The organism is Terrimonas sp., from assembly GCF_003075435.1.
Taxonomy (GTDB): domain Bacteria; phylum Bacteroidota; class Bacteroidia; order Chitinophagales; family Chitinophagaceae; genus Agriterribacter.
In genome coordinates, this window is record NZ_QCZJ01000022.1 from 57,672 (window position 1) to 98,082 (window position 40,411).

The following is a 40,411-nucleotide window of genomic DNA, read 5'->3' on the forward strand; positions in this document are numbered from 1 at the left end:
ACAAATTAATGCGGGATCCATGTATTATTCGCGGAGCAGACGGTTTGTTTCATATGGTTTGGACGGTGAGCTGGCATGACAGGGGTATTGGTTATGCATCTTCTCCCGATCTGAAAAACTGGAGCAGGCAACTATATATACCTGTTATGGAGCATGAGCCTGGTGCGCTGAATACCTGGGCGCCTGAAATTATCTACGACAAAAAGCATAAGCAATATGTTATTTATTGGGCAACTTCCATTCCTGGTCGTTTCCCGGAAACTGACTCGTCTGGTGATGGCAGTTTCAACCATCGTATGTATTATATCACTACCAAAAATTTTAAAACATTCAGCAAAGCGGCTTTATTGTTAGACCCGGGTTTTAATGTGATTGATGCCACTATTCAACCTGGCGGTAATGGATATGTGATGTTTCTAAAAGACGAAACCAAGAGACCAAGGGCCGAGAAGAACCTGAAAATAGCATTCAGTAGAAATGTTGCAGGTAAGTATGGAAAAGCCTCGTCGCCAATTACCGGCAATTATTGGGCTGAAGGACCAACAGTAATTAAAATAAACGGGAAATGGGTTGTGTATTTTGATAAATACATGGATCATAAATACGGCGCTGTAACATCTGCAGACTTGAAAAATTGGGAAGACATTTCCGGCAAGATCAGTTTTCCTGAAGGCACAAGGCATGGAACGGTTTTCGCTATTACGCAAAATGAATTTGAGCAGATTTTCGGTAAGCAGTAAAACTATATATTCCGCAGTATATGACGCTGCTTACCGTGCGTGGCGTCCTCGCCGCATACTCATGTCTTGCCGGCTCAGACGACATAAAACAAATTGAGTATTCGTTTCTCAAATCACCTATTTTTGTCGCATACAAACGCGCAGAAAATTCAACTAAACATAACAATAATGAAACACGCATATGTTTTTCCGGGACAGGGCTCACAATTTTCAGGAATGGGGAAAGAATTGTATGAGAACAATGCGACTGCAAAGGAATTGTTTGAGCAGGCTAACAGCATAGCAGGTTTTCGCATTTCAGATATTATGTTCACCGGCTCTGATGAAGATCTGAAACAGACAAAAGTTACGCAGCCAGCTATATTTCTTCATTCTGTTATTTTATATAAAACATTGGCTGATGCAAAACCGGGTATGGTTGCCGGTCATTCTTTGGGTGAATTTTCCGCACTCGTAGCTAATGGTGTTTTATCATTTGAAGATGGATTAAAGCTGGTTATTGTAAGAGCTAATGCCATGCAGAAAGCATGTGAAATAAATCCATCATCAATGGCAGCGGTATTGGCATTGGATGATGCTAAGGTAGAAGAAGTATGTACCGCTATACAAAATGAAACAGGTGAAATTGTTGTGCCGGCCAACTATAACTGTCCCGGTCAACTAGTGATAAGCGGTTCAACCAAAGGTATAGAAATCGCCATTCAGCGCATGAAAGAAGCAGGAGCAAAAAGAGCATTAGCATTACCTGTGGGTGGCGCTTTTCATTCTCCATTGATGGAACCTGCAAAAGCAGAGCTGGCTGATGCAGTTAATGCAACAACTTTCAATGCGTCAGCCTGCCCGGTATATCAAAACTTTACTGCATCGCCTGTAACAGATCCTGATACTATTAAAAAGAATATTATTGATCAGCTAACCGGTGCTGTCCGGTGGACACAAAGCGTGCAAAAGATGATAGCTGACGGTGCTGCAACTTTTACTGAAGTTGGTCCTGGTAAAGTATTACAGGGACTGATTGCGAAGATTGATAAGGGTGTGACGGCTGCGGGGGTATAATCATTAAATCAATCAAAATCCCGGGTATTTGCTTAAAGAAATTGTGTTTATCTGCTGGGATTTTATTTAGAAAATGCAGCATGCTTTTTAAAGTTTAATCAACCTGAAATAGCTGATATCTAAGGGTATCCCCTGACGGGGCAAATTAAAATAATCGATTTTCTTTCTTCAAACAGGTAGCCGCTACGCGGCAGAATATACCAGGAGCTATTACCATTATTAAGTATCGGGAAAAGATGTGATCCTGGAATTTAAAATGTACGATTGGAGATTTAAAAATGCTTAATTCATATAGAGAATGTCATCATCTTCTGTACCATCGGCACAACCCCTTTGTAGAAGATATTGACATATTTTCACAAATGCCCCATAAGGGCTACCCTTTGTATCTTTGTATCCCGAAAGAGAGTCTACCTATGATGCAATAGGCAGATGGGTTGTATTAGTTGCAAGAGGCATCCCCTGTATGGCACAGGAAGCAAGCCTATTATTGCCGCCCAATTTGAGGATAAAATTCATAATCTAAACTCCCTGCTTCTATAATATTTTGCCCAATACCTCCACCACATAATCCTGCCGTATCCTCTCCTGCTCCAGTCTTCCGTTATGATATTTCAGGATATTAAAAGCAGCCTGTTCTTCCCTGGTGAGATGCTCCAATGAAATTGTTTTGTATACAGCATCCTGCTTACCCATTTCACCCGCATGTTGCAGTAAGGTTGCTTCATCCATAAACACACTTTGCAGGTTATCAGGATAATAGCCATGCATCGCATTCAGCATTTTATATCCCTCCTCATCAAGATCGCCCCAATAAAACAATTTAGCTTTCGCCAAAAGAGGAACGTCCTTCAGGCTATGCGTTGCCTTACCCTTGCTGAAAACAGCTATCGCATTTTTTCTTTCCGGGATCAAATAGAGGTTGGTTTCATTCTCCACCAGCCACACTTCTTTAATATCCCAACTGATCTGCTTCAACCAGTCAACCGTTACACCCGTAACTTCCATGCCATGCATGAGCTGCGCTGCTATTGTTTTATCAAGCCAACGGATCGGGTACAGGTACGGCTTTTGTTTTAACGACAGCAGCTCATCAAGCGTAATTGCACTCGCGGCATATTTTTCCGGGGCTATGGTTTTCAAAAGTGAAAACAGGATTGGTCGGTAAGTTTCAATAAACTTGGTATGAACGGGCACCGGGATGCTGCGTATATAATGACCGCTCACATCATGCACCAGCAAATGGTCAATCACCTTTTGCAGGTCGTTCCACACTGTTTTTAAATCCAATACCCGCTCGGGTTTTTCAATTAAGAAAGATTGAACAGCCGGCTGCCAGTTCAGTAAAATTTGTAACTGCTGTTTGAAAGCATCAGCTTCCGCTTCTTTTTTTAACAGGTGCAGGTAATCTTCTTCCGTGTCAACGATAATTGTAGACACCCATTTTTGTTTGCCGAGCTTTTTGCTGCTCCAGTCTTCCCATTCTATTGTCCAGCCCCTGCGTTGCGCTGTCTTTTCATTTTGCCGGAACAATGCGATGGCTCCATGGAGATCAACCGTTGTCGCGGGTTTGTTTTTTTCACCCCGAAGCACTACAATGCTAAAAGGTTTGCCTGAAATAATATCCCGCAGGTATCCCTTATAGTATCTTACAAGTTGTTGCTGATAGGCTTCGATCATGGTATAATATTAGCAGTGCTGTTTCTTTTGATTTGGCCTTTTAATAGGATCGTTTCCGCCTGTAAAGCAGTTGTGCCAACCCGGTGTCAAACGATTTTGCGCTCACCAGCTCAAGCCATTGTTCGGGTCTGCCATCTTTAAAAAGCCTTGTTCCGTTACCAAGCAATACAGGAACGACCGAAATGATCATCTCGTCAATAAGATCATCTTTTAAAAGTTCGTTTATTATTTCCGCACCACCGTCACAATAAATATTTTTACCGTTTTTGCTTTTCAGTTGCCGGACCAATTCCGCAGGACTCCCGTTGTAGAAATTTGTTTTACCAACCTTCGGTCTTACGGTTCTTGTAATAACATATACATCCCTCTCCCCGTTGTCGTAATGAGAGGAACCGATTTCTTTGAGCACCCAATCATAAGTTTTCCTGCCGAGAATGATAGTGTCAATGGTTGATGTAAATGATGCATACCCATAATCCTCGCCTTCTTTTTCTACTGATTTCAAAAAGCCAAGATCATCATTCGGCTTGGCTATATATCCGTCCAGGCTTGTTGCTATGTAAATAGATAATATACGCATTGTGATATTGTGTTAAAGCATTGGCAAAGGCAGGGGGATTGTTCGTCTGCCGATACAAATGCTCATTAAAGATAAATGTTCATTGGTCGTTCTAAACTGAATAGAAAATGTTCAGCCGATAACTGATGTTGATTAGCGATTTGTCACCGATTGAACTTCCGTCAGCCTTGCTTTTTGTCAATGCATTGTTGCTTGTGGTTTGTCCTGCAGACTTTTCCACTCGTGTTCTACTCTTGTCATCAAAAGCGCATTGTCAAACTGCACAGAACCTTTGGGAAATATCTTTTCATCTTCATAGAAACTGGAATGAACATCCGTCACTTCAAGCGGTCGCACCTGCCATGTGTAAGCCTGCAACTTAAGTCCTTCATATTTGTCTTTGTTCGGGGAGTAACCAACTGCCCCTCTCTCAAAAAAGTCAGAAACATTCTCCAATGTTCGAAAAATTGAGTTCGGGTCAAAGTGATTGGTCTCCTTAGCGTCTATGGAAATGCTTGTGCTGTCAGAACTGGTAAAGTCAATGTGGTAGTTGTCACCGCCTTCCTTCACGTTGAACTTAGCTAAATAATGTTTGCCAGGAAATATTCTGCCGCCTAATATTGTGTTCAGTCGTAAAGAAGTATCACGTCTTGGAATGTAAACCCCTTCTTTGGTATTGCCATCTTCGTCCCACTCTACAGCAATGCGATGTGCTCCGTTTTCAGAGGAAACGCCGACAAAATCAGGAAGTCCTTTTAGTTTGATGTTTTTTAGTCTGATGAGGCAAATACCAACAACAGCTTTGTCTTTATAAATTTTTGGTCTAAATGGCTCGGGAATGACTTTCCGTACAACGCCTGGGTCAGCCGTGAAGTTTATTAAAATGCGTCGATCAATGTAACCATGTATTGTCGGAAGTCTCATAAGTTTACAGTCTTTTTACCATTGCAAGCAATGTAATTATTTGTTTTGTTAAATCGTGAATAAATATTCACTAAACGCACTCGCCCCAAACCTGTAACCTGAAACTTGTAACCTGGAACCACTCTACTTTTTCATCTTCTTCAACAGTTCCTTGATCGTCATATTATACATCACGCTATTCCTGTTATTTACCCTTTGCACCAAATGTACGTGCGCAATATAATCCTGCACGATCTGTATTTTATCGCTCGGCGTTACCACTAATAATTGCAGGTGTAGTTGCTTGCACAATTCCATCAGGTAAGTAGCTTTGTCCTCATCCTGGTTGCTGAAGCTTTCATCTACCGCAATAAAACGCAGGCTGCGACTGTTCTTTCCTTCCCGTGTAATTCCGAATTGATAAGCAATAGCGCTGCACAAAATGGTATAAGTCAACTGCGCTTTTTCACCGCCCGATAATTGCCCCATCTGGCGGTAAGTTTTTTTCAACTCATTGGTATTGCGGTATTTTTCATCCGCCCAAAACTCAAACCAGTTACGCACATCCATTACACGGGCGCGGTAGGTTTCACTTTCATCTAAGCTGTCAATCAGCGGCTGCACCTTTTGACGGAAATGCAATGCTTTCTCCTCAAATTTACTTTGCTGCCAGTTCGCCGCCTGCGGCAATGCATCTAATAATGCATTACGAAATGCTTTGATGGTAGCATCAGGCACAGAACGTTTGCCCAACTGTATATAAGTATCCGGCAGGCGATTAAAATTAATAGCGCTCAGCGAATAATTCAGCTTGTTGACGCTGTTGTTGATCTCCCGCTCCCATTTCTCCATCTCTTCATTCAATCCGCCTATTTTATAAGTAATAGTATCGTTGATGAAATTCTCAAAATCTCGGCGATACTTAGGCAGGTTCTCCGTGGTAAGCTTATCCAACCATTCTTTAAATTCCTCTGCATACGCCGCTTCATCCGGCAGGAACTGTACATCACTATACCAGTCAGGAAAACGTTGCAGTATGGCAGGCGACGGATTTTTGATCTGGCTGATGCTGCGGTTCAAATGCGTTTCTTCTTTATACAATTGTTGCTGCACCTGCTGCGCTTCCGAATCCAGTTTGTCTTTAAATACGCGATAAGTTTCATCAATCGTATCTAAGCTAACAGCGCCAAGCGCCACCGCGTGCTGCTGCTGAAACTGCAACAGCTCATCTTTGTTTTCTGTAGTAATGTGTTGCAGCAATACCTTGAGCGATTCCTTCTGCTGCTGCATTGCATTCACGCGGTTTTGCAATGTCGTTTTTTCACCGGTAGCGGTTTCCCATTTACGCTCTGCTGCTGTGCGTTGTTCCAATATCTGTTCAAGCTGCGAAGTCAATGCCTTTAGTTGGTTATTGCTTTTGCTAAGCTCTTTTATCTGCTCTTCTGTTTTATGAATCATGCGTTGCAGCCCGGCTACATCCAATGTGGTAAATCCTGCATGCTCCTGCAGACGGCTCAATGCATAAAACTGTTTTTGCAATCTTGCCGCACGGTTGCGGCATCGTTCTATGATCTCCGCAGCGTTGGCCAGGTCGTCCGTCAGCTTATTGCGGCGACTGATCAGCGCTTCTTTTTTCCGCTCATTATTCCAGCCCATTACATAGCGCCCTGCATCATTCACGCCGGGGCGGTCATCCTTTTCATGGCGATCCCTGTTTTTTATCAAACCGTTAATGGTGATGGCTTTATCATAGCGCTCAATGGTTTTCTCATCTTCAAGACATACATACGGGAACTGCTGCACGATCTGTTGCTGCACCCATTCCGATAATGTATGATCCGGGTGAAAGTCCAGCTTATAATACACCGTCTGGTCTTCTGCCAAAGTTTGTATCGTATCCTTTACATGATAGTACACCAGCCTTGCCCGCAAATTGGTTTGATTGATATAGCGCGTAACTTTTTTATAATGCTTATCCGGCACCAGCAGGCGAAGTGAAAAACCATGCAACAGCTTTTCCAGTGCCGGCTGCCAGTGCAGCTCTTCTGTTTTTACCTGCACCAGTTCCCCGGCAAAAGGCAGCTCGGCCACATCTATCTTCAGCGTATTGCACAGTTCACGACGTACCTGCACCAGGTGTGCGGGAATATTACTCTTGCTTTGCAATAATATATTCAGCTCCGCTTCTATTTGCTCTTTTTCCGCACCCGCGCTTCGCTGCAAATTCTTTGCATCAAAATCATCATCTTCATTCAGGCGGTTTTCCCTTTCTAAGCGCAAGCCCGCACGACTAATTTCTTTCTGAATACGTTTATAACTTTCTTCGTCTGATGCGGTTTTATCTTCAAAATGCAGCGTAGTGCACCAGTCGGTAAACAATGCCAGGTTGTTTTCCGCCTCTTTTTTGTTTGCCTGCTGTTCTTTTAATTCCTGCTCCAATTGTTTCAACCGTTGACCGGCTTTGTTCTGGTCAATCTGATTACGCGTTACCCGCTCTTCTTCATGCAACGCTTCTATCTCTTGCTTGAACTCCGCCGATTGTTGCTCCAGCTTTTTCAACTGAACCGCATCATCTTCCAAAGCCTGTTGCAGCAAAGCATCCTGCGTATAGCTTTTCCATATAGCAGCCGTTTGTATAGACTGCTGCACAGCCTGCTGCTTTACCTGCAGGGCTTTAAACCCATCAAAATGCTCCTGCACCGGTTGCAGCAGTCGTATTTGCTCTTCCGCTTTTTCAATATTGCGTTGCGCGTCTAATAAAGTAGCCAGGTGCTTTTTCAGTTCCTGGAACAGCGACTCCATATCCCTCGGCTCCAGCATGTGCATGCGGATGAAATCATCCAAGTTGCCCAACACTTTAATGCCCACGGTTTGATTGAACAACGTGAGCGCCTGTATGCTTTGCATGCCCAATACATCCACCATTCGGTTAGCATATTTGCTTGCCGCGTCAAACCACTCCACGTTATTCTTTCGACTGCCTTTGTTGTATTGCTGGTCTATCCGCTTTTTCCAGGCATTGCCCAGGTCAAAAGGCTTGAAATCTGTTTCTATATGCAGGCTTTTATGCGCAATACCAAACAGCTTTTTCATATCGCCGTTAGCAAAATACCTTACCTGGAAAAGCGTGACTTCCTGCATCGCTTCATTGGTAAAATTCGCCAGCAGTATGCTATAGGCTTCTTCTTTATTTTCGCGCAGGTATAAGGTTTTGGTAACGCCGCTCTCACTGTTGATCGTGCCATAACCGCCCATCACATACGTCTCTTCCGTACGATCTCCCTTTTTTTCACTGCCGCTGCTCTGGTTGTAAAAACGATATCTTTTTTCCGGCACTATCAACGTGAGCAGCGCATCCACGAACGTCGTTTTACCGCTACCGTTAGCGCCGGTCAACAGGCTGGTTTCTCCCTTAGGGTGAATGGCATGTATCTGCTCATCAAAAGTTCCCCAGTTATACACTTCCATGTATTGCAACCGGAAACCGCTTTTTTCATTATCTGTGCTGAATACGCTTAGCTGCATGTGCAATAAGTTGCTGTTTAAAATCCTCTAATGTTTCGCTGTCTACCCTGGCTTTAATGATCTTTTTAATGCGGAATTTTTGCTCATCCGCCACATCATGATTTTCCGATCTTTCCAGAAAGCCGTTTTCTTCCGCACGGTCAATCAGCCTGTCAATATCTTTCAGCATTTTAACCCGGCTGGCGTTTTCCTTAAAAAACAATTCAGCATATTCTTTTATCTCCCTGCGTTTTTTGATCAGCTCGCGGTGCGTCGCTTCACCCACTTCAAACTCCGCCATCATATCACGCAGCAAAACCAGCATCACGCTTTCATCATACGTAAGGCTGCGGCGTTGTATCCAGCTCACACCGGCGCCATCTTCTTCCAGTACGCTGTGTTTTATATATGCGTATCCGTCCTGCTCATCCAATACCAGCATTAGACCCAACTGCTGCAAAAAAACAGTCAGCTCTGCCTTATACTGCATCAGTTTTTCCCAGGTGTTTTTTTCTAAATATTCCACCGGGCCTTTCAGCAGCTTGATAAACACGGGTGTGAACGAATGTATTTTCTCGCGCATTTGCAATTTTATTTACTGAATAATAAATAAGGTACTTCCACAAATTTGGTGGCTTCTTTGTTCAACGGTATCAGCTCCACTGCCGACCCGATCACCTGTACCCTTTTGGCTTTCTCTTTCAAAAAGCTGTAATAGCTTATCACTTCCGCCAGTCCGTTATCCAGCGACGTGGCTTCAATGATCTCTTTTAACGTAGCCGTTTGTTTGTGCTGCAATACCTGCTCTACTTTTTCCCACAATAATTTTTTATCAATGAACGATGTATTCAGCATGCGGTTAAACCGTTCCACGTCCGCGATGCTTTCCACCGCCGCAACAGGTTGTTTCAATACACCCGCCGTCTTTTTTTCTTCCAGCACCAGCTTCCTGTCCATCGTCATTTTTATTTCTGCAGCTTCTTCCACTACCAGGCCGGCATCAATCGTTTCTTCATCCATCAAATCAAACACCAGCTCTTTTATGCTGCTGATCTGCTGCCGCAGCCTGCGATGCCGTGCAATTTCTTTTTCCGTAATAATGCGGCTCAGCTTTTCCGCCATCTTATCATTCGCATCGTATACCGACTTACCCTGTTCCAGTAAAAACGATTTAATATTCTGCAGGAAATTGGTATCGCTTTCCAGCGCACGGTCTTCCACCAACAGCAGCAATTGCTCCGTAAGGTTACGCCAGTCTTCCTGCCCGTTGCGCGAGATCAGGAAATCCCAGAAAGCATAAAAGCTTTTTCCCTGGTTGCTGCTGCGCAACGCGTCGTACGATTCAAAAGCGAAGCCCACAATAGCGCCCTTGTTTTGTTCCGCTTTGGTATGCTGCTCCACGATGTTTCGGTGTATCTGCTTAAAATTATCTTCCACTTCGCGAAAGTCTCCGATCAGCTCATAGCACAGCTTCACAAACAGGTCGAGCCGCTCCTGTACCTGCGCATTGCTATAGCGTTGCGGCGCCACACCCAGCTCAATCGCTTTAATTTCCTTATCAATTTCAGCGCGGCGATCCTTGAGTATCTGCAATTTTTTCTCGCGGTCGTCTTCAGTATTCTCCACCATATCGCGCAGCGATGCAAACAGCATTTTAAACCGGCTCTCCGTACCCACATGGTGCTGCCCTGCCTGCAGGTTTTGCATCCATTGAAAAACCTTTTCAGTATAAGCGCTCAACTGGTAATTCGTATTCCCGTCAGTATCCGGAAAATCCTGCAGTATCCGCTTCTGCACCCAGTTCAGCAGGTATTTGCGGCTGCGGCTCTCCTCATCCTCGCCAAATTCAATCCGCGCTTCTTCCAGGTCTTCCGTGCCATCCGCATGTGTGCCCAGGGTTTCCGCCAGCAGCGGCACTAATTGCTCCTCTTTTATCACCATCTTACGGTGCTCCTTAAACGCAGTATACAAAAACGGCAATACCCAGCCCGCATTACGCAGCCGCAGCATCTGCAATGCAGGCGATGATTGAATTAAAAATGCTATGTGCTCGCTCGTCATGCCCGGTAGATCAATGTTGTAAAGGGGACGCAAAATAACACAATATAGGCAGTTGGCAGCGGTTGGGGATATCCGGTGATTTGCACGGGCCGAAAAATATATTATGGCTTTTTTTGTGAACCAACTGCAATGCTACTATTGGGCTGCTGTTGCCACGCTCGCTTGTACGATTGGAACAATATTGGGCATTGTGCTACGGCGTTTATAAATAGGATTTGGATGCGGGTTGGGAGAGTTTAGAGAGGTATAGTGTTTACCAAAAATTATTTACCAGTAATACCATTAAATATGATAAAATTTTATTATTCAAAAGTTTCATATATTTTTGAGTAAGCTGCAATAGCACCAAAGCAAGTACTTGGCCTAAACTTTATGATAAAAATGTTGAAAGATTTCGTAAATCAATTAACTCAACCACAAGCAACGTTATTTGCTTCAATTATAAGTGCATTAATTGCCATTACAATCATATTTATCAATAGATATTTTGAAAAAAGGAAGAAAAACAGCGAAAAATATGATGCAATTAAAAAATATGCTAACCCATTAATTCTATCTTTAGAACAATTAGCTTGGAGGCTTAAAGAAATTTTAGAATTCAAAGGAGCATACTTATTACCTAATGCTCCAGAAAATGGCTTTTTCAAATATAAATTTGAAAGCACCGTATATCGTCTTTGTGCGACACTTGGTTGGATTGAAGCTGCTAAAAAAGAACAATCATATTTTTCCGGAATAAAAGTAAGACAACATAATGATATCCAAATTGCAATTAAAGCGTTCCAAAAAGTTTTGGCAGATGGCTCTCACGTAGAAGTCTCAATAATAGATGAATTAATAAAACTGTACAAAATCGAAATCAAAATAATATCTGATAATAAACGAGCATTGTTAGGTGTAAAAATGGAAGAAATTGTCTTTAAATATATCCCTTCAAATGTTAAGCGAAATGTCAATGAACTTAGTGTTGAAAAGCAAATAGACCTAATAAAAGAAATACTTGATTTAATTTGCTTAGAAACAAATCAATCACAAATTGATAAAACTGTCATTCAAGAATTTAGACAAACATCAATAAACGAAATATCAAGAGAGTATTGTTGGATATATAGAGATTGGCAAAATGCAATTGGAGAATCAATGTTGAAGTCAATTCAAAATGCGAACAGGAGATTTGATATTATTGGGTTTGCCGAATTTGAAGAACTGAAAGCTCAAAATGAATGGTTGAGCAAACCCGATGCTTTGTTTTCTGCTATAGATGTTTCAAAAGAAAATAGGTTTGACAGTAGAGTCTCTCAATTGAAACAGCTTTTTGGAGCAACATCAAATCTTATAGTTGTTTTGAAAAACCTTATTGATAAACAAGAAACAATTTCACAAGAATCAATTGATTCTTTACAAAAATTCAACTTGACTTTAGGCAATACAAACAGATTGAAGTCGAAGAAAAGAATAAAAATCAAAATAAAGTACGAATAAAACATCAACTACATATCGCTATTCTGCTTAGGCTCCGAACTGGACTTTGATATTAAATTTGGCTGACGGTTCTCAAATCCCACACTGCGGTAATACGCGAACCATTAACGACAACCCTTGTGGGTGCTTTCCTTCACGAGAACTTATGTGCTAAATTCTATACTAAGAAATTTTAATCTTGTCCTTTTTTATAAATAAATATTTTTATCTTTGGAATGCATTACACTTTCTAAAGGCGACATGGCTCGTCAGATTGTACGGGCATTTTTTATGCCTATACTTTAAGATACGCGGTTTCAGTACCCCCGTGTGGAGCGTTAATGCGCCCACTGCCTTTAGAAGGTGTAATGCAACGGGAAAGGCTGAAACCGTATTTGCTTTAGCCAACAAAAAATTTCTGAAAATGCATTACACAGGAATGAAAAGTCGTAAAAAGACTAACAAGGCAACGACTATTAAAAAGGTACTTAGTAAGAAGAAGGATGAGATAAGTGTTCATCTAAAACAAGAAACTCTTGCTGTTCGGTATTTGAAAGTCCAACCGTTTTATCCCATGACCGGAGAATACAAGCTATCTGGACAAATCGTTTCACAATTAAGACTTTGTGGAAAGTGGTTGAAAAGCGCAGGATTTCATCCAAATGCTTATGTAAGTATAGCTGTTATGAATGGGCTGTTAGTTATTCAGTTGACTTCAATGACAAAGGAGAAAGTACAACTTGACACATAATTACGTTGGACTAATCTGCCGCAAACATGGAGACTTTGTGTTATGTCAGCGAATAAATAACGCCGCCTTAACGACCATACTTTCGTAGCCTGAAAATCCAACCAGACATCAGGTTTAACGAATGCAGCCAGATTACTATTCCGGCAATCAGGCTAAGCGGGCTTTGGCTCGACAGGTTAGGCTTTACTCCCGAATCGTCAGTTAAATTCGGATTGGCGGCTTTGTTTTGTTGTCCGCTACCATTGAGCCAATCCCAAATTTGGAAAACATACCAATAATTGGTATTTTTGATGAAACTTATAACTATGGCAAAAAACACTTCAATTCTGTTAGGCGACTACTTTGAGAACTTCATTAATCATCAAATTCAAAGCGGACGTTTTTCTTCTGCCAGTGAAGTTGTTAGAACTGCTCTAAGGCTTTTTGAACAAGAAGAAAATCAAAAAAAAGAATTGATAACAGAGCTTAAAAAAGGAGAGAAATCAGGCTTGATTCAAAAATTTGACCGAAAAAAATTTGTAAAAAATCTTCACGGCAAATATTTGAGTAATGAGTTATAAAATTAGTGTCAAAGCATCGGAAGACATTGAAAATATTTGGTTATATACTTTTGAACACTGGTCTTTGGAACAGGCTGACAGATACGTAAATTTGATTTTTGATGAGATTGAATATTTAGCAGACCATCCAAATTCAGGAAAGGATTTTAATTATATCAGGAAGAACTATCGCTGCTCAAGAGTCAAATCGCACATAATTTTTTACCGGCTTATTGACAAACAAAGTGACATCGAAATCATAAGGATCTTACATCAAAGAATGGACATCGGGCATCGCCTGAATGATTAGGGCAAAGTACCTATCTGTGTTTTTTAATTTCCCCCATGAGATAAAATTTCAAAATAAACACCGAAATTTTGCGGTAAATAATCGTAATGAAGGATTGCAGTCACTACGCAGTTAACTTTCCCCCTGATCATACCCCAGGTTACAAAGATTGAATATCTTTGATCATATCCTGCTTTTATTTGTTCACCAAGTTGATATTTGAATAATGATCAGAACCACAACAACGTATTTTTTTCTTTTCGTGTTCGTATTGTTGTTTGCAGCTTGTTACGATAAGCAGAGAGAGCAACAATTGGTACAGCGCGAACAGGCATTGCTTGAAAAAGAAAAACAATTTGCATTAAAGGAAACCGAATACCAGGCATTGATAAAAATGCGTGATAGTTTATTGGCCAGGCGTATGGCTGATTCAGGTAAAAAAGATGGCATGGTTAATGTAAACTGGCCTCCTGAAATTGCAGGTTTATGGAATGGTAAAGTAGTCTGTACAGAATCCAGTTGTTCGGATTATGTAGCAGGAGACGTGCGAACAGATGTATGGGAGTTTGGCAGTGATTCCAGCCAGCTTGTTGCCAAAGTAATTAATAACAAAAAGCTGATACGGGTGTATACCGCTGTATATAACAACAACCAGGCAAGGCTTCATTTTAAAACCGATGCTGCTACTGATAAGCAGGTTGAAATGAATATTTTGCTGAACGAAATAAGTGCTGCCAAAATTAAAGGGCTCCGTATTCTTACAATAGACGATAAGTGTACTGCTAAATTCTCCGTTGAACTAAGCCGGGTGCCTAATAAAGATTAATCATCATGTTCTTATTAAATATTCACAATCTATCGCTGCCTGTTGAAGACCCGGTGCTCAGATTTTTAATATTGCTTATCATTATACTTGGCGCGCCATTACTGCTGAATAAAATTAAGGTGCCACATCTTCTTGGGCTTATTATAGCAGGCGCTGTAATTGGTCCTAATGGTTTTAATATACTTGCCCGCGATAGCAGTATACTGGTGACAGGTACAACAGGACTTTTATATATTATGTTTCTTGCAGGGTTGGAAATAGATATGGGGGATTTTAAAAAGAACAAATGGAAAAGCCTTGCATTCGGAGTGTATACGTTTACGTTACCACTTATCCTGGGTTACTTATGCGGGTACTATGTATTGGGGTTTTCTACAGTAACATCAGTGTTGTTCGCCAGCTTATTTTCATCACACACGTTAATTGCTTATCCATTGGTGAGTAGAATGGGGTTAGCTAAAAATATAGCGGTAAATGTTACTGTTGGCGGAACGATGATTACCGATATACTTGCCCTGCTGGTGCTTGCCGTTACTGTAGGTATGGCAAAAGGTGAAGTAGGGCAGGAGTTCTGGTGGAGGTTATCTGTATCTGTTTTAATATTTGGCTTCATTGTATTATTCCTTTTTCCAATAATCGGAAGATGGTTTTTCAAAAGGGTAAAAGATAAAATATCACAATACATTTTTGTATTGGTTATGATTTACCTGGCTGCCATGTTGGCCGAAATTGCCGGTGTAGAAGCGATCATAGGTGCGTTTCTTGCCGGCTTGGCCTTAAACAGGCTTATTCCCCATACATCATCCTTAATGAACCGGGTTGAATTTGTGGGCAATGCTATTTTCATTCCTTTCTTTTTGATAAGCGTGGGTATGATCATTGACTTTTCTGTTTTTTTTAAAAGCTGGGATACCATTAAAGTCGCTGTTTTAATGTCTGTTTTGGCTATCGGCACCAAATACCTCGCTGCCAGGGCCACACAAAAAACTTTTGGACTTAAAAAAGAAGAAGGTGGATTAATATTTGGTTTAAGTTCAGCTTCAGCGGCTGCAACCCTGGCTGCTGTGATGGTGGGGTACAATGTTATTATTTCTGAAAACGAGGCAGGTGAACCGGTTCGTTTATTAAATGAGCATGTTTTAAATGGCAGTATACTTATGATATTGGTATCCTGTACCATTTCTTCTTTTGTAACCATGATTAACGCAAAAAAAATTGCGGAATCGGATAATGAAGATACCGTAGCCGGTAAGCATCCGGAAGAAGAAAGTTTACTGCTTGCCCTGAACCACGCAGAAACGGTAGAAACGATGGTTAACCTCTCGCTACTGGTAAAAGCAAAAACCAATGATGAAGCAGTATATGCCTTAAATGTTATCAATGAGGAAAAAAATGAATCTTCCATAAAAAATGCGGAGAAGCTGCTTGGTAATGCAGTAAATATAGGTTCTGCAGCAGATATTAAGATAACACCGCTTACACGCTACGATAACGATGTAATCAACGGAATAAACAATGTAATTAAGGAGAAGAAAATAACAGACCTGCTGATTGGGCTAAAAACTGATAAAGGATTTTCTCCATCGTTTGTATACAATTTATACAATGGATACCTGCAAAATGAAAATACCAATGTGCTGGTTTATCATGCTGTGCAACCTATCGCTACTATTAAAAGGCATATTGTAGTAATGCCGCCCAAAGCACACCTGGAACCAGGATTTTTTCATGCACTGCTTCGCATCTGGAATATAGAAAGGAATTCAGGAGCTGTTATTGCATTTTATGCCGCCGGCGCTACGATCGATATCTTAAAAAAGATCATTAAAAAAGTAAATATTGAAGCAGAGTTCAATGCTATTCAAAGCTGGAAAGAAATGGAAAGCGCGGCAAAGTCAATTGAAGATGATGAAGCGCTTATTATGCTGATGTCAAAAAAAAGCATGGTTTCATATATGCCGCAAATGCGCATTGTGCCTGATATATTGAATAATGAATTTTTGGATAAGAATTATCTGCTTATTTTTCCTTTTACCAATAGTGAAGATGATTTTACTGAAAAGCGCTCTGTAAGCAATCACAAAGATTATGTAGAGATAGGAAATATTATTGGTAAGATATTTAAATAAGCGGTAAACAGCAGGTTATGGATATAAGGCAACGTTGTAAAACCTGGCCAGGGTAGAGGCTGCTTCTCCAGTATCAAGCTGTTAACACACCTGTATTGACGGCCTTATATACAATACATATATCACCTCTGTTATTATTAACATTTGTAAAATCTCCGGCATTGGTATATAACCTTCGATAAGCAAAATACTATCCGGTTATCATAGCCGTTTTTCAAATCAATGTTTGGGATTATGAAAAAACTATTGATGCTTTTCCTGCTTTTTGCTTTTAGAGAAACTGCCGCAGCGCAACAATCCGGCCGGCACATATATCAAACCTATCCTATTACTATTGATACATTGTTCACATACATAAACACCAAGGATGATGTGATTAATATTACGGTTAGTAATCCCACGGAAAACAAAAGGCAGCTTGTAATGGAAATCGTTGCAGTTGAAGAGGAAAACAGCTACTGGGGAACCATTTATTCTGCTGCCATAAATGAGGATAGTTATTTTTTTAAACAGTGGCGGCAGGGAAGAAAGATGGCAGAGAAAATGAATATTAAATTTATACTTCCGCGTTATAATAAACTATATCAAAGTATTGAAGATGATGAGGCAAAAGACTTTAGCTTTACCATCAGCGGTAAACCTATGCAAAAAGGAATGCCTGTAAGGCTTCGTATAACAGCTACCGACAATAACGAAACAGTATACTCCCCGGTGTTTTATCTTCATAAACAGCCTGAGTAAAAAATATATAAGGGCTTTGTTCAACATCTGCATTATCATATACCAGAATAAGAAACGAATTCCGGTGTAATGCTAATTCCGCGTTCAGGCAGTATCATAAAAGCGTATTTGTGCAGGTAGTTAATCTGCCGCGACAATGAATATATTGAGTATCAGTATATAAGTCAACCAGAGCTCTGCCTGCCGTTACCAGGAGTGAATTGCTGAAAAGTGACACCTTAAATTATTTGGTTTATATTGTAAACTAATTTATTTTTGAAATAAATTTACAAATAGTGAAACCCCTCTGTTATATTTTTATACTGCTTATTATTGGTTATTCCGGCAATGCACAAACGAAAATATCAGGTACAATAAAAGATAATAAAAACAAGCCTGTGCCTTCTGCTAGTATTGTTTTAAAAGATACTTATGATGGTGCTACTTCTGATTCATCAGGTAAATTTTATTTTGCTACTGCTGAAAAAGGAAAGCTTACGCTGACAGTAACCGCGGTTGGTTATAGACCTGCAGAACAGATCATTGATATTACGGGCAATGATATCACGATCAATATCGCTGTTAGAGAAGAAGTGAGTGAATTGAAAGCTGTGATCATTTCAGCAGGGAGCTTTGAAGCAGGCGATAAAAAAAGAGTAACCGTTTTAAACTCTATTGACGTTGCTACTACCGCGGGCGCTAATGCTGATATTACCGGCGCATTAAAAACATTGCCTGGTGCTCAGCAGGTAGGAGAAAGCGAAGGCTTATTTGTGAGAGGCGGAACCGCCGCTGAAACAAAAACTTTCATAGACGGCACACTGGTCAATAACTTTTTTTACAGCAGTGTGCCGGGTATTGCGCAGCGTGGCCGATTCTCCCCGTTTTTATTTAAAGGTACAGTATTCAGCACGGGTGGTTACTCAGCGTTATATGGACAGGCTTTATCTTCTGCTTTAATACTTGAATCTATTGATTTACCTGAGCAGGGCTCAAGCAATATCGGTGTATCTGTTTTGAGTTTAAATGCAGGGCATCAGCACCTTGCTAAAAATAAAAAATCATCATGGGGCATAAGTTATAGCTATGCTAATTTGTGGCTTGCATTTAAAGCCATTAAACAAAGGCAAAACTATTCCAGGGTACCGGAGTACCATGAAGGTGATGCGAATTTCAGGATTAAAACTTCTGAAACAGGTATCATCAAATATTATGGATACTTCAGCGCTAACCGTTTGGGCATTATTACACCCAGCATTGATACAGCAGGTTACTATGACGCGTTCAACATCAGGAACTTCAATATGTACCATAACCTTTCTTACAGAGAAAGCCTGGGTAACGGATGGAAACTGACTACCGGAATTTCTTATTCAACCAATAAAGATAATATTGAAGGGCAATTGCAGGACGGTGCCGAAAAGGAAGTAAATATTCCACCACTTGCATATAAAAATTTTGAGCTGGAGTCTCCTGGACAATACTTCAATGCTAAAACAGTAATTGATAAAAGGCTGATGGGTATTTCTGTTATCCGTTTTGGAGGAGAATATAATTACAGCAACGATAAATACCACTATACTTTATACAACGGGCAAAAATTCAGCAGCAGCATTGTTGATAATTTAAAAGCAGCGTTTGCAGAAACTGATATCTATATCACCAATGATCTTGCGGCTAAAATCGGGGGACGTTTTGAACATTCTTCTTTACTCAATAAAAGCAATATCGCACCACGGGTATCTCTGGCGTATAAAACAGGAAGGCAAAGCCAGGCTTCCCTTGCTTACGGTATATTCTATCAAAACCCTGAAAAGAAATACCTTCCTTCGCCGGATGTGCTTATATTTTCAAAAGCCACACACTATATAGCACAATATCAAAAAGTAACCAGTAAAACCACGTTCAGGGCTGAAATGTTTTATAAAAAATATAATGACCTGATTAAAACCGATATGATCAACGCCGCGCAGCAGGTTGCCGCAAATAATAATGGATATGGCGATGCAAAAGGTTTGGAGATATTCTGGCGAGATAAAAAAACATTTAAAAACATTGATTACTGGGTATCTTATTCTTACCTCGATACCAAAAGAGATTATACCAATTTTCCTTATGCTATTCAACCAAACTTTGCTGCAAAGCATACCGCTTCGCTGGTAATGAAAAAGTTTGTAACCAAATGGAAAACCGGCTTCAATATGTCGTATACTTATGCGAGTGGCAGACCTTACTATAATATTATGTATGATGGAAGCGACTATAAGTTTACCGATATGGGCAAAGCAAAAGATTACAACAATGTGAGCTTCAGCTTAAATTATTTGCCTAACTTATTAAAGAAAGACAGCAAGACATTTACTGTATTGGTGCTTACCGTAAATAATATTTTCGGTATTAACCAGCTATATGGTTATAATTATTCTTATGACGGGTCAAGAAAAACGCCCATTTTACCGCCATCGAGAACCTTTATATTTCTTGGGGCATTCATAAGTTTTGGTATTGACAGAACGGAGGACGCCATTAACAGCAATCTTTGATAAACTATATTAAAATACTATACCATCCCTGGGGTATAAGGATAATAAATATTCTTCAGCAGGGGGAAGATAAAACAATCAGAATATGAAAAAGATACTATCATTATTCGCCGCCAGTATTATTATGTTTTCAGCTGCTGCTCAAAGTGAAAAATACGTAAAGGCTATGGAAGCCAATCTTGCAAAATTTGATACGGTTAAAACAACAGCAGGGTTAATTGACTTGTCGAACGCTTTTGCACGTATAGGCGATGCAGAAAAAAATCAATGGTTGCCTTATTACTATGCGGCATTAACGCTTTCAACAGCAGGCTGGTCAGATCAATCACTTGACAAGGATGCCAACGCGGAAAAGATAAAAGCTTTTTGTGCCAAAGCAGAAGCGATAAGTGATAATGCTGAAATATGCGCGGTGAGAAATATGGCGGCAACGCAGCAAATGCTTGTTGATCCGCAAACACGCTGGCAAACGTATGGACCTGAAGCGGCATCTGCAATGGAAAAAGGATTAAAGCTTGATCCTAATAACCCGAGATTGCATTTTTTGCAGGCGAGCGGTGTATTTAATACGCCCGAGCAATTTGGCGGGGGAAAAGATAAAGCTAAGCCAATGCTTGAAAAAACGCTGGAGCTGTTTAATGCAGAAAATCCCAAGCCGTTATATCCTCATTGGGGTAAGAAGCAGGTAGAAGACATGCTTGCGAGCTACAAATAATTAAACCTGAATTTTATAAATAACCCTTTATGCAACAGAAAGAGTTAACGGAGCAGGAAAGCCTGAAGCTGATAACCGAAATGATCGGTAAAACCCAAAGTCATTTTCACGAAAGTGGCGCAAGCACTATTTTATGGGGCACTGTTATCAGCTTTTGCGCATTGGTAAGCTTTGCCCAATCCTTTTGGAATTTCTCTATTGGGTTTGATATATGGATATTAACACTTGTAGCAGTCGCTCCCCAGATATGGATTGGTATAAAAGAAGGCAGATCACGCGTGGTGAAAACTTACCAGGACTCACATATTGATACAATCTGGACGGTATATGTAATCTCTATATTTGCCATGCTTGTTTACGCGAATATTGTTTCTTATACAAGTGTTAAGTTGCTGGCAGGAGATGGTTTGGAAATATTTTCGAAAAATATATCAACCGGAGAAGTAAAACCATACAGGATATTTCCTCCGAGTTTTTCCTCGGTTATGATGGTTTTATATGCATTTCCTACGCTGGCTACAGGACTAATCACAAAATACAAGCCTTTAATTGCAGGGGCTTTTATTTGTTATACCTGTTTTGTTGTTTCTTTGTTTACTTCGTTTACATACGATATGTTACTTAGCGCCATTGCAACAATTTGCTGCTGGCTTATACCCGGACTAATGCTTAGGAATAAATACCTGAAACAAAAGAAAGAGAAGGATGTTTAAAGATCTTGATCCAATATTACATTCACAATTGAGACTTGCTGTAATATCGCTCCTGATAGGTGTTAAAGAAGCCGAATTTACCTTTTTGAAGGAGAAAACAAATGCTACGGCAGGCAATCTCAGTGTGCAGATACAGAAGCTGAAAGATGCAGGCTATATTGATGTGATCAAGAAGTTCAAGGATAATTATCCGCAAACCATTTGTAAGATTACTACGAAAGGTATTAAAGCATTTGAAGAATATGTAAAAAACCTGCAAAGCTATCTTGGTAAAAATAAATAAGCGCAGGTGTTATACTGCGCTTTTAAGGATATTAAAAAAAACGGGGTCATGTTGTAGTGGCTCTGATCAACTTTTGATCAAAGGCACTTTTAGCCGATCTTTACTGTTTACAAGTACTTCCAGAAAATAATTGCCTGGCATCATGTTTCCCGTTCCTTCCATCTCGTAACTATTAAATCCTTCGGTTCCTGTATCTTTCTGTTTAAAAATTTCATTGCCATCTTTATCTGTAATGCGCATTACTATCATTGCCTTGTTTTTTAGCTGAACGTTTATGTGCAGGTTATTCAGCAATGTATTGGGGGTTACGCTTACCATGTTTAATACATCCGTATCATACAATTGCACAACCATCAGTTTTGAGTAACTTATTTTACCCCAGCTATCAATAATTTTAAGCCTGTAGATATTTGTCTGGCGCAACGGAGATTCATCTGAAAGGGTATATTCAGCCAGTGCCTTATCGTCAGAAAAAGAACCGATAGTGTAAAAGTTTTTGCCATTGCGGCTGCGCTCAACAAAAATGCTGTAGCAGCAATTGCTTTTTACTTTGCAGGCCAGATCTATTTTGTTTTGAGTAGATACCCCTGTAAAAGAAACGATTTCAACCATTGCCGGGGAATCGCTGCTGTGAGCTGTCTTTTCTTTTTTTAGTTTGCCTTCATTGGCAAGTGTTGCAAGAGGTGTTGCTATTGCCCATGCGCACGCAAAGGCAAATACTTTAATAGTACCGATAATACGTTCCATTGTCTCGTGTTTAGTTGATTTGTTGTTGGGTACGGACAACGACTTGTCTTCGTTTAATTACCGGTTTTAGTCAAAGGAGATCAAATAGTGTACGAATCTTTCTAAAGGTATTACTATTTGAGGAGATGATCCAGTTTTTTAATGAAAGGCCCCCTAGACAAGGGGCCTTTTTCCGATTAGGAATTCACAACCTCTATATAAAAACTTAAATAACTTTTTAAATGTTGATTTCAACAGTCTTACTGAATGTACAATTATCATTCAAATCAACCTGCTTAATTCTATAGCTTACTTTTCCGGCCGATACACCTTTCATTTCATCTTTAAACCTGTAATTTTTTATTTCCCTGCTGTCTTTCAGTGTAAAGAAAATAGCTATCGTTTTAAAATCCTCCCCACCATTGCTTCTTTGTATCTCAAATTGTTTATTGTTCTGTTCTTTATCGGTAGCCCAGGTGATCTCTGCTTTTTGGTTTACAAGCTTCACTGCAACATCTTCGAAAATAGCTGAGGTGGCATTTTTAATATCTTTTGCATTAACAGTTACCTGGTTTGCAGGATAAGCTGTTTCCGCTTTTGCGTATCCGAATAAAATCGTTGCTGCTGCTATGTAAATTAATACAATCAATTTTTTCATTTTTTCAATTTTAGAGGGGTGAATAATTCAGTTGCCACAGGTCGGAATCGGAGTGGTTTTTAGAGCGATATTGAAAAAATGAATAGTGCTTTAAGGTTAGATAACAGAAATATTCTACGGTTAAGTGAAATGGTTATTATGATGCCGATTTTTAAATTGCCGGAGGATTTAATAAGGCTTTATCCAGGAGTTGCACTCAAATGTTTAACCATTATGTTGTGCGGATTTGTTTAGCAAATGTAGAGGATGAAGTTTCAAAACAAAAAAATTATTGTACTTTTTTAGTTGATGTATATCAATTAATAAAAGCATGCTATACTGTACTTTTTATCAGAGTGTTACAAATTGTTTTTTACTCATGCGAATAAAAAGGCGCTTTATACAAGCGCCTTATAATATAGAAAAATAAATCACTAACGGTTATGCATACTTTGTAACACCCGGCACTGCTACAGGATAGAAACCATCGCTGTTGGGCAGTACAGGAGGAGCCGCGGCAAAATCGTATACTTTAGGATGAATGTCTATACCGGAATTAATGGCTTTATCCCACTCAATTACCTGACCGCTGTAAGTAGCCATACGTCCCAGGATTGCTGTCATCGTACTCTTTGCACCGTTCTCAGCATCCCAGAATTTATACTCTCCTTTAGCGATAGCTGCAAACAGTTCATCGTGCTCGCTTTGATAAGGATTGTTTTCTGTTTTCTTATCAAACTGGTATAATACTTTTCCTTTGTGATCAACAATATTCGCATTGCCGGCAAACAGTTTTCCTTTGGTGCCGATCAATAGCTCGTCAACCTTGTTCATTGTTTTAGGTTGGTGACGGCATTGGCTGTTCAATATAGAACCATCAGCATAATGAAATTCTACAAAGTGATGATCGAAAATTTCGCCATAATCTTTACCGGTTCTTACTTCTCTGCCGCCTATGCCTTGTGCTTTAACAGGGTATCCGCCTTTAAACCAGTTTATAACATCAATGTTATGGATATGCTGTTCATTAATATGGTCGCCGCAAAGCCAGTTAAAATAGTACCAGTTGCGCATCTGGTATTCCATTTCTGTTTGCCCTTCCTTGCGGGGGTGAACCCATACGCCATCATTATTCCACCAGGCCTGCGCTGAAGTGATATCACCAATGAGGTCTTTACGTTTAAATAACTCGCGGTATGAATTCTGATAATGGCGCTGTAAGCCAACCACCACATTCAATTTCTTTTGTTTGGCAATAGCCGCGGCAGCTAATACTTTTTGTACACCTGCAGGATCAGTAGCTACAGGCTTTTCCATAAAAACATGTTTGCCCTGTTTTATGGCTTCTTCAAAATGAATCGGCCTGAACCCCGGAGGCGTTGCAAGAATAACAACATCTGCAAGCGGAATTGCTTTCAGGTATGCATCAAAACCAACAAACTTTCTGTCAGCGGGTACGTCAATTTTCTTGGCATCAATTTCATCTCCTATTGATTTGTAAGCATTGTCTAACCTGTCCTGGAATGCATCAGCCATAGCAACCAGTTTCACATTTTGTTTGGTTGATAAAGCTTGTGTAGCTGCTCCTGTGCCGCGCCCGCCACATCCGATTAATGCTATTTTAATGGTATCATCAGCACCGGAAAAATAATTTGCTTTTGTAAACAGTGGAGCTGCAATCAAACCACCGGCAAGCAGGGATGAACTTTTTACAAATTCCCTGCGGGTTGTTTGTTTGTTATTGGAATCATTCTGTTTCATATGTTTTGTTTTATATAGTTATTGCAATCATTTTTTTAGATACTTATCGTAAAACGCGTTTGCTTCAGCGGCTGTTGGTTGTTGCTGCGGGCGAACAATACGAAAGCCGACAAACATAGCGTCTGTAAGCCACCAGCGGCTTCGTGGTATCTGCGGATCTCTTTTATTCCAGGCTGCTTCTGAATGCTGACGGCTGGCGCTGCGCAGGTTTTCAGAAGCATCGAGATAGCTGCCACCTCTTACGCTTCGCGGATATCTTGTGGCAGGAGGAATTACAGGTTCTTTAGCATCATCACCGATCTTTTCAAAATATTTTTCATCATACTGATCAAGTGTCCATTCAGATACATTGCCTAACATATCATATAATCCCCAGGCATTAGGTTCCTTTTGTCCAACTTTCTGATATTTATTTTTACTGTTTCCTTTAAACCAGGCATACTTGCCTAATTCTTTGGAATCATTTCCAAACGGGTATGCTGTAGTTGAACCTGCCCTGCAGGCGTATTCCCACTCAGCTTCGCTGGGCAGCCTGTAAAACACACCGGTTTTTTTATACAGCCAGCGGCAAAACATCAGGGCTGCATCCTGGCTCATACTGTTTACAGGGAAACCTCCTGTTTTACCCATGCCCCAGCTTAAATCAATATACTGTGGCGTAGGGCGGGTTACGGCATCAACTTCAGAGCCGACAGGTGTGCCTTCATCTCTGAAAAATATATCAAAAATATCATGTGTAATTTCGTAAGCGCCCATCCAGAATGGTTCAAGGCTAACTTTTTTCTGAGGTGTTTCATTTGGTTTCTTGCTCTTATCACTCTCCGGGCTGCCCATTGTAAATGAACCTCCTTGGATAGGAACCATCTTGATTTCAAACTGTGTACCCGGTACTTTTTCGTTATAAGGTTTAAATTCCTGCTGATTATTGACTTGTGCAGATATGCTCAAACTCATTATCGCCAATAATCCCGTAAAGCCATGCTTTTTCACTCGTGTAAATATTTTTTATGAAGAGGGAAGGTAAGAAAAGAAATGATAAAGATTTCTATTTTTTGAGCGTTTTAGCAATGCAAACCATTGTGTCAGGTAATGTAATGTGAAACGTGAAAGATCATTTCCCATGCGCATCTTGCGAAAACATACGAATATGATTTTAGTGATTTAGCACAGGGATATTTAAAAATGTTTCATCATTTTGCCATAGTTTGCTTTACTTTAAGGTTTAAACGACAAATCCATATGCAACGTAGAAATTTCTTACAAAATGGACTTTTAGCTGGTGTATCAACTATTGTTGGATCAAATGTTTTAGGTAATGAAAATGCAACAGTGAATGTTCAGGCAAATACCCGGGCAGAAAAAACTTTCAATATGAATTATGCCCCCCATGACGGCATGTTTAAAAACAATGGAGGTGCTGATTTTATTGACCAGATAAAATATATGTATGACCAGGGTTTCAGGGCAATTGAAGATAATGGCATGACCGGTCGCCCGGTTGAGCAACAAACAAAAATTGGCGAAACGCTTGCTAAACTGGGAATGACAATGGGGGTTTTTGTTGTACCTAAAGGCGGTAACGGAGAAAATACTTTAGCTGCCGGCAAACCAGCGTTTATTGATATATTTTTAAAGGGATGCCGCCAGTCGGTAGAAGTAGCCAAAAGGGTAAACGCCAAATGGGTGACTGTAGTTCCCGGCGATTTTGAAAGACGCTTACCTATTGGTGTACAAACCGGTAATGTAATTGATGCGTTGAAAAGAGGCGCTGAAATTTTAGAACCGCATGGTATAATAATGGTGCTGGAGCCGCTGAGCGATACACCCAATCTTTTCTTACGTACTTCTGATCAAACATATGAAATATGCAGAGGTGTGAACAGCCCTTCATGCAAGATACTCTACGATATTTACCATATGCAGAAAAACGAGGGTAATCTTATCAAAAATATTGAACACACCTGGAATGAAATCGCTTATTTCCAGATTGGCGATAACCCGGGCAGGAACGAGCCAACCACAGGCGAAATTAATTACAAGAATGTTTTCAAATACATACACGGCCGCGGGTATAAAGGCGTAATGGGTATGGAACATGGTAATTCCATCAAAGGAAAAGAAGGAGAAGCGGCACTGATAAAAGCGTACAGGGAGAGCGATAGCTTTCTGTAAGTGAATTAATATTTGCTGCGGCAGGGCAATGATTGCAAATAACTGATTGTAATCATTGCCCTTTTTGTTCCTGTTAGAGCATCAACGTATATACAAGAAGAGATTTTTTAACTTTCTCCTTCTTCTACACTTTCATCTTCAGCGTTCTTCAACACAACGTTTGACATGCGTCTCAGCGGGTTTGAGCGGTTGAAAGCATATTCCGATCTTTGGTATAATATATCTATTGCAGTATATATTGATTGACGCAATGAGGCTTCATCACCTTTGTTCTTGCCGGCAATATCAAATGCGGTTCCGTGATCGGGCGATGTTCTTACAACGGGCAGGCCGGCAGTATAATTTATTCCTTCGCCGGAGGCTAATGATTTAAAGGGAATCAGTCCCTGGTCGTGGTACATAGCCAGTACGGCATCAAATTTTTCATAGCTGCCGCGGGCAAAAAATGCATCCGCGCTATATGGGCCGAATGCGAGTATATTATTTTGTTTTGCTTCTTTAACTGCGGGCTTTATTTGCTCTTCTTCCTCTGTGCCAATCAAACCTTCGTCACCCGCATGCGGGTTTAAGCCTAATACAGCAATCTTTGGTTTGTCTATCCCAAAATCTTTTTGCAGGCTTTCTTTCATCAGCACCAGTTTTTTCAGAATAGCCTGCCTAGTAACTGCAGCCGCAACTTCTTTTACAGGAATATGTTCTGAAAGCAATCCAACCCGCATATTATCGGCACACATCAACATCAGCACATCATCAACCCCAAAAAAACTTTTGAGGTAAGGAGTGTGGCCGCTGAAAGAAAATTCAGGTGACTGCACATTTTTTTTATGAATAGGAGCTGTAACAAGCCCTTTTATATTTCCAGCCTTTAACGCCTGTGTTGCAGATTGAAGCGATTTAACCGCATATTTTCCTCCCGTATCGGTAAGTTGTCCCGGTGTTATGTTTACCTCTTCTTCCCAGCAGTTAAAGACATTAATCTGCCTGGGGTATGGTCTGGCAATATCTTTAAGGTTCTGAAAATTAAAATTTATTTCCGGCAAAGTTTTCCTGTAAAAATTGATCACTTTATTAGAAGCAAAAATTACCGGAGTACACAGATCCAGCAAACGGTTATCTGATAATGTTTTTATGATCAGTTCTATTCCGATGCCGTTCAGGTCGCCACAGGAAATCCCAATTACCGGTTTGTCATTTTGATTTGACATAATTAAAATGTTGAGCTGCGAATGTACACTTTTGTAGCGCTATTTCGTACTTTTAAGCCATCAATGTATACGTTAAAGAAATCATTAGGGCAGCACTTTTTGAGGGACGAGAATATGGTGCTGAAGATCATCGCGGCACTCAGGGAAAATCATTTTCAGCAATTATTGGAAATAGGTCCGGGAGGAGGAGCGCTTACCAAACATCTTATTAATATACCCGGCATTGATTTTAAAGCCGTTGAACTGGATGATGAAAAAATAGCCTTTCTTGAAAATACTTATCCTTCACTGAAAGATAAAATCCTTCACAGCAGTATACTGGATATTGATCAGCCATTTGAAGGGAAGTTTACGGTAATAGGCAATTTCCCTTATAATATTTCCTCTCAGATACTTTTTAAAATACTGGATTGGAGAGATGATGTTGAAGTAGTTGTTGGCATGTTTCAAAAAGAAGTAGCACAGCGCGTAGCGGCAAAACATGGAAATAAAACCTATGGCATTTTAAGCGTGTTGATACAGGCTTTTTTTGATGTGGAATATTTGTTTGAAGTACATGAAAACTGCTTTAATCCGCCACCCAAAGTTAAAAGCGCGGTTATAAGGCTTGTTCCGCGAAAAGCACGCCTGGATATTCCTGATGAAGCAAAATTTTTCAGGCTGGTAAAAACTGCGTTTAACCAGCGCCGTAAGATGCTTCGCAACGCTGTAAAGAGTTTGTTTGATGAGCAAACGCTGGCACAAGCTGTGTTTAATAAGCGTGCCGAGCAGTTAAGTATCGATGATTTCGTATCCTTGCAGCATTTAATGAATTAAAAGAACAAAATATATCTCCTTAAACTTTTATGAAGAAGGCAATTGTTACCGCAAAAGTGCATCAATACCTGATAGATACCTTAGAGCAAAAAGAATATACCGTTGTATATAAACCACAAATAACTTACAACGAACTGGCAGAAGAAATCAGCGATGCGCATGGATTAATTGTTACTACCCGTTTGAAAATTGATCGTGCAATGATTGATAAAGCCCCTGCGCTAAAATGGATTGGGAGATTAGGCAGTGGTATGGAGCTGATTGATGTGACTTATGCGGAAAGTAAAGGTATTCAATGTGAGAGTAGCCCGGAAGGTAACAGGAACGCGGTGGGAGAGCAGACATTAGGTGTATTGCTTTGCCTGATGAATAAAATTTGCTCCAGTAGTAACGAAGTTATGGAAGGTAAATGGATAAGAGATGCAAACCGGGGCACTGAATTAACCGGAAGAACAGTGGGTATAATTGGCTTCGGAAATGCGGGCGGGGCTTTTGCCAAACTGCTATCTTCTTTTGATGTTGAGATACTGGCCTATGATAAATACAAATTTGGATTTGCAGAAGGCAAAGTACATGAAGCAGCACCCGACCAGATAGCCCGATATGCGGATGTGATCAGTATGCATGTGCCGCTAACGGATGAAACTTTTCATATGGCAAATGATGCCTTTTTTAACGCACTGGAAAACAAACCTTATTTTTTAAATGCATGCCGTGGTAAAGTGCATGATACAGCAGCAGTGATCAATGCACTGAAAAACGGGAAGATAGCGGGAGCCGGATTGGATGTGCTGGAAAACGAAAAGCTTGACACTTATACTGCAGCAGAAAAGGAACAGCTTGACTGGCTCACATCGCAGCCCAATGTTATTGTTACACCACATATAGCCGGTTATAGTCATGAAGCTTTTTTTAAAATGGCGAAAGTGGTATTGGATAAGCTTCACTTGTAAAAGCTTCAATATGCTTACGTGAACCACATTTGGTTCGTAAAAAATAATATCTGTTTTGAAAACCATTAAGAAGTTAAGAAGCATTAAGGCTTTTACTTAATTTCCTTAATGCCTTAATGGTTATTGTATTAGAACTAATAGTGTTCCCGGATAATAGTTTCCCAACATTTTATGACTTAATAGTTTGTTTCATTCAATTTTTTATTACTTTTGTCGTCAAACTTAAATGCAACGCTTCGGGGTGAAAACCTGGAGCGTTGTTATTTTTTTACTTTTTATAACCAAAAGAAGTCAGCCATGAGCGAAGTAATGTATGTTACCCAGGAGACTTTGGAGCAACTGAAGGCCGAGTTACAAAAGATGAAAGCAGTTGACAGACCTGCTGCTTCCAGAGCGATTGCCGAAGCCCGGGAAAAGGGTGATTTAAAAGAAAACGCGGAATATGATGCGGCTAAAGAGGCGCAGGGATTGCTTGAAGCAAGAATTGCCAAACTTGAAGGTGATTTAGCCAATGTTCGTATTCTCGAAATTGACAGCATTGATACCAGCAAGGTGAGTATACTTACCAAGGTAACATTAACGAACCTGAATACTAAAAAGAAGGTTACCTACCAGGTGGTTTCAGAAAAAGAAGCTGACCTGAAATCAGGAAAAATTTCTGTTACATCTCCAATAGGAAAGGGTATTTTGGGCAAGCAAATTGGTGATGTTGCCGAGGTTAAAGCACCTGCCGGATTAATCAAATTTAAAATTGAAGACATCGCAGTATAAATGCTTTTGTACAACATTGTAACGGGCGGCTGAATAGCCGCCTTTTTTGTTGTTATTGCTTGCCGCTGTTTAATTATTTTTGTTCTATGACGATATTCTCAAAAATCATAGCAGGCGAAATTCCTGCTTACAAGATTGCTGAAAATGATACATGCTATGCTTTCCTTGATATATTTCCTATGGTGAAAGGGCATACGCTTGTAATACCTAAAACAGAGGTGGATAATTTATTTGATCTGCCGGCAGATTATCTTGCTGAATTGATGTTGTTTGCTCAAAAAATAGCGAAAGCTATTGAAAAATCATTTGATTGTAACCGTTGCGGATTAAGCGTTGTTGGACTGGAAGTGCCACATGCACACCTTCATCTTATCCCGATCAATAGTGCAGATGATCTGAATTTTACAAGAGCAAAGCTGAAATTATCACCAGCGGAATTAAAGGAAGCGCAGGAGAAGATCATATCGAATTTATAAGAACTCGTTTTATCCTCCATCATTAGCTTTCAACCCTCCGCTCTTCACCTTCCTTTCCTCATTTTCCTGCAACTCTGCCCGGGTTATCCGTTACAAATTGCTCCCAGGTAGTTTTTTTTGTTCGCTTTGCAGGAGTTGAAGTTTCGTTGTTGGTAGGTGAACTTAACTGAAAATGATGGCAAATTGCTACCGCCAGTGCATCTGAGGCATCAAAATATGCAGGAGAATGGGTAATATTTGTAATCCGCTGAAGCATTTCCCATACCTGGTTTTTATCTGCGTTGCCATTGCCGGTAATAGATTGTTTAACCTTCCTTGGCGAATATTCTGTAACCGGTATGCCGCTTTGCATTGCTACAGCAATGGCCACACCCTGTGCCCGGCCAAGTTTTAGCATACTTTGCACGTTTTTGCCAAAAAATGGAGCTTCAATAGCAAACTGGTGTGGCTTGTATTTGCTGATTATAGCCTGTACATGATGGTGAATGATAGACAGCCTTTCATAATTATCTTTTTTTGCCGACAGTTTAAGCACATCCATTTCCAATAATTCAATCTTTGATGCGTTTACACAAATAACCCCATATCCCATTACGAGTGTTCCGGGGTCAATACCTAAAATTATCTGACTGTTTTGCAAAAGCTGATTTTTAAATGAAGGTTGCAAACAAAAATATCAAAATTTTCCTCAATGCAGTATTGGGGCCTGCATTGTTCCTGTGGGTTGTATACTCCATATACAAACAGATAGCGCATCAACCTGATCTGCTGCTATCAATGCAATATGTAAAACAGGCGCTTTTTGGACCGCTTGCCTGGAAATTATGGCTGGTACTTTTTCTTATGCTTATAAACTGGATGATTGAGGCGCGGAAATGGCAGGTATTAATGGCGCCATTACAATACATGTCTTTGAGCACATCCTTTAAAAGTGTGTTGGCAGGGGTTTCCTTAGGAGTGAGCACACCAAACAGGGTGGGTGAATATGGAGGCCGAATGTTATACATATATGAAGACGTGAGATTAAAATCAGTATCTATGTCTTTGCTGGGCAACATGAGCCAGTTGATTATAACATTGCTGCTGGGGTGTGCCGGGTTATTTATTCAGAAAGATATTGTTTATACAGCGTGTGCAGGTTACAATATTCCCTACAACTGGTTTATTATTTTCAACTGGATGGCTGTTATTATTACTATACTGGTGGTGGTATTATATTTTAGATTCGGCTGGATTGTAAGTATAGCTACTCCTATACGATTCATTAATAAATGGCTGGCAAAAATGAATGGCTTATATGGTGTGAGTGTTACAATTTTGTTAAGAGTGCTGGTCTTATCTGCGGTACGTTATGTTGTGTTCGTCTGTCAATATATCTTAATGCTTCAACTGATGCATGTTGACCTTAATATAACAGATGCATTCTGGTTGATAACTGTATTATATCTTATATTAGCAGTTATTCCAAGTGTAACCCTGCTTGAACTGGGAATGAGAGGAATGATTGCTGTATTGCTGTTTGAAGGGTTTAGTGAAAATACACTGGGTATATATGCAGCGTCAGCAGGAATATGGTTTGTCAATCTTATTATACCGGCTATTGCAGGGGGTTTATTAATGCCAGGATTAAAATTATTTAACAGGTCATGAGGCGAAAATTATTGATATCATTTTTGTTGATCATAACTGCTATACGTCTTAATGCAGGCGCTGATTTTTGTGGTATACGCAATACCTGTTTTTCTTCCGGAGAAAAAATAATTCTGAAGGTATACTATAACGCGCTGGGGTTATATGTGGATGCAGGGACTGCTATCTTTAACACAACCCTGGAAAATTATAATGGTAAAACAGTTTATCACGCGGTGGGCGAAGGTTATTCAAACAGCTCTTACGACTGGATATTTAAAGTAAGGGACAGGTATGAAACCTATATGGATACCGCCACACTTAAACCTTACCGTTTTATCAGGAATGTAGAAGAGGGAAAATATAAAAAGCATGAAAATGCCAGCTTTAACCATGAGGCAAATAGTGTGGTAACTACAAAGGGGGTATTTAAAACACCCGATTGCGTACAGGATGTTATAAGCGCTGTTTATTATGCCCGTAATATCAATTTTGACAGTTATGCAGTGAATGATAAAATAAACCTGAGTGTTTTTCTTGATGATGAAATTCATAATATCTATGTCCGGTATATGGGTAAGGAAACGATCAAGACGCGATATGGGAAATTCCGTGCAATCAAATTCAAGCCATTGCTTATTAAAGGAAGCATGTTTGAAGGTGGCGAAAAAATGACAGTGTGGGTTAGTGATGACGCCAATCATTTACCGTTGCGCATAGAAAGTGAGATAGTGGTAGGTAGTGTAAAGGTTGATATGATGGGCTACCGCAATTTGAGATACCCGTTGAGTTCGTTGATAAAGTTTAGATGAAAGGGTTTATGGTTTGTAGTTTAAGGTTTGTAATTTGAACCATAAACTACAAACAGCAAACATTAAATTTTTCATTTTTTCGGTTCTTCCAGTACCCGTATTTCCACCAGCCTGAAATCAATTTCCTGGCCTTCACTTTGCAGTGCAATAAACCCTTCTTTTAAAAGTTTGCCATCAATCTTTATTGTAGGATCATAACGGTTGGCAACACCTCCTCCGATTTGTGGTTTGGAATATTGTAATACAGTGTCGCCATTAATGATGTGCGTGATGAGTGAATCACCTAATACTATGGCTTCGGCTCTTACCCATTGATCGCCATCATACGTTTTTGAAGTAGATTCTATGCAATGCCTTGGGTCAATTCTGCCCTGGTATACCACATCTGTTCCGGGCGAACACATATTACCCGTAGGGCGTGAGTTGCCGTCTCCAAGTCCGCCTAAAAATTGCATTTCTACAGAAATAGGCCAGTCCTGTTCTTTTGGCATAGTGCGTGGATCCTGCGAATGCAGCATTACACCACTGTTCCTGATGGTATAGCCGGGTGCATCCTTGCGCCATATACCTGTAAACCTGTACTCCACCACAAGATGATAATAAGAGTAAGGCGTTTTAAAGTAGAGATGCCCGTATTGCTCATTGAATTTATCATATTGATCATAACGCACTTTGATCATTCCGTCTTCCACGCGAAATGTATTTCCATAATTTTCTCCCACTTCATGATGATGAATTTTTACAATCCAGTCATTGATATCTTTTCCATTAAATAATGGTATCCAGTCAGCTTTGTTGGCATCTGTTTGAGAAAAACCGTGTATGCTTAAAACTGAAAGACAAAAACAGGTGATTAGCTTCTTCATATTGATATAATAACTTTTAAATTATTCTTTTCCCGGTCCATATAACGGTCTGCCATTTCTGGTGCCATTATGTTGTCCGTTGTTTACTGTTATGTCGCCATTTACTATTACATATTTAAATCCTGTTGAATAGGCATGCGGCTTTTCAAAAGTGGCATTGTCCTGCACCGTATTTTCATTAAAGATAACAATGTCGGCAAACATACCTTCCCTGATTAGTCCCCGCCCATGCAGTTGAAATTTTTGAGCGGGAAGAGATGTCATTCTTCTGATAGCTTCTTCTAAGCTGATCACTTTTTCAGTACGAACATATTTTGCAAGTACTCTTGCATTGGTTCCATACCCGCGGGGATGGGGCATTCCCTCACCGAATACGCGGATGGAAGCGTCGCTTGCAAACATATTGAAGGGGTATTGCATGATACGTTTTACATCATTTTCGCTCATGCCATGAAAGACTGCGCCGGCGCCGCCATTTAGCATAATATCAATTACTGTTTCCGCTTCCTGTTTTGCTTTATGTTTTCTGCCTTTTAACAGGTTGATCTGCTCTATACTTTTGCCATTATAGGTACTGTCTGGCTTATAACTGGCTACAACCGCGTAGCTGAAATGCTTGAGTTTTCTTTTTTTCAGTTTGGCGAGCATATAATCAATCACATAGGTTTTGGTTACAGGCCTTTGCAGGCGTGCAACAATGGAGTCCTGCCCGTCAGCCAAAATTTCATCAGGCAGTAATGTGCTGATAGAAGTGCTGCTGGCTGTATAAGGATACTGGTCAATGGTTACATCAACACCTTCGTTTCGCGCTTTTTCAACCATGGGAAGTGTTATCGTGCTTCTTCCCCAGTTTTGCTGACCGCTTACTTTAAAATGTGAAATTTCAACAGGCATATGAGCTTCTCTTCCTATGGCGATAGCTTCATCAATAGCATCGGTCACGTTATCGCCTTCATCCCTGATATGTGATGCATATACTCCACGAAATTTCGCGGAAGCTTTAGCAAGGCTTAATACTTCAGATGTTTTACTGTAAGTGCCGGGTATATATATCAACCCGGTTGATAATCCTACGGCACCATCCTTCATCGCCTTTTCTACCAACGCTTCCATCTTTTGTAATTCTTCGGGAGTGGCATCACGGTTGGCACGTCCCATAATGGCTTTTCTTACATCGTTATGACCTATCAGCGAAGCAACGTTGATGGATAAACGAAGAGAGTCAAGAAAATCAAAATACTTTGCTATGTCAACGTTTGACGCGCCGCAGTTGCCTGCTACTACTGTGGTTACTCCATCATAAATAAAGCTTTCAGCGCCCGGCGCTTTTGCTTCATCTCCTTCAATATGTGTATGCACATCAATAAAACCCGGCGCAATGATCAACCCGGATGCATCAATTGTTTTGGGTGAGGTAAAATTCAGAGATTTTCCTACGCTGATAATCTTATCCCCTTTTATAGCCACATCTCCATAATACCAGTTATTGCCGGTGCCATCAATGATCTTCCCGTTTTTAATAAGCATATCACATTGCTCCTGCGCGGAGATAAAAACTGGAAACAATAAGCATAAAAAAACTATTCGCTTAAACATACGAAAGAAAACTATTTTAGATCATCAAGTTTGAAAGTGTCTTTTACCCGGATACCTTTTTCTGTCATGGTAAGCGTACAGCATTCTTGAAATGGGTCGTGTTCAAAAAAGAGAATGAAATTATTTTGCAGCGCTTCCTGCAGGAAAGCTTTCTTTTCCTGCAGCGTAGTTAAAGGAAACATATCGTACGCCATAACATAGGGAATGGGTATATGCCCGGTTGATGGTAAAAGATCGGCCATGTACACAATGGTGCGTCCCCTGTAGCTGATCTGCGGCAGCATCATGCCTTTTGTATGCCCGTTTACAAAACGAACGCTTATGTTTTCGGTGAAAGATATATCTTCAATTACTTCAATCATTTTCAGTTTACCGCTGTCCTGTATCGGTTGAATATTTTCTTTCAGGAAAGAAGCTTTTTCTCTGTCGTTTGGTTTGATGGCCCATTGCCAATGTTGCTCATTGCTCCAGTAGGTGGCATTTTTAAAGGCAGGCACCATTTTATTGTTTTCTATCACAATAGCACCGCCCACATGATCAAAGTGAAGATGGGTTAAAAAAACATCAGTAATATCATTACGGTGAAACCCGGATTCTGCCAGCGATTTATCCAGCGAGTGATCTCCATGCAGATAATAATGACCGAAAAATTTCGCATCCTGTTTATTGCCCACGCCGGTATCTACAAGAATCAGCCTGTTGCCATCCTCAATCAAAAGACAACGCAGTGCCCAGGTGCATAAATTATTTTCATCTGCCGGGTTAAGTTTGTTCCACATACTCTTAGGAACTACACCAAACATTGCGCCGCCATCTAATTTAAAAAAGCCTGTATTGATAGAATATAATTTCATGATGCTAAATGTAAAATTCAATAGTGTTAATCAGCTATCGAATTTACTATATAATGTGTTATGGAGAGCGGTGTAATGTATTAAAAGTATGGACTGCAATCGTCCTTTCGATCCTGCCTTCATGAAGATTAGAATGAATGAATGTAGCGACGGAAGAGCACTTTTCTCACCGAAGGTAAACCTGCCTGCCGGCAGGCAAGTCTGTTAGGCAGTAATGTAAAAGTTGAGCATTAGTACAAATGCCCGGCAGATTTCTCCCTCGCGTAAGAGTGATTATAGCATAATGCCCGTGTTGGCCCGGTTATAATGACATCATTATGGATGAATTGAAAAACAGGTTTCCTGCGTTGCGCCGTGTGTATAATGATTTAGCATTACAACAAATACTTTTTATAGAATAGCCACGGAATACACTGATGATACTGATAAACACCGATACATTCCGTAAATATCCGCCATATCCGTTTTATCCGTGTTCCATTCTGCGTATTGGGCATGCCCGAAGTTATTTTTAAATAACCCCTGATATATTTCCTGCCACGAATTCCGGCGAAACAGGATTTGCTACACAAAGCGCCACAAAGCATGCACAAAGTTACACAGAGCTATTTATTATTCTTTGTGGCTCTTTGTGTAGCCTTCGTGTACCTCCGTGAAATAACCAGTGAATAATGCAACCGGTAAGCCGGGAACTTATAAGCTGTAACCTGCATCCTGCCGCATAGCGGCTAACTGTTTGTAGAAAGAAAGCAAATGTCATCCTTATATTTTTCCTGAATCAGGTTTGGTACCCGAGATGAACGTATAGCCTGTATCTTATCGCGGCTTGATCCAGTCTTCAGGATTAAGGTACTTAGGCTTGTCACCAACTACAACATTCACTACAAACAATACCTTGCCAATGCCATCTTCGTCTTCTGATTCGGCAGCTCTTCCAATAACCTGGCCAAGCTTAACTTCACTGCCCTTGCTTACCGGTATGCCGGTAAGATTATAATAGGTGGTTAGATATTTGCCATGCCGGATAGTAACAGCAGAAACCTCACCAAAATTGTGAACAGAAGATACAGTGCCTTCATATACTGCTTTTACAGAAGCGCCAATATCGGTTTGAATATAGATGCCAATATTATCTTCATATAGTTTTGTATCTTCTATACGCTGCCGTCCAAAATGTCCTGTTATTTCACCTTTGCTTACAGGCCAGGGTAATTTTCTCCTGTTATTCTCAAAACCCATTGATACTGCGGTTACCTCCGGCGTGTTTTCAAGTGTGCTGGCTGACCTGGTTCTTGCAGGAGCCGCGGTTGCCGTGCTGCCGGATGTTTTATTGGCTGCTGCTGCTTTTGCCGCTGCTTCACGTTTAGCTTTTTCCTCTTTTTCAGCGGCCAGTATTTCTCGTTTAATAATGGCGGCTATAGAGCTTTTAATATTATTTTCCAGTTTCTTTTTGGAAGTCAGTTGTTTTTCCAGCTCCTTTTCTTTTGTTTTCAGACCAGATAAAACAACATCTTTTTCCCGCTTTTCATCTTCCAGCTTTTTCATCTGGGCGCTTTGCTCAGTCAGCGTTTTAGCTTTCAGATCTTTGTTCTCTGCGAGGGATCTGTTTTTTTGCTCTAATAAAATATGCGTTCTTGTAATGTTATCTACCTGCTTTTCGCGATAGTCCCTGTACGACTTGAGATAGGTTACACGTTTGACGGCATCATTAAAACTTACCGCGGAAAAAATAAAATTGAGCATATCATAACTGCTCCTGTTTTTATAAGCGTATTCTATTGTTTTAGCATATTGCTGTTTCAATGTGTCCAGCTCCTTGGTAAGCCTGTATATTTCCCGGTTATTGGTAAAAATATCTTCATCTATCAGGCGAACCTGCCTGTTGATGGTTTCTATAATGGCATCTCTTTTTTTGATCAGGTTGCGTATACGGGCTAACTGATCAAGGCTTTCTTTCTTACTTTTCTTAACCGAGTTCTGTGATTGCCTTAATTCTTCAATTTCTTTCTGAATCTGTTTTCGCTGGTTTTCAAGTTCATCTTTTGTTTGGGATAGCGTTGGGGTTGCCCAGGCGGCAAAAAATACAACGAGGATGATTGAAACAAGATTACGCATGCCAGAATTTTTATTGAATAAAGGGTGTTCTGCAAATAACGATACTAAATAAACAGGATTGCACTGTTTATTGTTAAAATTATTTCACTTTATAATTCTTCGGTATGTTAAACGGAAAATTTAACGGTTTATCAAACTCTGCCTGTTTGATGTTAAGGCTTATTTCAAGTCTTGTTTTTTCAGCAACGGCAATCTTCCGGTCTCCCGAAAATAATCTTCCCTCAATATTTATATAATCATTATAAGTGAAATCGGCTGTTCTGTTCCGGGTGGCGTCTACATCGTCCAGCTTGCTATGCAGTATGGCAAAATCATCTTTGCGCATAGTAAGCAGTTGTTTAAAAACGCTGTCTGCCGTAGATAAAGAAACAGAACTTTCCGTTTCTTTATACATCAGTACATTGGTGCTGTCAAGAAAAACAGGATTACCCACTATAATATCCTGCAGCGTAAAAAAATTAACCGGTAATTTTATGAGTTCTTTTATATAGTTAACGGATTGAAGCTGCACTTCTTTATCAAGACTGTTACGGATCTTCACACTGTCAGGTGTAATATATACCCGGAAAGCCTCAATACCTAAGGCTGCTATGATAGATATCCAGATTATACTATCCTTCTGTATTCTTACAAATGCGTTGAAGTCATAATTCCTTTGCTTACTATCCTTGTAATCAACCTTGATTTTTGAAGCAAATGTTTTGAAATCTACATGATTCGAGCGGATTTTTTCAAAAGCGGTATGCACCAATTTTGCCGAATCGGTTTCAGCGGGATTTACAAGCAGGGTGATTGTAGTATCTTTTTTAGTCATAGCCGATTGCAGTTTTTTTGAACTGCGGCAGCTATAAATAGTTACGGATAATAGCAATATGACTCCAATGATCTTTACATGCATCTGCTTCTCATTAATTTTTGCCCGTGTGACCGAAGCCGCCTTCATTACGGGTTGTTACGCTAATCATGTCAACAGTTTCCCATGTACATTGCTCAACTTGCTGAATAACCAGTTGGGCAACCCTGTCGCCCGGTAAAATAGTCTGAGGATCGTTGGACAGGTTGATCAGGATGACTTTTACTTCACCACGGTAATCCGCATCTATTGTTCCGGGTGTGTTGAGGCAGGTAATGCCCTGCTTAATGGCTAAACCGCTACGGGGGCGAACCTGCACTTCGTAACCTTCAGGAATTTCCATGAACAATCCCGTAGGTATTAAAGTTCTTTCAAGCGGTTGTAAAGTTACCGGCGCGGTAAGATGCGCTCTTACATCCATTCCTGATGCACCTGTTGTAGCATAAGAAGGCAATGGATTATCTGATTGGTTAATGACTTTTATGATTACTGGCATTGGGCAAAAATAAGGGTTTGAATTGGTTTAAGCTATCAGCGGTCAGGTATCAGCTGTCAGCTATCAGCGTTTGCTGTCATGTCCTGAAAAAAGTAGACACTATTACTACTATTACCCTTTTTCTTTTTTTTGTTACTTTTTTTCTTTTTACAATCCACATTTTAATTGTGGATTATTATAAACTTATTTGATTTACAGCTA

The 40,411-nt window shown here is 40.2% G+C and carries 38 protein-coding genes (1 of these 38 running past the window's edge); 20 read left to right on the forward strand and 18 right to left on the reverse strand.

Annotated features, from left to right (window positions below):
- Positions 1-740, forward strand: partial view of a glycoside hydrolase family 43 protein gene (locus DC498_RS19785; protein WP_240628054.1) — the 3' portion only. The gene continues 121 nt to the left of window position 1, outside the view; only the last 740 of its 861 coding nucleotides appear in the window; its start codon lies beyond the left edge, outside the window; its stop codon occupies positions 738-740.
- A gap of 168 nt (positions 741-908) precedes the next feature.
- Positions 909-1,796: an ACP S-malonyltransferase gene (gene fabD / locus DC498_RS19790; protein WP_116875892.1), complete on the forward strand. Its 888-nt coding sequence runs from the start codon at positions 909-911 to the stop codon at positions 1,794-1,796.
- Positions 1,797-2,333: 537 nt separating this feature from the next.
- Here fabD and DC498_RS19795 read toward each other — a convergent pair.
- The 6 genes from DC498_RS19795 to DC498_RS19820 all read right to left on the reverse strand — a co-directional run bounded on the left by DC498_RS19795 (position 2,334) and on the right by DC498_RS19820 (position 10,503).
- Positions 2,334-3,476, reverse strand: coding sequence for a Wadjet anti-phage system protein JetD domain-containing protein (locus DC498_RS19795; protein ID WP_116875893.1), 1,143 nt, complete (start codon positions 3,474-3,476; stop codon positions 2,334-2,336).
- Between the two features lie 40 nt (positions 3,477-3,516).
- Positions 3,517-4,056 carry a dihydrofolate reductase family protein gene (locus DC498_RS19800; RefSeq protein WP_116875894.1) on the reverse strand — a complete coding sequence of 180 codons (540 nt, stop codon included), beginning with the start codon at positions 4,054-4,056 and terminating at the stop codon, positions 3,517-3,519.
- A gap of 177 nt (positions 4,057-4,233) precedes the next feature.
- On the reverse strand, positions 4,234-4,959 hold the full coding sequence (locus DC498_RS19805; RefSeq protein ID WP_116875895.1) for a DUF2071 domain-containing protein: 726 nt from the start codon (positions 4,957-4,959) through the stop codon (positions 4,234-4,236).
- A gap of 123 nt (positions 4,960-5,082) precedes the next feature.
- Entirely contained in the window at positions 5,083-8,463 is a 3,381-nt protein-coding gene (locus DC498_RS19810; RefSeq protein WP_116875896.1) for an ATP-binding protein, read from the reverse strand.
- A complete protein-coding gene (locus DC498_RS19815; RefSeq protein WP_116875897.1) occupies positions 8,435-9,025 on the reverse strand; it encodes a DUF4194 domain-containing protein in 591 nt (196 codons plus the stop codon). Before DC498_RS19815 ends, DC498_RS19810 begins: the two co-directional genes overlap by 29 nt.
- Before the next feature lie 8 nt (positions 9,026-9,033).
- A complete protein-coding gene (locus tag DC498_RS19820) occupies positions 9,034-10,503 on the reverse strand; it encodes a DUF3375 domain-containing protein (protein WP_116875898.1) in 1,470 nt (489 codons plus the stop codon).
- A 381-nt stretch (positions 10,504-10,884) separates the two neighbouring features.
- Here DC498_RS19820 and DC498_RS19825 point away from each other — a divergent pair, with 381 nt between their 5' ends.
- From DC498_RS19825 to DC498_RS19875, 11 genes are all read left to right on the forward strand, one after another.
- Positions 10,885-11,985, forward strand: a complete 1,101-nt coding sequence (locus DC498_RS19825; protein ID WP_133176912.1) for a hypothetical protein — start codon at positions 10,885-10,887, stop codon at positions 11,983-11,985.
- Between the two features lie 403 nt (positions 11,986-12,388).
- Positions 12,389-12,715: a SymE family type I addiction module toxin gene (locus DC498_RS19830; RefSeq protein ID WP_133176913.1), complete on the forward strand. Its 327-nt coding sequence runs from the start codon at positions 12,389-12,391 to the stop codon at positions 12,713-12,715.
- Between the two features lie 305 nt (positions 12,716-13,020).
- On the forward strand, positions 13,021-13,275 hold the full coding sequence (locus DC498_RS19835) for a type II toxin-antitoxin system ParD family antitoxin (RefSeq protein ID WP_116875933.1): 255 nt from the start codon (positions 13,021-13,023) through the stop codon (positions 13,273-13,275).
- Positions 13,265-13,564: a type II toxin-antitoxin system RelE/ParE family toxin gene (locus DC498_RS26825; RefSeq protein ID WP_116875901.1), complete on the forward strand. Its 300-nt coding sequence runs from the start codon at positions 13,265-13,267 to the stop codon at positions 13,562-13,564. The genes DC498_RS19835 and DC498_RS26825 overlap by 11 nt, the downstream gene beginning before the upstream one ends.
- 205 nt (positions 13,565-13,769) lie before the next feature.
- Positions 13,770-14,369: a hypothetical protein gene (locus tag DC498_RS19845; protein WP_116875902.1), complete on the forward strand. Its 600-nt coding sequence runs from the start codon at positions 13,770-13,772 to the stop codon at positions 14,367-14,369.
- Between the two features lie 5 nt (positions 14,370-14,374).
- Positions 14,375-16,498 carry a cation:proton antiporter gene (locus DC498_RS19850; RefSeq protein ID WP_116875903.1) on the forward strand — a complete coding sequence of 708 codons (2,124 nt, stop codon included), beginning with the start codon at positions 14,375-14,377 and terminating at the stop codon, positions 16,496-16,498.
- Positions 16,499-16,732: 234 nt separating this feature from the next.
- On the forward strand, positions 16,733-17,239 hold the full coding sequence (locus DC498_RS19855; RefSeq protein ID WP_133176914.1) for a hypothetical protein: 507 nt from the start codon (positions 16,733-16,735) through the stop codon (positions 17,237-17,239).
- A gap of 275 nt (positions 17,240-17,514) precedes the next feature.
- Positions 17,515-19,761, forward strand: coding sequence for a TonB-dependent receptor (locus tag DC498_RS19860; protein WP_116875905.1), 2,247 nt, complete (start codon positions 17,515-17,517; stop codon positions 19,759-19,761).
- 85 nt (positions 19,762-19,846) lie between these two features.
- Entirely contained in the window at positions 19,847-20,476 is a 630-nt protein-coding gene (locus DC498_RS19865) for a hypothetical protein (RefSeq protein WP_116875906.1), read from the forward strand.
- A 29-nt stretch (positions 20,477-20,505) separates the two neighbouring features.
- Entirely contained in the window at positions 20,506-21,189 is a 684-nt protein-coding gene (locus DC498_RS19870) for a hypothetical protein (RefSeq protein ID WP_116875907.1), read from the forward strand.
- The gene (locus DC498_RS19875; protein ID WP_116875908.1) at positions 21,182-21,472 is read left to right on the forward strand and encodes a winged helix-turn-helix domain-containing protein; all 291 of its coding nucleotides are present in this window, start codon (positions 21,182-21,184) and stop codon (positions 21,470-21,472) included. The genes DC498_RS19870 and DC498_RS19875 overlap by 8 nt, the downstream gene beginning before the upstream one ends.
- Before the next feature lie 66 nt (positions 21,473-21,538).
- Here the strand turns inward: DC498_RS19875 and DC498_RS19880 are convergent, their stop codons facing one another.
- The 4 genes from DC498_RS19880 to DC498_RS19895 all read right to left on the reverse strand — a co-directional run bounded on the left by DC498_RS19880 (position 21,539) and on the right by DC498_RS19895 (position 25,586).
- The gene (locus tag DC498_RS19880; RefSeq protein WP_116875909.1) at positions 21,539-22,219 is read right to left on the reverse strand and encodes a hypothetical protein; all 681 of its coding nucleotides are present in this window, start codon (positions 22,217-22,219) and stop codon (positions 21,539-21,541) included.
- 217 nt (positions 22,220-22,436) lie between these two features.
- Positions 22,437-22,856 (reverse strand): hypothetical protein, encoded by a 420-nt coding sequence (locus DC498_RS19885; protein ID WP_116875910.1) that lies wholly within the window; start codon positions 22,854-22,856, stop codon positions 22,437-22,439.
- Positions 22,857-23,276: 420 nt separating this feature from the next.
- Entirely contained in the window at positions 23,277-24,596 is a 1,320-nt protein-coding gene (locus tag DC498_RS19890; RefSeq protein ID WP_116875911.1) for a Gfo/Idh/MocA family protein, read from the reverse strand.
- Positions 24,597-24,623: 27 nt separating this feature from the next.
- Entirely contained in the window at positions 24,624-25,586 is a 963-nt protein-coding gene (locus DC498_RS19895; RefSeq protein WP_240628055.1) for a formylglycine-generating enzyme family protein, read from the reverse strand.
- A gap of 249 nt (positions 25,587-25,835) precedes the next feature.
- Here DC498_RS19895 and DC498_RS19900 point away from each other — a divergent pair, with 249 nt between their 5' ends.
- The gene (locus DC498_RS19900) at positions 25,836-26,768 is read left to right on the forward strand and encodes a hydroxypyruvate isomerase family protein (protein WP_116875913.1); all 933 of its coding nucleotides are present in this window, start codon (positions 25,836-25,838) and stop codon (positions 26,766-26,768) included.
- A gap of 107 nt (positions 26,769-26,875) precedes the next feature.
- Here the strand turns inward: DC498_RS19900 and pdxA are convergent, their stop codons facing one another.
- Positions 26,876-27,973 carry a 4-hydroxythreonine-4-phosphate dehydrogenase PdxA gene (pdxA, locus tag DC498_RS19905; RefSeq protein ID WP_116875914.1) on the reverse strand — a complete coding sequence of 366 codons (1,098 nt, stop codon included), beginning with the start codon at positions 27,971-27,973 and terminating at the stop codon, positions 26,876-26,878.
- A gap of 21 nt (positions 27,974-27,994) precedes the next feature.
- On the opposite strand from pdxA, the gene rsmA reads away from it, so the two are divergent.
- From rsmA to DC498_RS19925, 4 genes are all read left to right on the forward strand, one after another.
- Entirely contained in the window at positions 27,995-28,789 is a 795-nt protein-coding gene (rsmA, locus tag DC498_RS19910; RefSeq protein ID WP_240628056.1) for a 16S rRNA (adenine(1518)-N(6)/adenine(1519)-N(6))-dimethyltransferase RsmA, read from the forward strand.
- A gap of 29 nt (positions 28,790-28,818) precedes the next feature.
- Positions 28,819-29,742, forward strand: a complete 924-nt coding sequence (locus DC498_RS19915; protein ID WP_116875916.1) for an NAD(P)-dependent oxidoreductase — start codon at positions 28,819-28,821, stop codon at positions 29,740-29,742.
- Between the two features lie 210 nt (positions 29,743-29,952).
- Entirely contained in the window at positions 29,953-30,513 is a 561-nt protein-coding gene (gene greA, locus DC498_RS19920; protein WP_240628057.1) for a transcription elongation factor GreA, read from the forward strand.
- Between the two features lie 86 nt (positions 30,514-30,599).
- Positions 30,600-30,989: an HIT family protein gene (locus tag DC498_RS19925; protein ID WP_116875918.1), complete on the forward strand. Its 390-nt coding sequence runs from the start codon at positions 30,600-30,602 to the stop codon at positions 30,987-30,989.
- A 58-nt stretch (positions 30,990-31,047) separates the two neighbouring features.
- Here DC498_RS19925 and ruvC read toward each other — a convergent pair whose 3' ends face one another.
- Complete coding sequence (ruvC, locus tag DC498_RS19930) at positions 31,048-31,629, reverse strand: crossover junction endodeoxyribonuclease RuvC (RefSeq protein ID WP_206197703.1); 582 nt, start codon at positions 31,627-31,629, stop codon at positions 31,048-31,050.
- 14 nt (positions 31,630-31,643) lie between these two features.
- Here ruvC and DC498_RS19935 point away from each other — a divergent pair, with 14 nt between their 5' ends.
- On the forward strand, positions 31,644-32,639 hold the full coding sequence (locus DC498_RS19935) for a lysylphosphatidylglycerol synthase domain-containing protein (protein ID WP_116875919.1): 996 nt from the start codon (positions 31,644-31,646) through the stop codon (positions 32,637-32,639).
- Positions 32,636-33,430: a DUF3108 domain-containing protein gene (locus DC498_RS19940; RefSeq protein WP_116875920.1), complete on the forward strand. Its 795-nt coding sequence runs from the start codon at positions 32,636-32,638 to the stop codon at positions 33,428-33,430. Before DC498_RS19935 ends, DC498_RS19940 begins: the two co-directional genes overlap by 4 nt.
- 71 nt (positions 33,431-33,501) lie before the next feature.
- Here the strand turns inward: DC498_RS19940 and DC498_RS19945 are convergent, their stop codons facing one another.
- The 6 genes from DC498_RS19945 to dut form a co-directional block, all read right to left on the reverse strand.
- The gene (locus tag DC498_RS19945) at positions 33,502-34,296 is read right to left on the reverse strand and encodes a 3-keto-disaccharide hydrolase (protein WP_116875921.1); all 795 of its coding nucleotides are present in this window, start codon (positions 34,294-34,296) and stop codon (positions 33,502-33,504) included.
- A 21-nt stretch (positions 34,297-34,317) separates the two neighbouring features.
- Complete coding sequence (locus tag DC498_RS19950) at positions 34,318-35,892, reverse strand: N-acyl-D-amino-acid deacylase family protein (protein ID WP_116875922.1); 1,575 nt, start codon at positions 35,890-35,892, stop codon at positions 34,318-34,320.
- 11 nt (positions 35,893-35,903) lie between these two features.
- The gene (locus tag DC498_RS19955) at positions 35,904-36,746 is read right to left on the reverse strand and encodes an MBL fold metallo-hydrolase (protein ID WP_116875923.1); all 843 of its coding nucleotides are present in this window, start codon (positions 36,744-36,746) and stop codon (positions 35,904-35,906) included.
- 816 nt (positions 36,747-37,562) lie between these two features.
- On the reverse strand, positions 37,563-38,861 hold the full coding sequence (locus DC498_RS19960; protein ID WP_116875924.1) for a murein hydrolase activator EnvC family protein: 1,299 nt from the start codon (positions 38,859-38,861) through the stop codon (positions 37,563-37,565).
- 79 nt (positions 38,862-38,940) lie between these two features.
- A complete protein-coding gene (locus DC498_RS19965; protein WP_165813907.1) occupies positions 38,941-39,675 on the reverse strand; it encodes a DUF4292 domain-containing protein in 735 nt (244 codons plus the stop codon).
- A 94-nt stretch (positions 39,676-39,769) separates the two neighbouring features.
- Complete coding sequence (gene dut, locus DC498_RS19970; protein WP_116875926.1) at positions 39,770-40,210, reverse strand: dUTP diphosphatase; 441 nt, start codon at positions 40,208-40,210, stop codon at positions 39,770-39,772.
- Positions 40,211-40,411: the final 201 nt, after the last annotated feature.

What these genes read in the sequence shown, in the direction of transcription:
- fabD (WP_116875892.1), top strand. Translation starts at nt 909, where the DNA reads ATGAAACACGCATATGTTTTTCCGGGACAGGGCTCACAATTTTCAGGA.
- DC498_RS19795 (WP_116875893.1), bottom strand. Translation starts at nt 3,476, where the DNA reads ATGATCGAAGCCTATCAGCAACAACTTGTAAGATACTATAAGGGATAC.
- DC498_RS19800 (WP_116875894.1), bottom strand. Translation starts at nt 4,056, where the DNA reads ATGCGTATATTATCTATTTACATAGCAACAAGCCTGGACGGATATATA.
- DC498_RS19805 (WP_116875895.1), bottom strand. Translation starts at nt 4,959, where the DNA reads ATGAGACTTCCGACAATACATGGTTACATTGATCGACGCATTTTAATA.
- DC498_RS19810 (WP_116875896.1), bottom strand. Translation starts at nt 8,463, where the DNA reads ATGCAGCTAAGCGTATTCAGCACAGATAATGAAAAAAGCGGTTTCCGG.
- DC498_RS19815 (WP_116875897.1), bottom strand. Translation starts at nt 9,025, where the DNA reads ATGCGCGAGAAAATACATTCGTTCACACCCGTGTTTATCAAGCTGCTG.
- DC498_RS19820 (WP_116875898.1), bottom strand. Translation starts at nt 10,503, where the DNA reads ATGACGAGCGAGCACATAGCATTTTTAATTCAATCATCGCCTGCATTG.
- DC498_RS19825 (WP_133176912.1), top strand. Translation starts at nt 10,885, where the DNA reads ATGTTGAAAGATTTCGTAAATCAATTAACTCAACCACAAGCAACGTTA.
- DC498_RS19830 (WP_133176913.1), top strand. Translation starts at nt 12,389, where the DNA reads ATGCATTACACAGGAATGAAAAGTCGTAAAAAGACTAACAAGGCAACG.
- DC498_RS19835 (WP_116875933.1), top strand. Translation starts at nt 13,021, where the DNA reads ATGGCAAAAAACACTTCAATTCTGTTAGGCGACTACTTTGAGAACTTC.
- DC498_RS26825 (WP_116875901.1), top strand. Translation starts at nt 13,265, where the DNA reads ATGAGTTATAAAATTAGTGTCAAAGCATCGGAAGACATTGAAAATATT.
- DC498_RS19845 (WP_116875902.1), top strand. Translation starts at nt 13,770, where the DNA reads ATGATCAGAACCACAACAACGTATTTTTTTCTTTTCGTGTTCGTATTG.
- DC498_RS19850 (WP_116875903.1), top strand. Translation starts at nt 14,375, where the DNA reads ATGTTCTTATTAAATATTCACAATCTATCGCTGCCTGTTGAAGACCCG.
- DC498_RS19855 (WP_133176914.1), top strand. Translation starts at nt 16,733, where the DNA reads ATGAAAAAACTATTGATGCTTTTCCTGCTTTTTGCTTTTAGAGAAACT.
- DC498_RS19865 (WP_116875906.1), top strand. Translation starts at nt 19,847, where the DNA reads ATGAAAAAGATACTATCATTATTCGCCGCCAGTATTATTATGTTTTCA.
- DC498_RS19870 (WP_116875907.1), top strand. Translation starts at nt 20,506, where the DNA reads ATGCAACAGAAAGAGTTAACGGAGCAGGAAAGCCTGAAGCTGATAACC.
- DC498_RS19875 (WP_116875908.1), top strand. Translation starts at nt 21,182, where the DNA reads ATGTTTAAAGATCTTGATCCAATATTACATTCACAATTGAGACTTGCT.
- DC498_RS19880 (WP_116875909.1), bottom strand. Translation starts at nt 22,219, where the DNA reads ATGGAACGTATTATCGGTACTATTAAAGTATTTGCCTTTGCGTGCGCA.
- DC498_RS19885 (WP_116875910.1), bottom strand. Translation starts at nt 22,856, where the DNA reads ATGAAAAAATTGATTGTATTAATTTACATAGCAGCAGCAACGATTTTA.
- DC498_RS19890 (WP_116875911.1), bottom strand. Translation starts at nt 24,596, where the DNA reads ATGAAACAGAATGATTCCAATAACAAACAAACAACCCGCAGGGAATTT.
- DC498_RS19900 (WP_116875913.1), top strand. Translation starts at nt 25,836, where the DNA reads ATGCAACGTAGAAATTTCTTACAAAATGGACTTTTAGCTGGTGTATCA.
- pdxA (WP_116875914.1), bottom strand. Translation starts at nt 27,973, where the DNA reads ATGTCAAATCAAAATGACAAACCGGTAATTGGGATTTCCTGTGGCGAC.
- rsmA (WP_240628056.1), top strand. Translation starts at nt 27,995, where the DNA reads ATGTACACTTTTGTAGCGCTATTTCGTACTTTTAAGCCATCAATGTAT.
- DC498_RS19915 (WP_116875916.1), top strand. Translation starts at nt 28,819, where the DNA reads ATGAAGAAGGCAATTGTTACCGCAAAAGTGCATCAATACCTGATAGAT.
- DC498_RS19925 (WP_116875918.1), top strand. Translation starts at nt 30,600, where the DNA reads ATGACGATATTCTCAAAAATCATAGCAGGCGAAATTCCTGCTTACAAG.
- DC498_RS19935 (WP_116875919.1), top strand. Translation starts at nt 31,644, where the DNA reads ATGAAGGTTGCAAACAAAAATATCAAAATTTTCCTCAATGCAGTATTG.
- DC498_RS19940 (WP_116875920.1), top strand. Translation starts at nt 32,636, where the DNA reads ATGAGGCGAAAATTATTGATATCATTTTTGTTGATCATAACTGCTATA.
- DC498_RS19945 (WP_116875921.1), bottom strand. Translation starts at nt 34,296, where the DNA reads ATGAAGAAGCTAATCACCTGTTTTTGTCTTTCAGTTTTAAGCATACAC.
- DC498_RS19950 (WP_116875922.1), bottom strand. Translation starts at nt 35,892, where the DNA reads ATGTTTAAGCGAATAGTTTTTTTATGCTTATTGTTTCCAGTTTTTATC.
- DC498_RS19955 (WP_116875923.1), bottom strand. Translation starts at nt 36,746, where the DNA reads ATGAAATTATATTCTATCAATACAGGCTTTTTTAAATTAGATGGCGGC.
- DC498_RS19960 (WP_116875924.1), bottom strand. Translation starts at nt 38,861, where the DNA reads ATGCGTAATCTTGTTTCAATCATCCTCGTTGTATTTTTTGCCGCCTGG.
- DC498_RS19965 (WP_165813907.1), bottom strand. Translation starts at nt 39,675, where the DNA reads ATGACTAAAAAAGATACTACAATCACCCTGCTTGTAAATCCCGCTGAA.
- dut (WP_116875926.1), bottom strand. Translation starts at nt 40,210, where the DNA reads ATGCCAGTAATCATAAAAGTCATTAACCAATCAGATAATCCATTGCCT.